Origin of the sequence: Pseudoflavonifractor sp. MSJ-30, assembly GCF_018918045.1 — a bacterium.
Classification (GTDB): Bacteria; Bacillota; Clostridia; order Oscillospirales; family Oscillospiraceae; genus Faecousia.
On the sequence record NZ_JAHLPU010000018.1, the window covers coordinates 1 to 56,517 of the forward strand.

Annotated in this window: 54 protein-coding genes and 1 tRNA gene (1 of these 55 only partly in view); 21 read left to right on the top strand and 34 right to left on the bottom strand. The window is 56.3% G+C overall.

The window, feature by feature from the left end:
- The 7 genes from KQI10_RS02260 to KQI10_RS02290 form a co-directional block, all read right to left on the bottom strand.
- A tRNA-Gly gene (locus tag KQI10_RS02260) sits at positions 1 to 73 on the bottom strand.
- Positions 74 to 120: 47 nt separating this feature from the next.
- Positions 121 to 1,218 (bottom strand): transglutaminase-like domain-containing protein, encoded by a 1,098-nt coding sequence (locus tag KQI10_RS02265; RefSeq protein ID WP_216565783.1) that lies wholly within the window; start codon positions 1,216 to 1,218, stop codon positions 121 to 123.
- Positions 1,219 to 1,228: 10 nt separating this feature from the next.
- Positions 1,229 to 2,092: a YitT family protein gene (locus tag KQI10_RS02270; RefSeq protein ID WP_216565784.1), complete on the bottom strand. Its 864-nt coding sequence runs from the start codon at positions 2,090 to 2,092 to the stop codon at positions 1,229 to 1,231.
- Between the two features lie 18 nt (positions 2,093 to 2,110).
- Positions 2,111 to 4,354 (bottom strand): DNA topoisomerase (ATP-hydrolyzing) subunit A, encoded by a 2,244-nt coding sequence (locus tag KQI10_RS02275; RefSeq protein ID WP_216565785.1) that lies wholly within the window; start codon positions 4,352 to 4,354, stop codon positions 2,111 to 2,113.
- A gap of 12 nt (positions 4,355 to 4,366) precedes the next feature.
- Positions 4,367 to 6,349 (bottom strand): type IIA DNA topoisomerase subunit B, encoded by a 1,983-nt coding sequence (locus KQI10_RS02280; protein ID WP_216565786.1) that lies wholly within the window; start codon positions 6,347 to 6,349, stop codon positions 4,367 to 4,369.
- 149 nt (positions 6,350 to 6,498) lie between these two features.
- A complete protein-coding gene (locus KQI10_RS02285; protein ID WP_216565787.1) occupies positions 6,499 to 7,203 on the bottom strand; it encodes a hypothetical protein in 705 nt (234 codons plus the stop codon).
- Positions 7,204 to 7,241: 38 nt separating this feature from the next.
- Entirely contained in the window at positions 7,242 to 7,622 is a 381-nt protein-coding gene (locus KQI10_RS02290; protein WP_216565788.1) for a hypothetical protein, read from the bottom strand.
- Positions 7,623 to 7,896: 274 nt separating this feature from the next.
- On the opposite strand from KQI10_RS02290, the gene KQI10_RS02295 reads away from it, so the two are divergent.
- The 5 genes from KQI10_RS02295 to KQI10_RS02315 all read left to right on the top strand — a co-directional run bounded on the left by KQI10_RS02295 (position 7,897) and on the right by KQI10_RS02315 (position 12,613).
- Positions 7,897 to 8,127, top strand: a complete 231-nt coding sequence (locus tag KQI10_RS02295) for a DUF1858 domain-containing protein (RefSeq protein WP_216565789.1) — start codon at positions 7,897 to 7,899, stop codon at positions 8,125 to 8,127.
- 218 nt (positions 8,128 to 8,345) lie between these two features.
- Entirely contained in the window at positions 8,346 to 9,017 is a 672-nt protein-coding gene (locus KQI10_RS02300) for a class I SAM-dependent methyltransferase (protein WP_216565790.1), read from the top strand.
- Positions 9,014 to 9,778, top strand: a complete 765-nt coding sequence (locus tag KQI10_RS02305) for a Nif3-like dinuclear metal center hexameric protein (RefSeq protein WP_216565791.1) — start codon at positions 9,014 to 9,016, stop codon at positions 9,776 to 9,778. Before KQI10_RS02300 ends, KQI10_RS02305 begins: the two co-directional genes overlap by 4 nt.
- Before the next feature lie 83 nt (positions 9,779 to 9,861).
- Entirely contained in the window at positions 9,862 to 10,596 is a 735-nt protein-coding gene (locus tag KQI10_RS02310) for a YebC/PmpR family DNA-binding transcriptional regulator (RefSeq protein WP_216565792.1), read from the top strand.
- A gap of 154 nt (positions 10,597 to 10,750) precedes the next feature.
- Positions 10,751 to 12,613, top strand: a complete 1,863-nt coding sequence (locus tag KQI10_RS02315) for a peptidylprolyl isomerase (protein ID WP_216565793.1) — start codon at positions 10,751 to 10,753, stop codon at positions 12,611 to 12,613.
- A gap of 266 nt (positions 12,614 to 12,879) precedes the next feature.
- On the opposite strand, the gene KQI10_RS02320 is transcribed toward KQI10_RS02315, so the two are convergent.
- Both KQI10_RS02320 and asnB read right to left on the bottom strand, forming a co-directional pair.
- On the bottom strand, positions 12,880 to 13,380 hold the full coding sequence (locus KQI10_RS02320) for a CarD family transcriptional regulator (RefSeq protein ID WP_216565794.1): 501 nt from the start codon (positions 13,378 to 13,380) through the stop codon (positions 12,880 to 12,882).
- Positions 13,381 to 13,537: 157 nt separating this feature from the next.
- A complete protein-coding gene (asnB, locus tag KQI10_RS02325; RefSeq protein ID WP_216565795.1) occupies positions 13,538 to 15,358 on the bottom strand; it encodes an asparagine synthase (glutamine-hydrolyzing) in 1,821 nt (606 codons plus the stop codon).
- Between the two features lie 93 nt (positions 15,359 to 15,451).
- On the opposite strand from asnB, the gene KQI10_RS02330 reads away from it, so the two are divergent.
- The 4 genes from KQI10_RS02330 to KQI10_RS02345 all read left to right on the top strand — a co-directional run bounded on the left by KQI10_RS02330 (position 15,452) and on the right by KQI10_RS02345 (position 18,295).
- Positions 15,452 to 15,880: a hypothetical protein gene (locus tag KQI10_RS02330; RefSeq protein WP_216565796.1), complete on the top strand. Its 429-nt coding sequence runs from the start codon at positions 15,452 to 15,454 to the stop codon at positions 15,878 to 15,880.
- Between the two features lie 268 nt (positions 15,881 to 16,148).
- Positions 16,149 to 16,532, top strand: coding sequence for a hypothetical protein (locus KQI10_RS02335; protein WP_216565797.1), 384 nt, complete (start codon positions 16,149 to 16,151; stop codon positions 16,530 to 16,532).
- Positions 16,533 to 16,541: 9 nt separating this feature from the next.
- A complete protein-coding gene (locus KQI10_RS02340) occupies positions 16,542 to 17,768 on the top strand; it encodes a peptidoglycan-binding protein (RefSeq protein ID WP_216565798.1) in 1,227 nt (408 codons plus the stop codon).
- Complete coding sequence (locus KQI10_RS02345; RefSeq protein ID WP_216565799.1) at positions 17,765 to 18,295, top strand: peptidoglycan-binding protein; 531 nt, start codon at positions 17,765 to 17,767, stop codon at positions 18,293 to 18,295. Before KQI10_RS02340 ends, KQI10_RS02345 begins: the two co-directional genes overlap by 4 nt.
- Before the next feature lie 207 nt (positions 18,296 to 18,502).
- Here KQI10_RS02345 and KQI10_RS02350 read toward each other — a convergent pair whose 3' ends face one another.
- From KQI10_RS02350 to KQI10_RS02360, 3 genes are read right to left on the bottom strand one after another with little or no spacing between them, the layout of a single operon-like run.
- Positions 18,503 to 18,889 (bottom strand): hypothetical protein, encoded by a 387-nt coding sequence (locus KQI10_RS02350; protein WP_216565800.1) that lies wholly within the window; start codon positions 18,887 to 18,889, stop codon positions 18,503 to 18,505.
- Positions 18,886 to 19,680, bottom strand: coding sequence for a type III pantothenate kinase (locus KQI10_RS02355; RefSeq protein WP_216565801.1), 795 nt, complete (start codon positions 19,678 to 19,680; stop codon positions 18,886 to 18,888). Before KQI10_RS02355 ends, KQI10_RS02350 begins: the two co-directional genes overlap by 4 nt.
- Positions 19,677 to 20,171, bottom strand: coding sequence for a metallophosphoesterase (locus KQI10_RS02360; RefSeq protein ID WP_216565802.1), 495 nt, complete (start codon positions 20,169 to 20,171; stop codon positions 19,677 to 19,679). Before KQI10_RS02360 ends, KQI10_RS02355 begins: the two co-directional genes overlap by 4 nt.
- Before the next feature lie 163 nt (positions 20,172 to 20,334).
- On the opposite strand from KQI10_RS02360, the gene KQI10_RS02365 reads away from it, so the two are divergent.
- From KQI10_RS02365 to KQI10_RS02375, 3 genes are read left to right on the top strand one after another with little or no spacing between them, the layout of a single operon-like run.
- Positions 20,335 to 20,568, top strand: a complete 234-nt coding sequence (locus KQI10_RS02365) for a hypothetical protein (RefSeq protein WP_216565803.1) — start codon at positions 20,335 to 20,337, stop codon at positions 20,566 to 20,568.
- A complete protein-coding gene (locus tag KQI10_RS02370) occupies positions 20,565 to 20,942 on the top strand; it encodes a hypothetical protein (protein ID WP_216565804.1) in 378 nt (125 codons plus the stop codon). The genes KQI10_RS02365 and KQI10_RS02370 overlap by 4 nt, the downstream gene beginning before the upstream one ends.
- Positions 20,943 to 20,946: 4 nt before the next feature.
- Positions 20,947 to 21,237: a hypothetical protein gene (locus tag KQI10_RS02375; protein ID WP_216565805.1), complete on the top strand. Its 291-nt coding sequence runs from the start codon at positions 20,947 to 20,949 to the stop codon at positions 21,235 to 21,237.
- Between the two features lie 63 nt (positions 21,238 to 21,300).
- Here the strand turns inward: KQI10_RS02375 and KQI10_RS02380 are convergent, their stop codons facing one another.
- Positions 21,301 to 21,561: a GIY-YIG nuclease family protein gene (locus KQI10_RS02380; RefSeq protein WP_216565806.1), complete on the bottom strand. Its 261-nt coding sequence runs from the start codon at positions 21,559 to 21,561 to the stop codon at positions 21,301 to 21,303.
- On the bottom strand, positions 21,548 to 22,069 hold the full coding sequence (locus KQI10_RS02385) for a hypothetical protein (RefSeq protein ID WP_216565807.1): 522 nt from the start codon (positions 22,067 to 22,069) through the stop codon (positions 21,548 to 21,550). The genes KQI10_RS02380 and KQI10_RS02385 overlap by 14 nt, the downstream gene beginning before the upstream one ends.
- Before the next feature lie 134 nt (positions 22,070 to 22,203).
- Here KQI10_RS02385 and KQI10_RS02390 point away from each other — a divergent pair, with 134 nt between their 5' ends.
- Together KQI10_RS02390 and KQI10_RS02395 are read left to right on the top strand one after the other, a co-directional pair.
- The gene (locus KQI10_RS02390; RefSeq protein WP_216565808.1) at positions 22,204 to 22,590 is read left to right on the top strand and encodes a thioesterase family protein; all 387 of its coding nucleotides are present in this window, start codon (positions 22,204 to 22,206) and stop codon (positions 22,588 to 22,590) included.
- Positions 22,591 to 22,602: 12 nt separating this feature from the next.
- The gene (locus tag KQI10_RS02395; protein ID WP_216565809.1) at positions 22,603 to 22,926 is read left to right on the top strand and encodes a hypothetical protein; all 324 of its coding nucleotides are present in this window, start codon (positions 22,603 to 22,605) and stop codon (positions 22,924 to 22,926) included.
- Between the two features lie 47 nt (positions 22,927 to 22,973).
- Here the strand turns inward: KQI10_RS02395 and udp are convergent, their stop codons facing one another.
- The 9 genes from udp to pyrH all read right to left on the bottom strand — a co-directional run bounded on the left by udp (position 22,974) and on the right by pyrH (position 34,394).
- Positions 22,974 to 23,738, bottom strand: a complete 765-nt coding sequence (gene udp, locus KQI10_RS02400; RefSeq protein WP_216565810.1) for a uridine phosphorylase — start codon at positions 23,736 to 23,738, stop codon at positions 22,974 to 22,976.
- Positions 23,739 to 23,802: 64 nt separating this feature from the next.
- Positions 23,803 to 28,101, bottom strand: coding sequence for a PolC-type DNA polymerase III (locus KQI10_RS02405; protein WP_253285073.1), 4,299 nt, complete (start codon positions 28,099 to 28,101; stop codon positions 23,803 to 23,805).
- The gene (gene ispG, locus KQI10_RS02410; RefSeq protein WP_216565811.1) at positions 28,098 to 29,135 is read right to left on the bottom strand and encodes a flavodoxin-dependent (E)-4-hydroxy-3-methylbut-2-enyl-diphosphate synthase; all 1,038 of its coding nucleotides are present in this window, start codon (positions 29,133 to 29,135) and stop codon (positions 28,098 to 28,100) included. The genes KQI10_RS02405 and ispG overlap by 4 nt, the downstream gene beginning before the upstream one ends.
- Before the next feature lie 6 nt (positions 29,136 to 29,141).
- Positions 29,142 to 30,197: an RIP metalloprotease gene (locus tag KQI10_RS02415; RefSeq protein WP_216565812.1), complete on the bottom strand. Its 1,056-nt coding sequence runs from the start codon at positions 30,195 to 30,197 to the stop codon at positions 29,142 to 29,144.
- Between the two features lie 8 nt (positions 30,198 to 30,205).
- Entirely contained in the window at positions 30,206 to 31,354 is a 1,149-nt protein-coding gene (locus KQI10_RS02420; RefSeq protein ID WP_216565813.1) for a 1-deoxy-D-xylulose-5-phosphate reductoisomerase, read from the bottom strand.
- A gap of 4 nt (positions 31,355 to 31,358) precedes the next feature.
- Positions 31,359 to 32,171: a phosphatidate cytidylyltransferase gene (locus tag KQI10_RS02425; protein ID WP_216565814.1), complete on the bottom strand. Its 813-nt coding sequence runs from the start codon at positions 32,169 to 32,171 to the stop codon at positions 31,359 to 31,361.
- Between the two features lie 3 nt (positions 32,172 to 32,174).
- A complete protein-coding gene (gene uppS, locus KQI10_RS02430) occupies positions 32,175 to 32,894 on the bottom strand; it encodes a polyprenyl diphosphate synthase (RefSeq protein WP_216565815.1) in 720 nt (239 codons plus the stop codon).
- A 222-nt stretch (positions 32,895 to 33,116) separates the two neighbouring features.
- Positions 33,117 to 33,671 (bottom strand): ribosome recycling factor, encoded by a 555-nt coding sequence (gene frr, locus KQI10_RS02435; protein ID WP_216565816.1) that lies wholly within the window; start codon positions 33,669 to 33,671, stop codon positions 33,117 to 33,119.
- Between the two features lie 3 nt (positions 33,672 to 33,674).
- Positions 33,675 to 34,394, bottom strand: a complete 720-nt coding sequence (pyrH, locus tag KQI10_RS02440; RefSeq protein WP_216565817.1) for a UMP kinase — start codon at positions 34,392 to 34,394, stop codon at positions 33,675 to 33,677.
- A 226-nt stretch (positions 34,395 to 34,620) separates the two neighbouring features.
- Between pyrH and KQI10_RS02445 the strand changes: the two genes are divergently transcribed.
- Positions 34,621 to 36,300, top strand: coding sequence for a glutamine--tRNA ligase/YqeY domain fusion protein (locus KQI10_RS02445; protein ID WP_216565818.1), 1,680 nt, complete (start codon positions 34,621 to 34,623; stop codon positions 36,298 to 36,300).
- Between the two features lie 114 nt (positions 36,301 to 36,414).
- Positions 36,415 to 37,170 carry a hypothetical protein gene (locus tag KQI10_RS02450; RefSeq protein WP_216565819.1) on the top strand — a complete coding sequence of 252 codons (756 nt, stop codon included), beginning with the start codon at positions 36,415 to 36,417 and terminating at the stop codon, positions 37,168 to 37,170.
- Between the two features lie 56 nt (positions 37,171 to 37,226).
- On the opposite strand, the gene KQI10_RS02455 is transcribed toward KQI10_RS02450, so the two are convergent.
- The 9 genes from KQI10_RS02455 to KQI10_RS02495 form a co-directional block, all read right to left on the bottom strand.
- Complete coding sequence (locus KQI10_RS02455; protein ID WP_216565820.1) at positions 37,227 to 37,871, bottom strand: redox-sensing transcriptional repressor Rex; 645 nt, start codon at positions 37,869 to 37,871, stop codon at positions 37,227 to 37,229.
- A gap of 133 nt (positions 37,872 to 38,004) precedes the next feature.
- Complete coding sequence (gene sigE, locus KQI10_RS02460; protein ID WP_216565821.1) at positions 38,005 to 38,709, bottom strand: RNA polymerase sporulation sigma factor SigE; 705 nt, start codon at positions 38,707 to 38,709, stop codon at positions 38,005 to 38,007.
- Positions 38,706 to 39,470 carry a sigma-E processing peptidase SpoIIGA gene (locus tag KQI10_RS02465; protein ID WP_216565822.1) on the bottom strand — a complete coding sequence of 255 codons (765 nt, stop codon included), beginning with the start codon at positions 39,468 to 39,470 and terminating at the stop codon, positions 38,706 to 38,708. Before KQI10_RS02465 ends, sigE begins: the two co-directional genes overlap by 4 nt.
- Before the next feature lie 194 nt (positions 39,471 to 39,664).
- Positions 39,665 to 39,853 (bottom strand): DUF951 domain-containing protein, encoded by a 189-nt coding sequence (locus tag KQI10_RS02470; protein ID WP_216565823.1) that lies wholly within the window; start codon positions 39,851 to 39,853, stop codon positions 39,665 to 39,667.
- Positions 39,854 to 39,855: 2 nt separating this feature from the next.
- On the bottom strand, positions 39,856 to 41,121 hold the full coding sequence (locus KQI10_RS02475; RefSeq protein WP_216565824.1) for a replication-associated recombination protein A: 1,266 nt from the start codon (positions 41,119 to 41,121) through the stop codon (positions 39,856 to 39,858).
- Positions 41,122 to 41,181: 60 nt separating this feature from the next.
- A complete protein-coding gene (locus KQI10_RS02480) occupies positions 41,182 to 42,132 on the bottom strand; it encodes a GTP-binding protein (protein ID WP_253285074.1) in 951 nt (316 codons plus the stop codon).
- Between the two features lie 3 nt (positions 42,133 to 42,135).
- Entirely contained in the window at positions 42,136 to 43,335 is a 1,200-nt protein-coding gene (locus tag KQI10_RS02485; protein WP_216565825.1) for a CobW family GTP-binding protein, read from the bottom strand.
- 169 nt (positions 43,336 to 43,504) lie between these two features.
- Positions 43,505 to 44,389, bottom strand: a complete 885-nt coding sequence (locus KQI10_RS02490) for a DNA-processing protein DprA (protein WP_216565826.1) — start codon at positions 44,387 to 44,389, stop codon at positions 43,505 to 43,507.
- Entirely contained in the window at positions 44,389 to 45,579 is a 1,191-nt protein-coding gene (locus KQI10_RS02495; RefSeq protein ID WP_216565827.1) for a DEAD/DEAH box helicase, read from the bottom strand. The genes KQI10_RS02490 and KQI10_RS02495 overlap by 1 nt, the downstream gene beginning before the upstream one ends.
- A gap of 137 nt (positions 45,580 to 45,716) precedes the next feature.
- On the opposite strand from KQI10_RS02495, the gene KQI10_RS02500 reads away from it, so the two are divergent.
- The 3 genes from KQI10_RS02500 (at position 45,717) to KQI10_RS02510 (ending at position 49,894) form a co-directional block, all read left to right on the top strand.
- Positions 45,717 to 47,855, top strand: coding sequence for a Tex family protein (locus KQI10_RS02500; RefSeq protein ID WP_216565828.1), 2,139 nt, complete (start codon positions 45,717 to 45,719; stop codon positions 47,853 to 47,855).
- A gap of 89 nt (positions 47,856 to 47,944) precedes the next feature.
- Positions 47,945 to 49,672 (top strand): leucine-rich repeat domain-containing protein, encoded by a 1,728-nt coding sequence (locus tag KQI10_RS02505; protein ID WP_216565829.1) that lies wholly within the window; start codon positions 47,945 to 47,947, stop codon positions 49,670 to 49,672.
- Between the two features lie 9 nt (positions 49,673 to 49,681).
- The gene (locus KQI10_RS02510; protein WP_216565830.1) at positions 49,682 to 49,894 is read left to right on the top strand and encodes a GNAT family N-acetyltransferase; all 213 of its coding nucleotides are present in this window, start codon (positions 49,682 to 49,684) and stop codon (positions 49,892 to 49,894) included.
- Between the two features lie 68 nt (positions 49,895 to 49,962).
- Here KQI10_RS02510 and KQI10_RS02515 read toward each other — a convergent pair whose 3' ends face one another.
- The gene (locus tag KQI10_RS02515; RefSeq protein WP_216565831.1) at positions 49,963 to 50,121 is read right to left on the bottom strand and encodes a hypothetical protein; all 159 of its coding nucleotides are present in this window, start codon (positions 50,119 to 50,121) and stop codon (positions 49,963 to 49,965) included.
- A 78-nt stretch (positions 50,122 to 50,199) separates the two neighbouring features.
- Entirely contained in the window at positions 50,200 to 53,727 is a 3,528-nt protein-coding gene (gene nifJ, locus KQI10_RS02520) for a pyruvate:ferredoxin (flavodoxin) oxidoreductase (protein ID WP_216565832.1), read from the bottom strand.
- Between the two features lie 268 nt (positions 53,728 to 53,995).
- Between nifJ and KQI10_RS02525 the strand changes: the two genes are divergently transcribed.
- Positions 53,996 to 55,516: a YifB family Mg chelatase-like AAA ATPase gene (locus tag KQI10_RS02525; protein ID WP_216565833.1), complete on the top strand. Its 1,521-nt coding sequence runs from the start codon at positions 53,996 to 53,998 to the stop codon at positions 55,514 to 55,516.
- A 97-nt stretch (positions 55,517 to 55,613) separates the two neighbouring features.
- A protein-coding gene (gene thiI / locus KQI10_RS02530) for a tRNA uracil 4-sulfurtransferase ThiI (protein WP_216565834.1) crosses the window boundary here: on the top strand, positions 55,614 to 56,517 show its 5' portion. 287 nt of this gene lie beyond the right edge of the window; the window shows 904 of its 1,191 coding nt (coding positions 1-904); it begins with the start codon at positions 55,614 to 55,616; its stop codon lies beyond the right edge, outside the window.

Consider the following 56,517-nt stretch of genomic DNA (forward strand, 5'->3'; position numbering starts at 1 on the left):
AGCGGGTGACGAGGCTCGAACTCGCTACCTCCACCTTGGCAAGGTGGCGCTCTACCGGATGAGCTACACCCGCGGAACAGGACTTATTATAGCAGAGTTTTCCAAAATGTCAAGCCTTTTTTACGGCTCCTCGGAAATTTCTCTTGGGGCTGTTCCGCAGGCCGGGAAAGCGGAATAATCCCAGACGTAGCCGCCCATGGCATCGTCCGTCCGCTCGTGGAAAAAGCCGTCCTCTTTGCACTGGGTCAGATCCAGATGGTAATACTGCCCGGCGTCCTGAACGATGTTCCAGGTCCAGGGTTCCGCGTTCTTTGTGCCGGTGACCATCAGGCACTCCAGTCCCGCGTCCCGGCACATGGCGGAGAACACCATGGCAAAGGCACGGCTGTCCCCTACCCCATGGCGCAAAAGACTGTAGGCAGGGGTGATAGAGGTATCCATGGTGTAAGAAAAGCGGTCCATCAGGAAGGAATAGAGCTGGTTCAGCTTCTGCCGGTCCGATCCGTCGCCGCTGACGTAAAGAGAAGCGGAGTCAAAGACCTTGCTGACCTGCTGCCGCATTTGCCGCAGTACATCCCGTCCGTTCTCATAGGTAAAGGACAGTTCAATGAGCCGGGCTGCGCCCTGACCGTAGACGTCCACGCTCACCTGTGGACACTCCATAATGTGCCGCGGGTTGGCCTGGGCCAGATTCTGAACCATCTGGCCGAAGTCCGTCTTTGTATAATCCTCGACCAGAATCACCTGGCGGAACTCAATTTCTTCCAGAGCTGTCAGAACCGTCTGCTCCAGATGTTCGGAATTGGCCAGGCGCACAATGCCCCGGATATCCGACTGGCTGTGGCGGTAGGAGACTGTGACTGCTACCGCCGTCATACCGCCCTTGGCACCGATCTCATAGGTCATGTCCTCCACGGCATAGGCACCGATGGGGTCATAGCCGCAGACGTAGCGCCGGGCGCTTTTCATATTCTCTTCCAGCAGCGTTTCCGGGTAATCCTGGGTCAGAATGACCATGCTCTCCCGGCCCGCGGCTACCATCTCTGTCAGGGTCTCCCGCAGTTCCACATAGCTGCGGACAGCCGTGGACTCCTGTTGGCTCTGGGCAGACTGTATTTCGTGAGGCGTTACCCGGACATATTGCCCGTCAAACACGCTGCAGCCCGAAAGCAACATCACGGCGGACAGAAGCACGGCGCAAAAACCAGCCTTTTTCATGGGCCCTCCCTTATAACGCATCCGGCGAATAGTGGGAGAATCCGTCTCCCAGCACCTGATGCGCCTCCTGAACGATGACGAAGGCGCTTTCATCAATGTTCATGACCAGCTCCTTCAGCTCCGCCAGCTGGCCCTTGCGAACCACAGCCAGAACGACCTCCATGTCCTTTTTGGAATAAGAGCCCGCTCCGTGCAGATAGGTCGCGCCCCGGTCCAGCTTTTCACCGATGGCCTGGGCAATTGCCTCATGCTCCGGGGAGATAATCATGGCCACCCGGGAGTAGTCGAAGCGGTAGACCACCGCGTCAATGACCTGACCGCAGACGAACACGACCACGCCGCTGTACAGCGCCTTACTGATGTCCTTGAAAACAATGCCGGTGAGCAGCACAACGGTGGTGTCAAAGAAAATGGAGATCCGGCCGATGGGCACATTGCGGTAACGCTTTTTCAGCAGCCGCACCAGAATGTCCGAACCGCCGGTGGAAGCTCCGGCTACGAAGACCATGCCAAGCCCCGCGCCGCAGAGCACGCCGCCGTAAAGGGCGCTGACCAGAGGTTCCGGGGCATTCCAGGGAATCAGCGCAAAGACATCGATCAGAACGGAGCTGAGCACCATGCCAATAAAAGAACCCACGAAAAACTTTTTTCCGATCTTGGCCCCGCCAATCAGAAACAGCGGGATATTGATCAGCATGGTCAACGTGCCCACGCTGCCGAAGCCCAGAAGCTCCCGCACCACCATGGCAAGGCCGGAAACGCCGCCGGTATTGATGTCATTGGGATCCAGAAACAGGGCAAAGCCCAGCGCGAAAGCCGCGCTGCCCAGAATCGTCTCTACGATCCAGTCGATTTTCTGCCAGAGCTTTTTCATGGTGTTTCCTCCCGTTTTTTATATCTCAAAGGCTGCTTGTTTTTCCCGGGAATCTTCCTCACGCAGCAGCGCGCCCGCTGCCGGAATGGTCTTCATGCGATACCTGGACTGGTTTTCGATGCCGCTTTCCTCCAAAAGCAGGGCGTTTTGCAGCACTGCTTTTTTCTTCAGGCTCATGACCGCCACGCCGATGGTGTTCCGGGTGGTCTTGGGCAGCAGATCCGCCGTGGAGAAGATCATGGCCCGCCCATCAGAGGAATACATGGCAATCTGGGTATCTGCCGCCAGGGAGAGAATCTTCACGGCGGGACTCTTGTCCGAGAACGCACCGGTCAGCTTTTTCCGGTTGGTCTTGGTCTCATAGGCGGACAGCGGCACCTTGGCCACCTTGCCGTTTTCAAAGAAGAACAGCACAAAGCCCTTCCCATCTCCCGGGAAGATGATTTGCAGCACATTTTCTCCGGCGTCCATACCCAGCTTCTGGGGCAGATAGTCGCCCAAAAGGGACGCTTTCCCGTCCTCAAAGTCGCTGAGTCTCGTCTTATAGCACTGGAATTTATCCGTGAAAACCAGCATTTCGGCCTTGTTGGTGGCTTCCACGCTATAGGCCAGCGTATCGCCTTCCTTGAACTTCTGCTCGCCGCTCATGCGCAGGGACTGCGCCGTGATTTTTTTCAGATATCCTTCCCTGGAAACAAAGACCGTGACAGGATAGTCCGGTGTTTCATCCTCATCGCTGTCCGGCTCGACCTCTTCCACGTTGTAGAGAATCTCCGTTTTTCTGGGCTGGCCGTATTTCTCAGCGACCTGCTGCAGTTCCTTGATGATGACGTTTTTCAGCTTCCGCTGGCTGTTCAGGGTGTCCTGCAGCTCGGCAATCTCCTGCTCCAGCTGAGAGGCAGCCTTGGTCTGCTTGAGGATGTATTCCTTGTTGATGTTGCGCAGCTTGATCTCGGCCACAAAATTGGCCTGAATTTCATCAATGCCAAAGCCGATCATCAGGTTCGGAACGACCTCGCTGTCCAGCTCGGTTTCCCGAATAATGGTAATGGCCTTGTCGATATCCAACAAAATCCGTTCCAGACCCTTGAGCAGATGCAGCCGCTCCTGCTTCTTCTGGACCTGGAAGTACAGGCGGCGCTTTACGCAGTCCATTCGCCAGGCAGTCCACTCGTCCAGAATTTCGCCGATGCCCATGACCCGGGGCATACCCGCGATCAGAATATTGAAGTTACAGGGAAAGCTGTCCTGCAATGGGGTCATGCGGAAGAGCTTCTGCATGAGCTTGTCCGGGTCCACGCCCCGTTTCAGGTCGATGGTCAGCTTCAGGCCGCCCAGATCCGTTTCGTCACGCATGTCGGCAATTTCCCGAATTTTGCCCGCTTTGATCAGTTCCGCCACCTTGTCCATAATGACCTCGGTAGCCGTGCTGTAGGGAATCTCCGTGATCTCAATGAGATTTCCTTCCTTCACATAGCGCCACTTGGAGCGCAGACGGAAGCTGCCCCGGCCCGTGGAGTAGATCTCCCGGGTAGCCGCCTCATCATACAGCAGCTGCGCGCCGGTGGAGAAGTCCGGCCCGGGAAGTGTCTCCAGAATGTCATGGTCCGGGTTTTTCATCAGAGCAATGGCAGTCTCGCAGACTTCCTTCAGATTGAAAGAGCAGATATTGCTGGCCATGCCCACGGCAATGCCCTGATTGGCGGACACAAGCACATTGGGGAAGGTGGTGGGCAGCAGACTGGGCTCCTTCATGGTGGCATCGTAGTTATCCACCATGTCTACGGTATCGGCGTCGATGTCCCGGAACAGTTCGGCGCAGATGGGGTCCAGCTTGGCCTCCGTATACCGGGAGGCGGCATAGGCCATATCCCGGGAATAGACTTTACCGAAGTTACCCTTGGAATCCACAAAGGGATGCAGAAGGGTCTCGTTGCCCCGGGCCAGACGGACCATGGTCTCATAAATAGCCGCGTCACCATGGGGATTCAGGCGCATGGTCTGGCCCACGATGTTGGCGGATTTCGTTCTTCCGCCGGTAAGCAGGCCCATTTTGTACATGGTATACAGGAGCTTCCGGTGAGAGGGCTTAAAGCCGTCAATCTCCGGAATGGCCCGGGAGACAATGACGGACATGGCGTAAGGCATGTAATTGACTTCCAGCGTCTCCGAAACCGCCTGTTCCGTAGTGGAACCCACCAGACCTACCACGCCGTCCAAATTCACTTTCTTTTCTTCTTTTGCTTGCTTCTTCTTTGCCATACTGGACTCCTATCAGGAAATATCCGCCAGCTCCAGATATCTGGAGCCGTTTTCCGCAATAAAATTCTTCCGCTCCTGAAGACCGTCGCCCAGCAGAACGTTAAAGTAGTGAGCTGTCCGTTCCGCGTCCTCAGGCATGACCTTAATCAGCCGCCGGGTCACCGGGTTCATGGTGGTCATCCACATCATGGCGGGGTCGTTTTCGCCAAGACCTTTGGAGCGCTGGATGGTGACCTTCTTCCCCTCCAGCTCCTTGAGAATCTTGACCTTCTCCTGCTCGTTATAGGCAAACCAAGTCTTGTCCTTGCAGCCAATCTCAAAGAGCGGGGATTCGGCGATATAAACATAGCCATCCCGGATCAGGGTCGGGCAAAGTCTGTAGAGCATGGTCAAAATCAGGGTGCGGATCTGGAAGCCGTCCACATCCGCATCGGTGCAGATGACCACCTTGTTCCACCGCAGGGCGGAGAGGTCAAAATTGCTCAGATCCTTGGCCCGCTTGCCCTGAACCTCCACGCCGCAGCCCAGGACCTTAATGAGGTCCGTAATGATGGGCGATGCGAAAATCTTGCTGTAGTCCGCTTTCAGACAGTTCAGGATCTTGCCCCGGACAGGCATAATGCCCTGAAACTCCGCGTCCCGGCCCATTTTGACGGAGCCCAATGCGGAGTCGCCCTCCACGATGTACAGCTCCCGGACACCGGGGTCCTTGCTGCGGCAGTCCACAAACTTTTGAACCCGGTTGGAGATGTCCACGCTGCCGGAGAGCTTTTTCTTCACGCTGGACTTGGTCTTTTCGGCAGATTCCCGGGCCCGTTTGTTGACCAGAATCTGATCCGCCGCCCGGTCGGCCTCCTGCTTGTTTTCAATAAACCAAACCTGCAGCTGCTCCTTGAAGAAGGCGGTCATGGCCTCCTGGGTAAATCTGGAGTTTACGGACTTCTTGGTCTGGTTTTCAAAGCAGCCGATGGTGGAGAAGCAGTTGGTCACCAGCACCAGACTGTCCTGAATGTCCTGGAAGATGATCTTGCTCTCACTCTTGGTGTATTTGTTGTTGTCCTTCAGATACTTGTCGAAGGCCGCTGTAAAGCCGCTGCGCAGCGCCTTGTCCGGACTGCCGCCGTATTCCAGCCAGGAGGAGTTGTGATAGAACTCGATGTGGGAAATCTGCTTGCTGAAGCAGAAGGAGGCCGTGATTTTCAGCTTCATCTCCGGCCGGTTGTCCGCGTCACGGCCCCGGCGCTCGGTCTCCCAGTACACGGGCATGGTAAAGGCATTGTCCCCTACCAGTTCCTCCACATACTGCCGGATGCCGTCGGCATAGCAGAATTCCTCGGTCTCGAACTTGCCGCCCACCTGGTTGCGGAACCGGAAGGTGATGCCCTTGTTGACCACCGCCTGACGGCGCAGCACATCCCGGAAGTATTCCACGGGAATGTCAATCTCCGTAAAAACCTCTTTGTCCGGCTTCCAGTGGAAAAGGGAGCCGGTCTTTTTCCGGTCCGCGGGGGCCTTTTTCAGACCGCCGATGTTCCGGCCCTTCTCAAAATGGAGGTCATACCGGAAGCCATCCCGGCGGATGGTGGCGTCGAAATACTCCGAGGCGTACTGGGTGGCGCAGGAGCCCAGACCGTTGAGGCCCAGAGAATACTCGTAGTTCTCGCCGTTTTCACCGTACTTGCCGCCGGCGTACATCTCACAGAACACCAGCTCCCAGTTATAGCGCTTCTCCCGCTCGTTATAATCCACGGGACAGCCACGGCCGAAATCCTCCACCTCCACGCTGAGGTCCTCGTAGCGGGTGACGATGATGGTATCGCCATAGCCCTCTCTGGCCTCATCGATGGCGTTGGAGAGGATCTCAAACACCGCGTGCTTGCAGCCCTCCAAATCATCCGACCCAAAGATAACCGCCGGGCGCTTGCGCACCCGCTCTTCGTCCTTCAGGGACGAAATGCTGTTATTCCCGTATACTTCCTGTTGTTTCTTAGCCATAATTCATTTACCTGCCACACTTAGCCTATTATATCCTGCCTATTATACCCGGATTTTGCCGCAAAGTCAACCTTGCGGGAACGCAGGCAAAAACCAGACGTTTCCGAATAGCGGAATCGCCTGGCTGTGCGGGGCTTATTTGTGCTGCCTTATCGAGGACGTATATGGCGGGCAAACCAGTTATTACGTTCCTTATTACGCTCCAAATAGGCATTGATTGCCTTCCAGTCTTCCCTTTCCACCCACTCCAGCTTTTGAATGAGCGTCCTATCTTCCTCACATATGCTGTCCACAACTTCAGGCAATGCAGAATGTGAGCAGGCGGATTGGTGCTGGCGCAGAATCGCTCTTAGGACTTTCCCGGCACTTACCAGGTCTCCGGATTTCAAATATGGCGCAAATTTTTCCATATCATTCCATCGAACTGTTTCCCCACTGGCTATATCCAGTTGCGCAATCTGCCGTACCAACTGCGCTTGATCTCGTATACTGTCCAGAACCGGAAATGCCGATTCTTCCAATGTCTGAATTTGCGCTTCCGGAGAGATCACGTTGAATGTATAGATATTCTTTTCGTCTATTTTTACGTTGATTGCGTTTTGTTTTCCAACAAAATTCATCACACAATATCGGGGAATACATCCAGAAGATGTGAACCAGCTTTCTCTTAATTCACTGTACATTGAGAATAGCCCAACGTTCAGGCTGTAGTGTGTAAAGCAAGGCTCATGTTCAAATTTCAATACCTGCAGAACCCCATCGCCCAGAATCCGGAAAAACGCATCCCCGCGTTTGGAAAATCCCCGGCTTTCTGTTGCAGCTTCCAGAAGTTTCCGCACTTCACGTTTGCCCATGCAGTTGCCCCCTTTGTATGATGAAGTAGTGAGAGTTTTCAGATTTCCTCAACCAGTAATTCATCTGTCAGAATATGCAATTCATTTCCGGAAAACATTTGAAAGACAAAATACAATGATTTTTCATCTCGCTCCGTCTCAACTTCACCAAATGCCTCTATCGGTGTATGGTCCTCCTCCAGGGTAAGTGAAGAAACGGAGTTGTCATCTCCCCACCTGTTTTCGTTCAGGAAAAACATTCTTTTTATTCCGGCAAAAGTCATTCGACAAGACACCTTGTCTATGGGATTGGAAATCATGAGCGTCAATGCGCTTTTGCAAAGGTCATATTGAACGTCCTTGATCTCAGAATCATGAATGCTGCTGAAATATATATACTCCTTCAATTCTTTCTCTTGTGCGAAACGAAATCGATGCATATTATATCCTCCAACTTTCGTTTTTGAATGTCCAAAATCGCACACTTCAAGGTTTTATCCTACAAGTAATGAACCTTAGTACAATTCTACACCAATACCGCATATTACGCAACATTGAATTGTGCCGCAATGGCTATCCAATGTCATTTTTCTTTGTTTTGGTTTATTGTACCACAGCATATGTCCAATAAAACGGCGTTTCGAAATTCCCTCTTGTTTTTTTTTCATGCAGCGGTTATAATAGACCACACAAAGAATACAGGAGGTCATTTTCATGGCTGTTAGAATTGAAAAAGAAACCATCATCGGCGACATTCTGGACGTAGCGCCTCAGGCTGCTCCCCTGTTCTTCGCCATCGGCATGCATTGCCTGGGCTGCCCCTCCTCCCGGGGCGAGACCGTTGAGGAAGCCTGCATGGTTCACGGTGTGGACTGCGAGCCCTTCCTGGCCCAGCTGAACCACTTCCTGGAAGCCTACGAGGCCCAGAACGGCGAGAACGCCTGATTTCTGATGAACTTTTGTAGGGGCGGCTGCTTTTGCCGCCCCTACTGGTTTGCCCGCACAAATCTTCCATCAAAAACGTAGAGGGCGATGCCCACATCGCCCCGCCGGGTACGGCGTCAGAGCGGTCAGAAAAACGGACACGTCCATACCGTCAGCCCCAACGCAGACAAGGGTGTTTCTGTTTTTTGGGGCCGTAAAACAGAAAAGGAGGGCCACCTATGAAACTCCCTATTTCCCAGCGGCTGCTGGCCTGCTGCGGCTATATTGACCCCGGGGCACGGGTGGCGGATGTGGGCTGCGATCACGGGTATCTGGCCATCCATCTGCTGCAATCCGGGCTTGCCTCCCGGGTCTATGCCTCGGATATCCGCCCCGGGCCTCTGGACAGCGCCCGGCGGAACGGCGAAAAATTCGGCGTTTCTGAAAAAATCGCCTATTTTTTATCTGACGGCGTGCGGGATGTTCCCAGAGATTTTGATACGCTGGTCTGCGCCGGAATGGGCGCGGACGTGATGATCTCCATTCTGGAGGCGGCTCCCTGGCTGCGGAGCAACCGCTGCAAGCTCATTTTACAGTGCCAGTCCAAAACGCCCCTGCTGCGGAAATATTTGAGTGAAACCGGCTGGCAGATTCGCCGGGAGCGGGTCTTGAAGGACGGACGGTTTCTCTATACCGTTATAGAAGCTGTCTGGTCCCCCGGTACGGTGTTGACACCGGGACAGTGCTATGTCTCCCCCGCCATGCTGGCAGCCAAAGACGCGCTGCTTCCTGATTACATTTGCCGGGTCACGGACCATTTGGAGCTTTCCGTCCGCAATCAGGCGGACATCTCCCAGTGGGAAAAAGACGCCTGCGGGGAACTGAAACGTTTGCGGGAGGAAATGGTATGACGCTTTCATCGCAAATTTACGATTTTCTGGACGCTCTGGCTCCACGGGAACTGGCCATGGACTGGGACAACTGCGGCTTGCAGATCGGTTCCCGGGATTTGGCCGTCAGCAAGGTCCTGGTCGCCCTGGATCCCTTTGAGGATGTATGCCGGGAGGCAATCGCGGTTGGCGCGGAGCTGGTCGTTACCCACCACCCTCTGTTCTTCGATCCCATCAGGGCTGTGACAGACGAGACTGCCGTGGGCCGGGCCGCCGCCCTGTTGATTCGCGGCGGAATCAGCCTCTACAGCTGCCATACGGACCTGGACATTGCCCCCGGCGGCGTCAACGACTGCCTGGCCCGGGCTTTGGGGCTTGAAAGCATCGAGACCTTTGGCAGTGAAAATCTCCTGCGCCGGGGCATTATCCCGGAGCAGCCTCTGGCGGAATTTCTGGAAGCCGTAAAAACAAAACTTGGCTGTCCGGGACTTCGGTATGCGGACGCCGGGAAGCCCTGCCGGAGAATCGCCGTGGGCGGCGGCGCCTGCGCGGACGCGATCCCGGATGCCGTCGGCGCCGGGTGCGACACCTTCGTGACCTCCGACGTCAAATACAACCGGTTCTGGGACGCCTTTGATCTCGGCCTGAATCTCATCGATGCCGGGCATTTCTACACGGAAAACCCGGTTTGTACCTATCTGGCAGAAAAAATCCGGGGGCGTTTTCCGGAATTGACGGTGCAAATTTCCCAAAACCATAAGGATTGCATGAAATTCTTCTGATAAGCCGTTGATTTTTCCGAAAAATGGCGTTATAATAAGTTGAACATTTTTGAAAACCATTCCAGAAAGGGAAGATAACCAATATGTCCGGACATTCCAAATGGCATAACATTCAGAAAACCAAGGGCGCACAGGACGCAAAGCGCGCCGCTTCCTTTACGAAGATCGCAAAGGAAATGATTGTAGCTGTGAAGGAGGGCGGCGGCTCTGCCGATCCCACTTACAACTCCCGCCTGGCTACCGTCATCACCAAGGCCAAGGCCGCCAATATGCCCAACGACAACATCAAGCGTGTCCTGGAAAAGGCCAGCTCTGCCGGTTCCGGCGAGAACTACGAATCCATTACTTACGAAGGCTACGGTCCCGGCGGCGTTGCCGTCATCGTGGAAACCATGACCGACAACCGGAACCGCACCGCCGGTTCTGTTCGCCACCACTTCGACAAGTATGGCGGAAATCTGGGCGCCAACGGCTGCGTGAGCTGGAGCTTCGATAAGAAGGGCGTGCTGGTCATTGACAACGAAGACGGCGACTACGAGGAAGACCAGGTCATGATGGACGCCATGGACTGCGGCGCGGATGATTTCGAGGCCGATGACGATGTGTTCACCGTCTACACCACCCCCGATGACTTCAACGCCGTGGCAGACGCGCTGACCGCAAAGAAGTATTCCTTCGTCTCCGCACAGATTGAAATGGTTCCCCAGAACTATGTCAAGCTGTCCCCCGAGGACGCCGAAAAGATGGAGAAGATGCTGGAGCTGTTCGACGACGACGACGACGTTCAGAACACCTGGCACAACTGGGATCAGGATTGATTTTCACAAGAGTACCGCAGGAATCTGCGGTACTTTTTTTGCCCTTGCGTTCTGCCCTTCCCTGTGGTAAACTATCCCTGGTTGGAAAAAGTGGGAAATACCTATGCTTTTTCTGCCGGATGCGGTACAAAGAAAATCAGATAAGGTGATTGCAATGAAGCAAAAATGGATTTTACTGTTATGTCTGCTGCTGGCCTTGAGTTTTGCGGGCTGCGGCAAGCAGACTGCCTCTCACACGGATGCCCGGCAGGCGGAATCCACCGCCGCGGAAACAACCGAAACGGTGCCTGAGACCACAGTCCCGGCCGATGGGAACCCCAGCGATGTGACATGCAAGGGCTCCTACCGGGCGGATGCCACCAACAGCAGCCTTGTAGCCGCCGTGGGCGGCAAGCAGCTGACCAACGACATGCTGCAGGTCTACTATGAGCTGGAGGTTGCCAGCTATATGGCCGCTGATCCGGAAACGGCCCCCGACCTGACCCAGAGTCTGGATACCCAGAGTTGTCCCATGGACGGCTCCGTCAACAGCTGGCAGCAGTATTTTCTGAAAAAGGCCATTGACCGGTGGTATCATGTGCAGGCTTTGATCATCGCCTCCGAGGAAAAGCCCGTGCCTCTGGATGAGGCCTTTGCCCCGAACGAGGAGCTGCACGAGGAATGCATGGTCAACATTCCCGCCATCAAATTCCTTTATGGGGAACAGAAATATTATGTTCCGAACACCATGCACCAGGCCTACCTGGATTCCCTGTCCGAGACGCTCCAGGGCCAGACACTGCGGGCGGCGGAGGACATCAATCTTGCCTATATGTATCTGACCACCATGGGCTACTATCTGGAGCCGACGGACGAAGAACTGGCAGCCGCGACCCGGACAGGCGGCGAAACCTATGTGGATATCCGTCATGTGCTTCTGCAGCCCGAGGATTCTTCCAGTGAACGCAGCTGGACGGATTGCGAACGCAGAGCGGAACGGCTGCTGGCCTCCTGGAAATCCAGTTTCCGCCGCGGTGAGGGCAGCTTTGCCGAGCTTGCCTACAATGAGTCCAGGGAAGAGGCTACCCGCAAAGAGGGCGGCTTCTACTACCAGCTCCATAAGGGACAGCTGCCCCAGGAGCTGGACGACTGGTGCTTTGATCCTGAGCGGGCTGCCGGAGATACCACCGTCATCCAGACGGACAGCGGCATCCATATGCTCTATATCTCCCGGGTCTATTCCGCCGGTGAAGCTGAAAGCGAAGCGGCAGCGAAGCAGCAGAAACTGGCGGACTTTGTGAAGGAATGCCTGGACGGGAACGCGCTGAGCGTATCCTATTCCGCTATTGTCCTACAGGACCCGACCCAGACCACTACATACGATTCCATTCTGTACCCCGACATTGCCCACGAGCGGTACCCGGAGATTCCCATCTATTTGCAGCAGGATTTCGGCGACACCATGTACGGCAACTACAAGCTCCGTTCCCACGGCTGCGGCATTACAAGCCTGGCCATGCTCTCCACCTACATGACGGATACAGAGCTGACGCCCCCCACCCTTTGTGCCCGCTACGGCAAATACTGTCACAGCAACGGCACAGACTGTATGATCTTCAAATATGAGCCTCCGGTCCTCGGCTTCTACCTGAAGAAGCAGACCTATAAGCCCGAAGAGGCCAAGCAGGCGCTGGAGGACGGCTATGTAGTTGTCTCCTCCCAGATCAAGGGCTATTGGACCCGGGGCGGCCACTATATTGTGTTGGAAAGCATTGATGAAGACGGCGTGCAGGTCCGGGACTCCAATGTCTACAACTACAAGCGTCTGCCCGCCCACCAGCAGGATCGCCATGCCTGGAGCGACATTACCCCAAAGAGCACCTCCTACTGGATCTACGAAAAGAAGCAGACCACCTCTCCCCTGTGCACCCGCTGCGGTGACCCCAGCCAGGCAGGTGATACCATCTTTACCGGCGACTATCTCTGCCGGCGCTGTGAAGAGGCGCTTGCCCGGAGAAACTTCTTTCTGGGACTGTAAAAACTTCAGGGGCCGTCTCATGATGTAATTTATAAAGGGTGGTTTCCGCCAGGTATTACATCATGACGGCAGCTCATTTGTGGTGAATGAAAGCAGTTATGAATTACGCAGAGAATCCCTCACACTTTTCAGTTGGTGTGAGGGATTTTCACAGTCAAATATATCATCCATCTCTCTGAAAATAGTTTTTGGAACTTTCCGAGAATTAAATTTGATGAATCTGCTTGTGCGCCTTGCCTGGGAGGGGTAAATCTCTGCTTGCATTTTTACGCGCTCAGGCTTGTCCGCAGATAATCGAGGGCCTCCGGAGCCGACAGACCCAGGACGGCCTCAATTTCGCTGGATAGCATCTTCTCAGCGTCATGCAGGAAGTTTTCGTCACACATATGCAGCCGTTTGCCAAGGGCCTTTTGCGCTGTGCGGTGGGCATAGATGGAATAAATCGTCTGCAATAGCGTTTCCCGGCAGCCGGAACCGGCCAGCTCCCGATAGGACTGCTTTCGCTTATTTTCATCCGCGATCCAGTTGCTGGTATGCACTGCCGGGGAGGCCAGCAGGTTTTCCCACTCTTCTTTGGAAATCAGTGCCGTAAGCCGGGACATGGCGGCGGTGTTCTGGATTGGAACCATGAATTGGCTGCCGCTCTTCCCGGTGGATTCCAGCACAAGATACTGCTGCCTCACCTTATTGACCACCTGTTCCTGCATTTCCTTCACCCGGCACACGCCATGGACACCGTAGACGACCAGTTCGTCCACCTGAAACATTGGAAAAACCTCCTCTTGACAAAATTTATCTATAGTGATATGATATCATTTTTTTAATGTAAAAAGCAAATGGCGTTTTTCACGAATTTTTACCGAATTTCTTTCGCAATATTCACAAAAAAGCTGCTGTCGTAGAAAACAGCAGCTTTTTCTATCTCTAAAATTGAAAATTTATCCCATAGTGTTCAAGCCAGAAATTAATTTGCAGGAAATAGGCTTTTTTCTGGGGTCTCCCCATCAGCTGACCGTACCAGGGCCATTGCGTGTCGCGCTCCAAAAAGGTTCGCAGGGCAGCACGGTCCACCAGAGCAAACAGCGGAGCATCCTTTTTCAGTAGACTGTTCATTTTTTCCGTAAGCAGCGCTTCATATCCCGGGTCAAAGGTTTTGGGATAAGGACTCTTCTTCCGGTGGGCCACCGCCTTCGGCAGCAGATCGCCGCAGGCATACCGCAGCAGGCCCTTTTCCTCACTCCGGTAGTCCTTATATTCCCATGGAACGCCGTAGAGGTATTCCGCGATCCGATAGTCGCAGAAAGGCACCCGGACTTCCAGGCCGCTGTACATGCTCATGCGGTCCTTTCGGTCCAAAAGCGTCTGCATGAACCAGCGGAAATTCAGATTCACCATTTCCTTCATCCGAATTTCCCGGGGACTCTGCCCCGGGAGAATGTCGCTTTCCCGGCAGGTCTGCCGGTAGGCTTCCATGACATACTCCCGGCCGTCCAGCCATTTCGCAAGGTCCGGGTGCAGCAGGGCACAGCGATCCGAGGTGTTCTGTGCCCAGGGGAACCCTTCCCGCGCCCGGACCTCCGGGTCGCGGTACCATGGGTACCCTCCGAAGATTTCATCGGCGCATTCCCCGGACAGGGCGACCTTCACATGCTTTCGGATCTCCTTGCAGAAGGCCAGCAGAGAAAAATCCACGTCCGCCATCCCCGGCAGATCCCGGGCGATGGTGGCCTCCTCCAGGCTGCCTGCCAATATCTCCGGCGGCAGCTCCGTTAAATGCTGGTCTGAATGCAGGAAGTCCGCCATGAGGTCAATGTAGTCGCTGTCGGCGGTGGGCTGGAACTTTCCGGCCTGGAAATAACGCTGGTTGCCGGGATAGCCCACAGAGAAGGTGGACAGCCTCTCCCCCTTTTGCTCCAGAATGCCCGCGCAGACGGCGCTGATCAGGCTGGAATCCAGCCCTCCGGAGAGAAAACACCCAATGGGCACATCGGAGACCATCTGCCGCCGGATGGAATCCAGCACCAGACTGCGGGTATGTTCCGCGGTCTGCTGAAAATTCTCCCGATGCTCCCGGTCCCGGAGGAACCAATAGCGGGTCACCTCCAGCTTTCCGTCTGTATAATAGGCATAATGTCCCGGTTCCAATTCCCGGACGCCCGCAAATACGCCGCTGCCGGGCCTCCGCCCTGGGCCCAGCAGTAAGATTTCAGCGGCACCTTCCCTGTCCAGCACCGCGCTGCTTCGGGGATGGGCCAGAATGGTTTTAAGTTCTGAAGCAAACAGCAGTTCGTTTCCGAGGATCTGATAGAAAAGGGGCTTTACGCCGATGCGGTCCCTGGCCAGGAACAGTCTTTGCCGCTTTTCTTCCCAGATGCCAAAGGCAAAGATGCCGTTTAGCTTTTGGAGACAGCTTTCCCCCCACTGGGCATAGCTGTGCAGGACCACCTCCGTATCGGAGTGTGTCTCAAAACAGTGCCCCAATTTTTCCAGAGCATTTCGCGTTTCCGCCGTGTTGTACAGCTCTCCGTTATAGGTAATGGCGTAATTCTCTCCTGCCCAGCCGCATTTCATAGGCTGGACGCCGCCCTGAGGGTCGATAATGGCCAGACGGGTATGCAACAGAGTGCAGGCTCCGGTTTTGTAGCAGCCCCGGCCGTCCGGCCCACGGCGGGCCATGGTTTGCAGCATGGCTTCTATTGTTGCTTCCTCCATCGGCAGTCCGATACAGCCGGATATGGCACACATAAGATCACGCTCCCGGGTCTATCCTATGCCGATTCCTTTCAAAGGATGCATGTTTTTCTTCCGGGCGCAAATACTACCCGGGAGGTGACGCATATGAAAACCAGCCAGGAGTTACTTTCCTCGATTCTGAAAACTACACAAATGGGCCAGACGGGTATCCGCAGCGTGCTGGACACTACGCTGGAACCGGAGCTGCGTCGGGCGCTGACGCAGCAGCTGAAGGAATACGACGGCATCGAGACGGAAGCCCACGCCATCGCCTCCCAGCGCGGCTGGGAGCTGCAGGAACTGGATAGCGCCGTTCGCTTCCTCTCAAACATGACCGTAAGGATGCGGCTCACCGGAGCGGACGCAACGTCAAAGATTTCCGAAATGATGATTCAGGGCAATACCAGGGGCCTGGTCAAATGCCTGCGGGGCCAGCATCACTGCGAAGGCAAAGACAACCGGGTAGACACCCTCACCCAGAAGCTCATCGACACCCAGACCAACAACATCCGCCAGATGCGGCCCTTTCTGTAAAAAGCCTTCTCCCAGGGGCAATGTCTTCAGCTTAAGGGGTTCACTGTGGGGCCGATGCCCGCATCGGCCCAAGTTCAAAGGGCTTTGCGTCGGTAAAATCAAACGCACCACCCTATTGCCGCACCGGCGGGGCGATGTGGGCATCGCCTCCGACGCACCGAAGCTGACGCCGCGCTTAAGTTGATGACAGCCCCCGGTGGAAGGTTTTTGCACCCTTTTTGCCCCTTCCGCATATACTGTACGAGAAACCTTTCAAGGAGGGAAACCCATGTCTTCAAACGGCTACATAACCGCCAGAGCCTATATGAGCTACGCCCAGATTCCTTTGGAGGACGTGGCTGTGGTGGTCACGGCACAGGACGGCACGGCCATTGCCATGCGCCTGACCAACCGCAGCGGACTGACAGAGCCTATCCCCATTCCCACACCGGACCGGGCGGAGAGTGAAAGTCCGGAGGATAATGGCACGCGTCCCTTTACGGATGTGATGCTCTACGCCTACAAAACAGACTTTGAACAGATCAGTGCCAGAAACGTCCAGGTCTTTCCGGGTATCACCACGGTGCAGGATCTGGAAATGATTCCCCTGTCGGAGCTGCCGGATGCCTTTGACGAAAGCATGCTGTTCAATACGCCGCCTCAGAATCTGTAAGGAGGAGCCATGCCCACTGTTATCCCCTATGTACCTCAGCGGATCACAGTCCACCTGGGGGCGCCGAGCGCCAATGCCGAGAACGTAACGGTCAGCTTTGTGGATTACGTCAAAAACGTGGCCTGCAGCGAGATATATCCGACCTGGGAGGAAGGCGCTCTACGGGCAAATATCCTGGCAATCGTCTCCTTTGCCCTGAACCGGGTCTATACGGAATTTTACCGCAGCCGGGGCTATGATTTTGACATCACCAGCTCCACGGCCTATGACCAGTTCTTCGTCCGGGGCCGGAGCTTCTTTTCCAACGTCTCCAGGCTGGTAGATGAGCTGTTCAACAGCTATCTGCGCCGCCCGGGTTTTGTGGAGCCTCTGGCCGCGAAATTCTGCAACGGCACCACCGTCACCTGTGAAGGCCTGAGCCAATGGGGCAGCCAGGGGCTTGCTCAGCAGGGCTATAACTCTACGCAAATATTGCGCAGCTATTACGGGGACGTAGAAATCGTATCCAATGCCCCGGTGCGGGACTATGTGTCTTCCTACCCGGGTACCCCTCTGCGCCGGGGCAGCGTAGGGCCGAATGTGGTCATCGTGCAGACGGAGCTGAACCGCATTTCCCAGAATTACCCCGCAATTCCGAAGGTTGCCGCAGTCGATGGCATCTTCGGGGCCCAGACGGAGAACGCCCTGATGGCCTTCCAGCGGATTTTCGACCTGAACCCGGACGGCGTAGTCGGCCCCGCCACCTGGTACGCTCTGGTGCGGCTCTATACCGCCGTCACTTCTCTCTCAGAACTGCGCAGCCAGGGACAGAAGTTCTATACCATCGCCTGGAATCAGGGTCAGCCTATCAGCCCGGGCGACCGCGGCATCCGGGTAGAGCATCTCCAATACATGATTCGTGTCCTCTCTGCCTATATTTCCCAGATTCCCAGCGTCACAGTGGACGGCGTTTACGGCAGCGCAACCCGCAGCGCGGTGCTGGCGGCTCAGGGCTTTTTCAGGCTGCCTCAGACCGGCACGGTGGATCTCGTCACCTGGGATGAGATATACGACCAGTTCGCAGGCATTGAAAACGCCAGCCTCCGGGATTTGGAGAGGTTCCCCTATACCAGCGCCGTTATCAATCAGACACTGCCCAGAAACCGATATTCAAGAACGTCCGCCATGACCCAATTCCCGGGCTATGATCTGTCCATGAACAATCAGGACGCTGCAAGACAGGAGGTCGTGCGATGAAACCTAAGGATAGCTTTCTGGGCCAGCCCATCCGGGCCCTGCAGACCATGCTGCGGGTACTGGCGGAGAACAATGACGAGTATAAAATGCTGATTCCGGATGGAATCTATGGGCCGGATACCATGGAGGCAGTGCGTGTCTTCCAGCGCCGCAGCCGTTTGCCGGTGACCGGGGTAACGGATATGGAAACATGGAATTATATTGCCGAGGAATATGCTCTGGCTCTGGTGGAGATTGTGCCGCCCCAAGTGCTGGCGGTTCTGCTGAATCCGGGGCAGAGTATTTCACTTGGGGAGAAGAATGCCGCTGTATACCTTGCTCAGGTCATCCTGATGGTTCTTTCGGAAAGCTTTCACTGCGTGGACGCGCCCGCCATTACAGGAATTCTGGATGAACCGACCCGGGATTCCCTGGCAGCTTTCCAGCGCCTCTCCGGCCTGCCTATGACCGGAAAACTGGACCGCCATACCTGGAAGCATCTGGCTTTGCAATTTCCTATGGCAACCAATCTGCCGGTCAAGGCATGAAGAAGGCGGCAGCGATCCAAGCGAATCGCTGCCGCCGGTATTCATTTTCGTCCTCCGGGGCCGGTGTGTCACAAGACGCGCCGTCGGCTTATCCGCGAATACTTCCGCGGCATCGGCTGCCTTCACCGTCTCCCGTCTTCTGTAGCTACAGTATACCATAGCCGCAGTGGAGAAAGGTGAAGAATCCTTGAACGTTTGGAAAAGAAATTATGCCGGATAGTTGTTGCTGATGACCAGTAAAATGGGCACCGCCAGAGTGAACACGCTGATTGCCCAGGCATACAGCGCCTTTCTCGACAGGAACATCATCACAAGACACCCGCCGGTCAGGGCCAGAGGTCCGACCACCGCCAGCTGCCGGGCAATGTGCATGGAGAATTCACCGCTGGACTGAAGCCACAGGCCAACGGACATGGGGAGATTGACCATATTGTAGGCCGCCAGCCGCAGAGCGAAATACACAACCGGCGCGGCCAGAATAATTTTACGCAGCCGGTAGATCCAGGTAATGATGACACCTACCACATGCTTGAACTTGTTATAGCCGCTCAAGGCAGCTGAAGGCGCCGGGGCAGCCTGTGCGTTCTTTTTCATTGAGTTCCTCCTGATTCGCTTTTCTGCCTGGTATTTTCCGTGTAAAGGGCAGCCAGGCCCTTGATGATGAGATCCCGGTCATAGAGCATTGGAGTCCTGCACAGGGGCACCACGTACTGCCCAATCCGGCCCGTGACCACCACTGTGGCCTTCTCCCCCAGCTCTTCCTCCATCCGCGCAATCATGCCGTCCAGCATGGCGGCAGCACCGTTCAGGATGCCGCTGCGCATACACTCTATGGTGTTCCGCCCGATGGCACGTTTGGGCTGGTCCAGCTGCAGACCCGGCAGCAAAGCCGCCCGCTCGGTCAGTGCTTCCATGGAAATGCGCACACCGGGGCTGATGCTGCCTCCAATCATGGCGCCGTTCTTGTCCAGAACCATGAGCGTGGTGGCCGTACCCATACCCACAACGATCAAGGGCGGCGTTCGCAGCTTCAGCGCCGCCACGCAGCCCACTACCAGATCGGAGCCTGTCTGTGCGGGGTTGTCTATGCGGATATTCAGACCTGTTTTGATTCCGGGGCCCACCACCAGAATGGGCTTTCCAAAGAGCTTTTTCAGGCCTGTTTTCATCTGGTTCAGCACCTGGGGAACAACGGAGGCAATGATAGCCCCCTCAATCTCCGATGCAGCCACGCTGTGGATCGCCAGCAGCATTTTCAGATCAATGGCGTATTCATCTGAGGTCTTGGTGACGTCCGTCCGGAGCCTTGCCTGAAAGATGATCTCCGTACCCTTAACGGCACCGATGGTAATATTGGTGTTTCCGATATGCACGGCTAAAATCATTGCGTTTCCTCCAGATCGCGTCCGCGCAAAAGGCGGCTGACAGTGACGATACCGTTTTCGATTTCCAGCAGCCCCGCTTCTCCCGCAATCCCGGCCGCGCCGGGATTCATAACGAGAAGCCCATCTTCCTCCCGGTGCAGATCCTGAATATGGGTGTGCCCATAGAGCACCACCTGAGCCTTATTGCGCCGGGCGTCCTCCAGAAGAGAATAGGGTGTGCTTTTCACATGGTGCTGGTGCCCGTGGGTCAGGAAGAATCGGACGCCGCCGATGACCGGACTCATAACACGCGGCAGAAAAGGATCGCAGGAATATTCATCGCAGTTGCCGGGCACCTGATAGAAAGGAATCCCCGGGCAAAGAGACCGCAGCTCCTGGCCATCCGGGTAGTAATCCCCCAGGTGGATCACACAGTCCGGCCGATATTTTTCAACGTACTGCTCCATGAAACGCAAATAGTGGTGGGAATCGGATAAGATCAGTAAACGCATGTAGTCCATCCTTACAGGAAGCGTTGTTCTTCCCTAGTTTTTCATCCGTGTATTATACCATACATAGGGAAAGAATGCTACTGTTTCATATTTTTTCTTTTCCAGGCAAGCTGCTGCGCTGCCGCGCATAGAATGATAGAGAATTGTAAAAGGAGGCAACGCTATGAATCAATCGGATATTTCACCGGAAAAGCTGGAACAGGCTCGGCTTTTCGCGGATACCCCCGCGGGGCGGCAATTAAAGGCGCTTTTGCGGCAGTCCAATGCCCATGGCCTGCGCCAGGCTATGGATCAGGCGGCCCAAGGGAATATGGATGCCGCCCGGAAAAGCATTGAGGCATTTCTATCCACACCGGAGGCAGCGGAACTGCTGGGGCAGCTGCGGAAAAATCCATGAGCGGTATGGAGGATCAGCTGGGGGCTATCCTTTCCGACCCGGAGATGATGGCGAAGATCCAGTCTCTGGCCCGGAGCCTTGGCCAGCCGGAGGAGCCGCCAAAGCAGGCGGAAGTACCCCAAAAGGGAGCTTCGCCGCCTTCCACGCCCTCCGGCGTCAGTGCGGGAGACCTGGAAATGGTCAAGGCTTTTACGGGATTCGCCCGTGGAACGGAGATTGATAAGGATCAGCGCGCGCTTCTGAAGGCTCTATCCCCCTATGTCAGCCGTGAGAAAACCGCCAAGCTGGAGCGTGCCATGCGGGCAGCAAAGCTGGCCCAGCAGGCGACCGGCCTTATGGAGTCCGGAGCGCTGAAAAAATTAACAGGGGTGTAGGCCTATGTATAACCGCTATATTCCAACGGAAGACGGCAGCTTTCGGCGGCAGGTATTGCCGGAGGCTGCCAAATCCCCTGCCCCTTTGCCTCCTGCTCCGCCGCCCGGGCCGTCAAGTCCGCCCAGACCGCCGGAACATCCGGAGAGCATTCCCGGCTTTTTTAACAATCTGCTGCCCAAGGGACTGGACACAGAGGATCTGATTGTCATCCTTCTTCTGCTCCTCATGTCCGAAAACTGCCGGGATACGCCGAACACAGCACTGGTGACAATGCTGATTTACTTATTTTTGTGAGGAATCAATTTTGCACAGCAGGAATCGCACGTTTTTCCCGTAGGGCCAATACCCGCATCGGCCCTACGGTTTGTATTCCAAAATCAGCCGCTCCTTTTCTTCTCTGGTCAGCTGTTTCATGGCGTATTCCCGGCGGAGGGCTTCGCTGTGGTCGGCGCATTTCTCCCGGTAGACCATTTCCAGCGGCCCGCGGCCCCGGGTGTATTTCGCGCCTTTGCCGCCGCGGTGCATGGCAAGGCGCTTTTCCGCGTCCCGGGCGATGCCGGTGTAGAGCGTTCCGTCACCGCAGCGCAGGATATACAGTTCCCACTCAGCGCTTTCCATATCTGCCCAGCTTTCGGAAAAAGGGTTTATCCAGCACCTTATCCAGCAGGAAAAAGGTCACATTGCCCAGAATCAGCAATACAATAAGCATCACCGTGCCAAGTTCCTGAAATTCCTCATTCAGCGCCGGAAGGCCAAAGACAAACAGAAGCGCCCAGTAGAGCACAAAAACAGTCAGGTTGAAATACAGCCCTTTCCAGAGCGGCCGCAGCTTTTTTGTGTCCAGGAACCGCTTCAGAATGGGGTAATAGCCCAATGCCAGCAGTACCCCCGCCGCCTCCCGATCCGGGCAGAGCAGCAGCGACAGGATCGCCACAGTGAAGAACCAGGCCCAGGCGATCCGCCTGCCGCAGGCGTTCAGGACCACCTGTAAAAGCAGGGCGCAGAACATGGGGCTGACATAGGTATTGACGGGAATCAGGCTTCCCAGGCACATGACGCATACCGCCAGCGCCGCCAGAACACCGCCAAGAGCCACAGCTTTGGCAGAAGTTGACGCATTTTGCAAGAAAGCACTCTCCTTTCGGCTTTTTGAGACGATTATACGAAAAATCCACTTGGATTACAAGGCCATTCCATTGACATTTCCCAGAATTTGCGATATATTGGTAAAAAAGAAACCGGAAATGGAAGGTGTTACCCATGGAAATTACAGTTGGAATGAAGGGCGAAGCCACCACCCTCGTCGAAAAAGAGGACACGGCCCAAGCTGTCGGTTCCGGCAGTCTGCTGGTCTACGCAACCCCCTGCATGGCGGCATTGATGGAAGGCGCAGCCTGCGCGGCCATTGAAGAAGCTTTGCCCCAGAACCAGACCAGCGTAGGCACGGCGCTGAATCTGGAGCATACCAGCGCCACCCCCGTGGGCCTGGAGGTCCGGGCCGAGGCGGAAGTTACCGCCGTGGAGGGCAAAAAAATCAGCTTTGCCATCACCGCCTTTGATGAGGCCGGAGAGATCGGCAAAGCGACCCACACCAGAGTTCTGGTAAACAGTGAACGATTCCTGGAGAAAACCTATCAAAAGCTATAAGGAGGGCTTACCATGGAAGACTACGGTGCAATGATTCGCAATACCTTTGAGCTGGGCAGCGTGCGGGACGCGGAGGCGCTGTTTGAGGCCTGCGTGGAAAACGCGTTTCCCACCTCCCATTTCCGGCGGCTGGAGCTGATCCGGTTTGTGAAGGATGAGCAGTATATGGAGGGCCGCAGCTGGAACCATGTGTTCGACATCCGCAGGGACAAGCTGAACGGTTCCGATGTCTGGAAGGTCCACTGTCACCGGGTCACCATGGGTTCCACGCCGGACAAGACCGTCTGCCTGGATTACATGACTCTGGGATTTGTAGCCTATCTGTATCAGGCGTAATCTGCATTGCAATTGGGCCGACACCCATAAAAGGTGTCGGCCCGTTTTTATTTCCTGTCTGCGAGAATCAACTTTTTGACCGCCTCAATGCCCACGCGGATTGCCCCGCTGGTGTCCTCGGTCATGGGCATGAACATACCGGCCTTTTCCCGTTCCTGATTCCATACAACGTGGAAGCAGCTGCCGCAGCGCACACCTCTGGCGGCGGCTACCACAAACAGGGCTGCGGACTCCATTTCGCTGGCCTTTACGCCAAGTCGTTTCCAGCTCTCCCACTTTTGCAGAAGATCGTAGGAAACCGGGCTTTTCTCCGGGCTGTGCTGACCATAGAAGGAATCCTTGCACTGGACAACCCCTACATGGGTGCGGAAGCCCAACTCCCGGCTCGCTTCCCGCAGAGCCAGAGTCACATCGAAATCCGCCACGCTTGGGTACTCAATGGGGGCGTACTCCAGAGAGGTATGCTCATAGCGTACAGCACCGCTGGCGACCACGATATCTCCGGGGCAGACCTCCAAATCGATACCGCCGCAGGTACCCACGCGGAGGAATGTGTCCGCGCCAATGTTGGCAAGCTCTTCCATGGCGATGGCGGCAGAGGGACCGCCGATACCTGTAGAGCAGACGGAGACCTTTTCGCCCAGAATGGTGCCGGTATAGACATTATACTCCCGGTTCATGCCAATGTGGACAGGATTGTCAAAATACGCGGCGATCGCCTCACACCGGCCCGGGTCCCCGGGAAGGAACACATAGCGGCCCACATCGCCCTCGGCGCAGTGAATATGATACTGCTTTTCCGTTTTCTGCATAGCAGATTCTCCTTTGTGTAAATTGTACAAAGATTATAGCATATAGCTTCGCTTTTTGCAAGGACTAGAACAAACTGATCTGGCTGGTATCCGGAAGGGAGCCAAAAGCCCCGGCGTCCTTCAGCATTTGGATGTGGGTCTTGGAAACCTTGGGGCAGGCTGCCGCCACTTCCTCGATGGACAGGAAGGTCTTCCCTTCCCTGCCCCGCATCAGGTCCCAGGCCGCGTTTTCGCCCAGGCCGGAGATGGACACAAAGGGCGGCAGGATTTTGCCGTCAATGACCAGGAATTTCGTGGCATGACTTTTGTAAATGTCGATGGGCAGGAAATCAAAGCCCCGGAGGTAATACTCGTAGACGACCTCCATGGTGGTCAGCAGATCCTCGTCCTTGTCCGTGGCGTTTTCGTTGGTCTCGATGGCTTCGATGTTGGCTTTGATGGCCTCCATACCCTGGGTCATAAGCACCGCGTCAAATCCGCCCTTCTGACTGCGGCGGTAGAAATAGGCGGCATAGAATGCCAGAGGATGATAAACCTTGAACCAGGCAATCCGGAAGGCCATCATGACGTAGGCTACGGCGTGGGCCTTGGGGAACAGGTACTTGATCTTCTTGCAGGAGCCGATATACCAGTCTGGCACACCGGCGTCGATCATCTCCTGCTCCGCACCGTCGGGCAGGCCTCTGCCCTTTCGGACGGCCTCCATGATCTTGAAGGATCGCTTTTCCGGCATACCGCAGGAGATCAGGTACAGCATGATGTCGTCACGGCAGCCGATGGCCTGGTCGACCGTGGCGGTCTTGGATGTGATTAGATCCTTGGCGTTGCCCAGCCATACGTCCGTACCGTGGGAGAAGCCGGAAAGCCGCAGCAGTGTGTCAAATCGCTCCGGCATGGTGTCCATAAGCATGCCCCGGGTAAACTTGGTATTGAATTCCGGGATTGCCACAGCGCCTGTGGGGCCCAAGAGCTTGTCATTTTCATAGCCCAGCTCCTTGGATGAGGTAAAAATGGACATCGTTCGTTTGTCATCCAGAGGGATGGTTTTCGCGTCCACGCCGGTCAAATCCTCCATCATGCGGATCATGGTGGGGTCGTCGTGACCCAGCATGTCCAGCTTCAGCAGGTTTTCTTCCATGGAGTGGTATTCAAAATGGGTGGTGATCTGGTCGGCGTTGGGGTCATCGGCGGGATGCTGCACCGGGCAGAAATCCCAGATCTCATTCTCCTGGGGGATGACAACCAGACCGCCGGGGTGCTGGCCCGTGGTCCGGCGGACACCGACGCAGCCAGCGGCCAGCCGTGCTTCCTCCGCCCGATTGGCGGTTTTTCCCCGTTCGGCCAGGTACTTTTTCACATAGCCGAAGGCGGTCTTTTCCGCCACCGTGCCGATGGTGCCGGCCCGGAACACATGGGACTTTCCGAACATCTCCACGCAATAGGCGTGGGCCTTGGACTGGTACTCACCGGAGAAGTTCAGGTCAATATCGGGGACCTTGTCGCCGCCGAAGCCCAGGAAGGTCTCGAAGGGGATGTTGAAGCCATCCTTGTCGAACTTCGTGCCGCACTTGGGGCAGATGGCGTCCGGCAGGTCCGCGCCGCAGCCGTAGCCCTTGGGCACATCAAAGGTGGTGTACTTGCATTCGGGATTTGGGCAGCGGTAGTGAGGCGGAAAGGAATTGACCTCCGTAATACCGGACATATAGGCCACGATAGAAGATCCGACGGAACCACGGGAGCCCACCAGATAGCCATGCTCCAGAGAGTTCTGCACCAGCTTCTGGGCGGACATATAGATCACATCGTAGTGGCAGGAAATGATGTCATGCAGCTCCGTCTCTACGCGCTTGGTAATCAGTTCCGGGGGATTTTCACCGTAGAGCCTGTGGAGCTTGCCGTAAACCAGCGCCTTCAGGTCCTCCACGGAGTTCTCAATTTTGGGCGCGAACAGATTGTGGGGCACAGGCCGCAGGCTCTCGCACATATCGGCAATGAGATTGGGGTTTGTGACCACCACCTCATAGGCCTTCTCCTCGCCCAGATAGCTGAATTCCTCCAGCATATTGTCGGTGGTACGGAAATAAAGAGGATTGGGCTTATCCGCGTCGTCAAAGCCCTTGGTGGCAAGCAGGATATGCCGGAATATCTCGTCCTCCGGGTTCAGGAAGTGCACGTCGCCTGTGGCGACCACCATTTTGCCCAGAGCCTCGCCCAGCCGGACCACGGTCCGGTTATACTCCCGCAGCTGTTCTACATCCCTGGCGATGCCCTTGGCAAGCATAAACATATTGTTTGCCAGAGGCTGAATCTCCAGATAGTCATAGAAAGAGGCGATACGCTTCAGTTCGTCCTCACTCTTGCCGTCCAGAATTGCCTGGAACAGCTCGCCAGCCTCGCAGGCGGAGCCGATGATCAGGCCCTCCCGCAGTTCCAGCAGCTCAGATTTGGGAATTCGGGGCACTCGCTTGAAGTATTTGAGATTGGAATCCGATATCAGGTGATAGAGGTTCCGCAGACCCACCTGGTTTTTCGCCAGAATGATGATATGCCGGGCGTGCCGGTCCGTAATACGGCCCTTGGCGCGGAGGGAGGTCATGCGGGGGTTGATCTCCTGCAGGGTATGGATATCCAGCTCCTCTTCCATCTTCCCCATGAGCCGATGCATAATGAGACCGCAGGTAACGGCATCGTCTGCCGCCCGGTGGTGGTTGAAGTCCGGCAGACTCAGGGCGTTGGAGACAATATCCAGTTTGAATTTGTTCAGCTGGGGCAGCATATTCTGGGACAAAATCAGGGTATCGGCCGCTGTATATGCATAGGGCAGCCCCTGACGGCCGCACTCGGCGCGGATAAAGCCCGTATCGAAGTCGGAATTGTGGGCTACCAGCACCCGTCCGCCGATGAATTCCAGAAACTTTGGCAGCACCTCTTCAATTCCGGGTGCGCCCCGGAGCATTTCGTCCGTAATTCCGGTGAGCTCCACAATCTTTTTTTCCAGAGGACGCTGGGGATCTACAAAGGTCTGGAACCGGTCCAGCTCTTCCCCGTTTTTCATGACGACCGCGCCGATTTCGATGATCCGGTCATTGGCGGAGCTGAGGCCCGTGGTTTCCAGGTCGAAAGCCACGTATTCTTCATCAAAGCGGATGTCCTGCTGTCCATGGACGACAATGCGGTCGTCTACGTCGTTGACATAGTACCCCTCCACGCCGTAGAGAATCTTGATATTCTCGTCCGTACCGGCAACCTTCGCCTTTGCGGCGGCCTTCATGGCGTCCGGGAAGGATTGGGCCACGCCGTGGTCCGTAATGGCAATGGCTTTGTGGCCCCAGGCAGCGGCCTGTTTGACGGCGGCGGCGGTATCGGTCAGGGCGTCCATATTGCTCATGGTGGTATGCAGATGCAGTTCCACACGCTTTCCGGAGGGGGCCGTATCTTTCCGTTTGGGCATGGAGCCTGGCACCATGGCATAGGGCTTCAGTACCATATCGTTTTCAAACCGGTCCTCAATGAGCTTGCCCTGGACCCGCAGAACGCTGCCCATCTGCACATTGTCCAGAATGGGTTTGGCCTCCTTGGCCTCCAGAAAACGGGTGACACGGATGGAATTGGTGTTGTCCGTCATATCGAACTTCACCACCCATGCGTTCCGCTTGGTCAGTTCCTTGTGCTCGATGGCAAAGACCTTACCCTCTACAATGATGGTGCCCATATCCAGATTCAGGTCCTTCATGGGAACGGCGGTGCCGCGGAAGGGCTTGCCGTAGAAGGTCTCGCTGTCCTGGGGCTTTCGCTCCTCCTTTTCCTGCCTGGCCTGCTTCACAGGGGCCGCGCTGAGGGCCTCTTCCCGGAGCTTTTCCATGGCCTTGGTCAGTTCCTCGCCGGTCAGGTCATGGCTGGCGTTTACCGAGACGGTAACGTCCGCGGCGAACCGCTCCCGCAGGGCTTTAATAACGCCGGGAATCTGGGCCTCCACCCCGGCTTTGCCGTTGGCGACCAGGGATACCGTCAGATGGTTCCCTTCCCAGTCCCATTTTGCCCCGGCCAGAGAGCCCCGGGTCATGGGGTCCAGATCTACGAACAGATCCCGCAGCTCCTCCGGCTCCATTTTGGGCAGTTCCTCTGCCGGGTGGGTCAGGGTGATCTCCAGAGCCCGCAGACCGTACAGGGACAGAATATCCCGCTCTGCCTGCCGGGTCAGCCGCCGGGGCACATAGTGCTCCGTATGGGCGGCCACCTCTACACTGCGGTTTTCCGGCCGAATATCCACGGCCACAAGGGCCGCCTGAGAAAGGGCCTCGCGGATCTCCTCAGGCGGCTCATAGTCCGGGAACATATTCAGTAAGTAGACTGTTTCTTTCATAGCAGTTCAATGCGGCGCAGCAGCTCCGGCAGCAGCTCGTCATAGGGGAGCTTTGCCACCTGCCGGCCCTTTTCAAAAATCATGCCGCAGCCGTCGCCGCCTGCAATGCCGATGTCGGCCTCCCGGGCTTCGCCGGGTCCGTTGACAACGCAGCCCATAACGGCCACCGTAATGGGCTTTTTGCAGTCCTTCAGAGCGGCGTCCACCTGATTGACCAGGCCGATCAGGTCAATGCGGGTTCTGCCGCAGGTGGGGCAGGAAATGATGTCCACGCCGTCTTTTCGCAGCCCGGCGGCCTTCAGAATGTCCTTGGCGGCATAGACCTCCTCTACGGGGTCATCCGTCAGGCTCACCCGCAGAGTATCACCGATGCCGTCCAGAAGCAGCGCGCCAATACCCATGGCGGATTTAATCAGGCCCTGCCGCACAGGGCCGGTCTCCGTGACGCCGATATGCAGGGGGTAGTCACACTTGCTGCGGAACAGCCGGGCAGCGGCCACCATAGTGGGCACATGGGAGGACTTCATGGACACACAGGTGTCGTAGAATCCATTTTTTTCCAGCAGCTCCAGGTGGCCAAAAGCACTTTCCACCAGAGCTTCCGCCGTGGGATGGCCGAACTTTTCCAGCAGCTCTTTTTCAAGGCTGCCGCCGTTGACGCCGATGCGGATGGGAATGTGCCTGTCCCTGCACACGTCTACCACGGCCTTTACCCGGTCTTCCCCGCCGATATTGCCGGGGTTGATACGGATTTTGCTGGCCCCGCCCTCCGCCGCGGCAATGGCCAATCTGTAATCAAAGTGGATATCCGCCACAAGAGGAAGGACGCTTTCCTTACATATTTCCGCAAAACCCCGGGTAGCCTCCATATTCGGCACAGCCAGCCGGGCAATTTGACACCCGGCCGCGGCCAGAGCGCGAATTTGCGCCAGAGACCCCTCTACATCGGTGGTCCTGGTATTGAGCATGGACTGAATGACCACGTCGGCGCCGCCGCCGATGGGGACATTGCCCACCATTATCTGTCTGGTCATTTCTCTTTACCCCTTTATCGCAAAAATAATGTCCTTGAACATAATAAGGCCCATAAGGATCAGCAGAAGGATCATGCCCACACCGTGGACATAGCCTTCAATTTTCGGATTCAGCTTCTTCCGGGTCACAGCTTCAATGGCAGCGGTCAGCAGAACACCTACCAGCCGTCCGCCGTCCAGAGCCGGAATCGGAAGCAGGTTCATGACCGCCAGATTGATGGCGATAAAGCCGCCGAAATACAGCAGATTCAGGAAGGCGTAATACCGGGAGCCGGAATTGTCCGCTACCTGGGCCATCTGGGTTACGATGCCCACAGGGCCGGACACATCCTCCACACTTGCCTTGCCCGTAAAGAGCATTTGCAGGGACAGACGTACCATGCGTACGGTATCCCGGGTACTTGCCCAGGTATATTTCATGGTTTCCCCAAAGTTCGCGTCTACCAGCGTAAAGCTGAAGCCGAATCGCCGGGATGTGGTGCCGTCTTCATTCTCGAAATCCTGCTTTGCCATATTCAGGTCATTCAGCACAACCTTCTCCCCGTTCCGTTCCAGAACAAGGTCGTGAACATCCCCGGGATTCAGGGACAGGATCAGAGAAAAGTCGCTGTAGACGTAGATTTTCTCTCCGTCCAGGGAAACGATCCGGTCCCCCGGCTGGATGCTCTCAGCAAAGCTGCATCTGGGGTCAACCTCGCTGATGGTGGGCAGGATGAACTGCTTATCCGGAGCGAAGAAGCAGACAAGCAAAACAACGCCGGTCAGGAAATTCATAGCCGCGCCCGCGGCGAGAATGATGATTCGCTTCCACCAGGCCGCATTGGGAAAGGCGTGGGGATTATCGCTGGACTCGTCCTCCCCTTCCATGGCGCAGAAGCCGCCGATGGGGATGCAGCGGATGGAATAGAGGGTCTGGCCGATCTGTTTTTTGAAGATGGCGGGTCCCATAAACAGGGAAAACTCGTTGACCTGGACACCAAAGACCTTAGCGGCGATAAAGTGCCCCAGCTCATGGATGAAAATCAGAAAACTGAACAGAAGGATTGCGAAAAGATAACTCATAGAATGCCTCAAATGTTGTTTTTTACGGAAAGTCTGGCAAGACGATCCGTTTCCAGAATTTCCTCAAGCGCAGGCGCGCGCAGGAAGGGCGTCTCTTCCACCGCCTTTTGGACCAGCCGGTAGATGTCATAGAAGCCGATTTCGTCCCGGAGGAACATGGCGACGGCCTCTTCATTTGCCCCGTTCATGGCAGCGCAGAGGTTTCCCCCCCGTCTGGCACAGTCCCGGGCCAGAGCCAGGCACGGGAAAGCCTCCAAATCTGGCTTGACAAAGGTCAGCGCCGCGCACTGGGTCAGGTCCAGCCGGTCCACAGGGCTGGGCAGACGCTCCGGATAGGTCATGGCAAGCTGAATGGGCAGACGCATGTCCGGCGTACCCAACTGGGCCATGATGGCGCCGTCATTGAACTCCACCAGACTATGAACAATGCTCTGCCGGTGAATCAGCACATCCACCTGCTCCAACGGCAGGTCATACAGCCGCATGGCCTCGATGACCTCCAGGCCTTTATTCATAAGGGTAGCGCAGTCTATTGTGATTTTGGGCCCCATTTTCCAATTCGGATGTTTCAAAGCATCCGCCTTTGTCACGGTGCTGAGCGCCTCCCGGTCCATGCCGAAAAAGGGGCCGCCGGAGCAGGTCAGCAGCAGTCTGCGCACTTCCCTTCTGTCGCCGCAGCCCATGAGGCACTGGAAAATGGCAGAGTGCTCGGAATCTACAGGGACAATTTCCGCTCCCCACTGCTTTGCCTGGGCCATGACAAGTTCACCGGCGCAGACCAGTGTCTCCTTGTTGGCAAGGCCGATGCGCTTTCCGGCACGGATGGCCGCCAAAGTAGGTTTCAACCCCAGCATACCGACTACAGCCGTAATAACGCAGTCTGCCTCCTCCAATGTCGCGGCGGCAAGAAGTCCCTCCTCCCCCCAGAGAACCCTGGTCGGAAGGTCACGGATAGCCTGCTTCAGTTCGTCCGCGCCTTCTTTCGTGGCCACTACGGCCAACTCCGGCCGGAACTCCCGGCACTGCTCCGCAAGCCGCGCTATGCTGGAGCCTGCCGTCAATGCCCCTACGCGGATCTGGGGATACATCCGGACTACGTCCAGGCTCTGCCGTCCGATGGAGCCGGTGGAGCCCAAAATACAGACACACTTGATCATATGCTTACACCGCCAAAGGTAGAATCAGAAGCAGCGCTTCAACAAGGGGAGCGACCAGAACAAGGGAATCAAACCGATCCAGGAAACCGCCGTGGCCGGGGAGCAGATTGCCGTAATCTTTGATGCCGGTCTGCCGCTTGACTACGGAGAAGCAAAGGTCACCCATCACATCCACACCGGCGCCCAGCAGAGCATAGAGTACTGCCGCACCATAGTTTACCCGGAATTTCAGCACAGGCCCCAGAATCACAGCATAAACGATCATACCGACCAGCGCAAAGCCCACACCGCCCAGAACACCTTCAATGGTCTTGTTGGGACTGACCACAGGAGCCAGCTTGTGGTGGCCAAACTTCATACCGATAAAATAGGCGCCGGCATCGGAAAGAAATGCAATGGTAAAGGGAATCAGGACAAAATAGCGGCCATTCGCCCCTACCTGAATGCGGATCAACGCGCTCAGCAGCAGAGGGATCAGGTAACCGCCCAATGTACAAAGGCCGATGGAATCCACACTCACCTTTACATGATCCATCATGACCTCGGAAAACAGCAGCATAAAGAACACTATGGAGCCGATCATCAGATAAGCCTGCAGGCCGCCGTAATAGCTCCAGATGGCCATGGCGAAGGCCATGACGGCACTGTAGATGACCATGCGCACCCGGCGAACCAGGCCGGTACGGTACAGAAATTCATAGGCACCCACCGCCAGCAGTGCCCCGAATATCAGGGCCGCCACGATCTCCGGGGCGACCAGAAGGATAATCAGCAGCACCGGAATGGCGATTGCCGCTGTGATAATTCTCGTTTTCATTTGTCACACGCCTCCAAACCGGCGGCTGCGCCGGTGATATTCCGCAATGGCCTTATCCAGGTCCTCCGGCCCGAAGTCAGGCCACAGCACATCCATGAAGACGTATTCGGCGTAAGCGGACTGCCAGAGCAGGAAATTGCTGGTACGCATTTCCCCGGAGGGCCGGATGATTAACTCCGGGTCCGGTACTCCGGCAGAATACAGGTAATTGGAAAAAAGGCCTTCCGTTAAATCCTCGGGGCGGCGTTTTCCCTCCGCCACCTCCTGGGCAAAGGCCCGGGCAGCCCGGACGATTTCGTCCCGTCCGCCGTAATTCAGGCAGAAATTCACCTGCACGTCATAGCTGACCGACCGGTTCTCCGCGTCGTGGCACAGCTTCTGCAGCTGGGGAGACAACCGGCTCAGGTCCCCGAAGAAGCGGAACCGGACCCGGTTTTTCTCCATGTCCAGCAGGGCTTCCTCCAGATATTTCCGAAGCAGCAGCATAATGCCGCCCACTTCCTCCTGGGAACGCTTCCAGTTTTCCGTAGAAAAGGCATATACCGTCAGGTATTCCACACCCAGACTGCGGCAGTAGTTGGCAATCCGCCGAAAAGCCTCCGCTCCGGCACTGTGTCCGGCAGTTCGGGGCAGGCCGCGTTTTTTCGCCCAGCGTCCGTTGCCGTCCATAATGATGGCAATATGCCTGGGCGGTGCCGGGAGATTCTCGTTTTCAAGCGCCATGTGCGTTCCCTCGATTTCCAGTATTTTTGCCGTCCGAACGGACGGCTCAAGAAATGATGACACGGAAAATCCGTTGTCATCAGCAAAAGTCACCGCCGGGGGCGATGCCCTCATCGCCCCGCAGCGGCATATGTCGGATTTTTGGTCTCCTGTCCGTCAGCTTTCGGGCCGATGAGGGCATCGCCTCTGCGAACGCGGAGCTTCAGACGGCCAGGCGTCTGATCAAATGGACATCAGTTCCTTGTCCTTGGCGGCCAGAGCAGCGTCTACCTTCTTAATATACTTATCCAGCATATCCTGCAGGTCCTTCTCTGCCTTTTTCTGGTCATCCTCGGTGATCTCGCTGTTCTTTTTCAGCTTCTTGACGTAATCCATGCCGTCCCGGCGGATGTTCCGCATGGCTACCTTAGCGTCTTCAGCATACTTCTTGACCTGCTTGGAGAGGTCTTTCCGGCGCTCTTCCGTCAGCTGGGGGAAGAGCAGACGGATCACCTTGCCGTCATTCTGAGGGTTGATGCCCAGGTCGGACATCTGGATTGCCTTCTGAATCTCCTTCAGGAGCTTGGTATCCCAGGGAGAGATAACCAGGGTACGGGCATCGGGAGAAGAAATGGTGGCAACGCCGTTCAGCGGGGTCTCGCTGCCGTAATACTCAATGGTAATGCGGTCGAGAACCTTGGCATTGGCGCGGCCTGCGCGGACGGCATCAAAGTCCTCCCCCAGATGTACCAGGGTACGTTCCATTTTTCTGGAAAATTCGGTGAAATCTACGCTCATTGTTTAGTCCTCCTTAACGATGGTTCCGATCTTCTCTCCGCATACAACGCGGAGAATGTTGCTGGGGTCAGCCAGGGCAAAGCAAACCAGGGTCATATGGTTGTCCATGGCCAGGGTCATTGCGGTGGTATCCGTAGCCTTCAGATGGCGGGCCAGAACCTCGTCATAGGTCAGCTCGTCAAACTTGACGGCAGTGGGATCTGTGTTGGGGTCGGCGGAGTAAATGCCATCCACGTTCTTTGCCATGAGGATGGCGTCCGCCTCAATCTCCACGCCCCGGAGCACGGCGCCGGTATCGGTAGAGAAATAGGGATTGCCCGTTCCGGCGGCGAAGAGGACCACTTTTCCCTCGTTCAGGTAGCGGTCAGCGGTATCCCGGGTGAAATACTCAGCAAACTTATTCATTTCCACAGCAGACAGCACCCGGGCAGGCACCCCGTGCTGCTCCAGTGCGTCGGCCATGGCGATGCAGTTCATAACGGTGGCCAGCATGCCCATAGCATCGCCGTGGGAGCGCTGCATCTTATCCGCGCCGTCCTTCACGCCCCGCCAGAAATTGCCGCCGCCGATGACCAGGCCAATCTGCACGCCATTTTCATGGCACTGCCTGATGGCTTCGCACACGGGATGAATCACACTATAGTCCAGGCCCCGGTGCTGTTCGCCCGCCAGAGCCTCACCGCTGAGCTTCAGCAGGATACGCTTGTATTTGATTTGAGACAAATCCGATCACTCCTTCTCTTGCGTCCGCACCGGGGCACACCCCCGCACGGTATCGACTCTATTTTAACGTACAAAGGGCAAATTGACAACCACTATTTTGTGAATTCTTTATTTTTTCCAAAAGATGTTCTTAAGGACGGCCGTATTTTCAAAATCTATTGTTGCAATCGGTACATAAATCGGTTATAATACCCCATTATATAGCTTTAGAGAGGAAGTTTTCAATATGGCAGAGATTACGGAAAGCAAGAATTTCATTCATGCCTTTATTGAGGAGGATATTGCTCCCGGCGGCCAGTTTGCCGGGAAGACCGTGCATACCCGTTTCCCGCCGGAGCCCAACGGCTATCTGCACATCGGACACTGCAAGGCCCTGATTATTGACTTCGGCACTGCCGAGAAGTTCGGCGGTCTGTGCAACCTGCGTATGGATGACACCAATCCCACCAAAGAGGATGTGGAGTTCGTTCAGGCCATTCAGGACGATATCCACTGGCTGGGCTTTGACTGGGGCGACCGGTTCTTTTATGGCTCCGATTACTTCGAAAAGGACTACGAGTACGCCGTGGAGCTCATCAAGAAGGGCCTGGCCTATGTCTGTGAGCTGACCCCCGAGCAGTTCAAGGAGTACCGGGGCGACCTGAATACCCCCGCCGTCTCCCCCTACCGGGACCGTCCCATTGAGGAGAGCCTGGATCTGTTTGCCCGGATGCGGGCCGGTGAGTTTGAGGACAACAAGTACACCCTCCGGGCCAAGATCGACCTGGCCTCCGGCAACTTCAACATGCGTGACCCGGTCATTTACCGCATCCGCCATATGCACCACCACCGTCAGGGCGACAAGTGGTGCATCTACCCCATGTACGACTTCGCCCACCCCATTCAGGACGCGCTGGAGGGCATTACCCACTCCCTGTGCTCTCTGGAATTTGAGAACCACCGTCCCCTGTACAACTGGGTCGTGGAGCATGTGTCCGTGCCCAACCATCCCAGGCAGATCGAGTTCGCCCGGCTGGGCATCGACCATACGGTGCTATCCAAGCGGAAGCTCCGTGCTCTGGTGGAGAACGGCTATGTCTCCGGCTGGGACGATCCCCGGATGCCTACCCTCTGCGGCCTGCGCCGCCGTGGCTACACCCCCGCCTCCATCCGCAACTTCTGTGACCGGGTTGGCGTGGCCAAGTCCCCCAACACCATTGAGTATGCCTTCCTGGAGCACTGCCTGCGGGAGGACCTGAACGAGACCGCCAAGCGGGTCATGACCGTGCTGGATCCCGTAAAGCTGACCATCACCAACTACCCCGAGGGCCAGAGCGAAACCTTCCAGGTGGAGAATAACCCCAACGACGCCGGGGCAGGCACCCGGGAGATCACCTTCTCCCGCAGCCTCTGGATCGAGCGGGATGACTTCCTGGCCCAGCCTATTCCCAAGTACAAGCGTCTGTATCCCGATGGCCCCGAGTGCCGCCTGAAGGGTGCCTATGTCATCAAGTGCACCGGCTGCGTCACGGATGAAAACGGCAAGGTCACCGAGGTTCTGGCAACCTACGATCCCGACAGCAAGGGCGGCGACCCCGCCGACGGCCGGAAGATCAAGGGCGCGACTATCCACTGGGTGGATGCTGAAACCTGCGTGGACTGCGAGGTCCGCCAGTACAGCAATCTCTTTGACGATCCCGATCCCGATGCCGCCGGAAAGGACTTCCTGGCCTGCCTGAACCCCCATTCTCTGGAGGTGCTGACCGGCTGCAAGGCAGAGGCCTCTCTGAGAAGCGCCAAGGCCCCCGAATCCTATCAGTTCATGCGTCTGGGCTACTTCTGCCCCGACAGCAAGGATTCTGCTCCGGACCACCTGGTCTTCAACCGCTCCGTCAGCCTGAAGGACAGCTTCAAGCCCGCAAAGTAAAATGGATCCCTCACAGCACCTCAAAGAATGCTGTGAGGGATTCTCTTACCATGCCATACTTGATATCTATGTTGTATTAGAAACAGATCCTTTGAACAGGAGGCGGAAGAGCAGATGTTTGTCAGAGTTTTTGAGCAGAAAAGAAATGCATACTACAGATCTATGGTCTATGCCGTTCTCGGAAGTGGCCTGGAGCAGCAATATATCGTTCTGAATCCTCATACGCATTGCTTTGAATTGGTGGATTATCTGGATGATCAGTCCCAGTCTCCGAGAGCCTTTGTTGATGTGATCCAGTCGGAATGCAGCGGTTTTCTGGCTTACCACGGTGCGCAGATGCTGAAATACAAGCATTTTTGTAAAACTAACGGATATGAATTTGCGGATATTCAGGATCTGAAAGGCTACTCCGAAGTCCTTGAAAACAGTGAATTTCTTGCCGACATCTTTGCCAATAAATGCGTCCCCTTTGAAACTTGCGAAATACCCGAAAAGGCATTTCCGGATGCAGCCCAGTGGAACTACATTCTCACGCAGGCGGACGGCGATGCCTTTATGAAACAGTTTTCCGGATTTCATGACAGCATTCTTGAGACAGTCCGCTATTGCGAGGACGGCCAGTCAGCCACAGCCTATGCGGTTTTTAAGAACTGCGAGTGGTCCGGCGCTGCGGAGCTGTGCTTTGAAGGCGTGCAGATGGTTAAAATAAAGCTCCCAGCACTGGCCTGCTTCAGAAACATTTTGGATGCCTCGCTTATTATTGAAAACGAAAGCGTATTCTGGGCCGACGCCAGCCTGAAAAAAGCAGACGAATCCTATGACGGCAGTTTTATCCGCGCACTGTGCCTCAAGTGGAGAAAAATCAGCTAAAGAAAACCCGCTGCGGTCCCGAGGACGTTTCCGGGACTGCAGCGGTCTTTTCAACGTTACTTTTTCTCTTCCTTGATGGCTGCCCGCAGGTGGACGGACAGGACGGCCAGGGAGGTGGCCATATTTTCGTTTTGCACCAGAATATTGGCCGGAACATCCAGATGGGTGGGGGCGAAGTTCCAGATGGCCTTGACGCCGCCGGCAATCAGCATATTGGCAACCTCCTGGGCGGCGGAGGCGGGCACGGTGATGATGCCCATAAGCACCTTATGGAGCCTGCAGTAGTGCTCCAGCTTGGTGATGGGGTAAATGGGCTGTCCGTCCTCGGTTTTCTCCATGGTGGGGGCCACATCGAAAGCCGCCTGGATGTTCAGGCCGTAAGCTTCAAATCCGGAGTAAGCCATCAGCGCAAGTCCCAGCTTACCCGCGCCGATCAGCACGGCGTCGGTGGTGTTGTCATAGCCCAAAAACTGCTCAATATCATCAATCAGTGCCTCCCGCTGGTAGCCGACCTTGGGGCGTCCGCCGTCAGAGACGATGGCCAGATCCTTGCGCACCTGCACCTCGCCCATATCCAGGGCGTTGGCCAGGGCTGTGGCGGAAATATTGGCAGGGGCCGTATCCGGCAGACTCTTCAGATAGGCGAGATAACCGGGAAGCCTCTTCAGAACGGCTTTGGAAACCTTCGTATTCTGTTCCATATGAATCTTCGCTCCTTTTTTATCGATATAATTTTTTATCGATTATACCATCTCAGGCAGTATTTTGCAAGGAGCAAATCCTATTAAATTTATCGATACATTTATAAGTATTTTTTTCGATTCATCTGCCGCGTCAGGCGCAGCTCATCTGCTTCTGGAATTCCCGGCGCAGCTTGCCAAGGATTCGCTTTTCCAGCCGGGAAATGTAGGATTGGGAGATGCCCAGGAGTTGGGCGATCTCCTTCTGGGTAAGCTCCTTCTGGCCATTCAAGCCGAAGCGCATGCCGATAAGCTGCCGTTCCCGGTCGTTCAGCTCCGTGAGGGCATGCCGCAGAGCTCCCATGTCCGCGTCAGCCTCCAGAGATGCGAAGATCTCATCCTCCCCGGTGCCCAGAATGTCCGACAGAAGCAGCTCGTTGCCATCCCCGTCCTGATTGATGGGTTCATCCAGAGAAACTTCCGCCTTCTGATTGGATATCTTCCGGATGTGCATGAGTATCTCGTTCTCAATGCAGCGGGAGGCATAGGTAGCCAGCTTGATATTCCGGTCTGCCCGGTAGGTCCCGATAGCCTTCATAAGCCCGATGGTACCGATGGAGATTAAATCCTCCAGATTCGTACCGGTATTCTCAAACCGCCGGGCGATGTAAACCACAAGCCGCAGATTATGTTCCACCAGAGTCTGCCGGGCGCTTTCCTCGCCCCGAGCCAGTGCTTCAATGGCATCGCGCTCGTCCTCCCCCTTCAGCGGGGCGGGCAGCACATCGCTGCCGCCGATGTAATAGAGAACCTGATCCTGCCGGGTGAAAAGCCTTGCGATTTTCCGGAGAAAATTCATACGCTGCCTCCTATCAGAGCCTGATATGCCGTGCCGCCTACCGAATTGGGCGCAAAGGCCACCACGCTTGGCCGCCGTTTGCCGCCCAGAATTACATCTGTAACCTTCATACCCAGCAAAAACCCCTCTGCCTGTCCCACGCCGCGATATGGAATCAGCCGCAGGCCCGGAATACGTCTTTCTGTCAGTGCCTCCATGGGCTTTTCCAACTGTTCCGGCGTCAGCCCTGTCAGGGCGCGGCTGGCGTCCCGGTCGATGACCAGAACCCGTTCTCCGGTAATGGGGTCCGTCAGTGTGTTTCCTGTGTCACGGAGGGCTGTCAGATGGACGGTCGCGCCGTTTCTGGATATCTCCAACGGAACAAACTGTCCGCACCCCGCCCGGCCCCGCAGAAGGAAGGTGCAGGACGCCCACAGCAGTCCCGCGCAGAGCAGAAGCCTGCCGGGACTATTCTGCGCTGCCAGCTGGGCCATGCCCCCAAGCGAAAGGCTCAGCAGAAGGAACAGCCCGCCCTGCTGCCAGGCGCTTCTTCGCGGGCCGAAGGCTATAAGCGCCATCAGCCCCAGGAATACCAGTCTCCACAGCGTTCCTCCAAGAAAGGTGAATCCCGGAAACAGGCATGCTCCGGCATAAACTCCGCCCAGCGCCGCTGCCCCCAGCAGGAATCCCTGCCGCGCCGCGTTGCCGGAGAGCCTTGCGGAGGCATACAAAAGCAGATAATCTACCAGAAAATTGAAAAGTACAGTCAGATCCCAGTACATTGCGGCCCTCCTTCCCTGCTGCCTGGGGTCAGTATAGCCCTCCGGGGGACAAGAATGCCGTCGCAGCAGCGTAGGCTGTCCGGCGCAAGTTCCGCAAAGTCTCCCCCGCTTTCGGGCATTGTTCCGGAGAGACCGCAAAAGCCCACCGTTCTCAAGGGTATGAAAAGGGCGCCGCGAATCGCAGCGCCTCGAAACTATTCTTCTGTCTTCCGCTCCACACTGCGGATGTTCTTCTCCGCTTTGAAGCGGGGCGTCATCAGCTCATGGCCGCAGCCCAGACATTTCAGGCGGAAATCCGCCCCAGTGCGCAGAACCTGCCAGCGTTTTTCTCCGCAGGGATGGGCCTTTTTCATCGTCAGAACGTCTCCGACACGAATATCCATGGTCAGACCTCCTTCTTGACGGCTTCCCAGTAGTGCTTTGCCGCCTGTTCCAGCTTATTCGGGCCATACTCATAATAATGCGTCCCCACCAGCTCATCGGGAAGATATTGCTGGGCCACCCAATGGTTGGGGTAGTCGTGGGGATAAAGATAGCCCTGGCTGCGCTCCTGGGTGAAGGTATCGGCATGGACATTCTGCAAATGCCGCGGAAAAGGTCCCGCCTTTCCCTTCTGCACATCCGCCAGAGCGGCATCCAAAGCCAGATGGCCGGAATTAGACTTGGGTGAAGTTGCCATCAGTACGGCGGCATCCCCCAGGGGGATTCTTGCTTCCGGCATTCCCAGCATCAGGGCCATATCCACGCAGGACTTGACAATGGGAATGATCTGAGGGTAAGCAAGGCCCACATCCTCCGCGGCAGTAACCATAAGCCGGCGGCAGGCGGACTGCATCTGTCCTGCCTCCAGAAGGCGCGCCAGATAGTGGCAGGCCGCGTCCGGGTCAGAACCCCGGATGGATTTTTGCAGGGCAGACAGCAGATCGTAGTGATTATCCCCGTCCCGGTCGGCCCGCATGGCGCTTTTCTGCGTCACGGCGGTGGCGTCCGCCATAGTCAGAGGCAGCTTGTTTCCCTGCGGCACCGCCGCGGAAAACAGAACCTCAATGGCGTTCATGGATTTGCGCAAATCGCCGCCGCTGGCCCCGGCAATGTAGTCAAGGACCCCATCTTCCGGCTGAGCCGTCAGGCCGGTACGCTTTTCCATAAAGGCTACCGCCCTGTCCACTGCCTTTCTCGCCGCTTCTCTGGTAATCTGCTTGAACTCAAACACCGTGGAGCGGCTTAAAATAGCATTGAACACATAAAAATAGGGGTTCTCCGTGGTGGATGCAATCAGGGTGATTTTGCCGTTTTCGATGTACTCCAAAAGGGACTGCTGCTGTTTTTTGTTGAAGGACTGGATCTCGTCCAGATAAAGCAGTACGCCGTTGGGAGCCATGAAGGTATCCAGCTGGGCGGTGATCTCCCGGATATCCGCCGTGGAGGCGGTTGTGGCGTTGAGCTTATAGAGGGTCCGGTTGGTCTGCTTGGCGATGATATTGGCAACGGTGGTTTTTCCCGTGCCGCTGGGGCCGTAGAAGACCATATTGGGGATCTTCCCGGATTCAATCAGGCGACGCAGCACAGCGCCCTTACCCAGAATATGTTCCTGCCCTACCACGTCATCCAGGGTTTCGGGCCGCAAAAGGTCGGCCAGGGGTTGGTACATAGGCTACCTCCTTTCCAAAACGCTTTGAGGAGCGGTCTTCGGGCCGCTCCTCTTAGAATGTTAAAACGTTGCCACATCCGGGTCGGCGGCTTCCGCGCCGGTTTCCACAGAGATAGCGGTCAGCACAGGGCCGATGTCTCCCTTGTACAGAGGATGCTTCTCCGCGCTGATTTTGGCGGTGACCCAGACCCAGGAGCGGGACTCCAGACTTCCGGCTCCCGTATACCGGCAGGGAATGCCGCAGAACTGGATGTCCTCCACGCAGCAGGTCATGACAAACCGCCCCGGGGCAAACATACCGTTCTTATCCCGGCGGAGCATGGCCACCTGGCCCTTGAAGTGAACGGTTTTCCCATCGTACTTCTCCGGCTCCTCGGAAACATCCCGGTACCAGAGGGCATAATCCTCGTCTTTGACCTCAATTACAGGCGCGTTGATGTCAAAGGGCAGCGGGTCTTCGATCTCATCGAACTTCGTGGTGCCGTCGGTATAGTCATAGAGAATATCAATGCGGCGATTGGCAGCTCTGGCCAGCTTGTGGAAGGGCATGACATCCTGACCGGGCGTCATGCGGTTGAAAACAACCATCTGCGCCCCCATGAGCTTGTCCATGACCAGATTGCGCATATTGGCATTGTAGGTCATAAAGGTAGTGGCGTCGGCAAACATGACCTCCTGGGCAATGGCCCAGTTGTCGGGGAAACGCATATAGAGGTCGCCCACCTGCTGCATGCCGTTGAGCTCGGCCACCACGCGCTCGGCCTTGTATTTCTTTTGCAGGGCTTTCAGCTCCTCGGTGGTCACGGTCTGCTGGTCCAGAACCTCCAGATAGACGTTCTTCTTGGGATAGGTGGAGAGGTCGTACTCCTCCTCCCCTTCCTCAAAGATCAGAACCAGCGTCCGCTCTCCGGCGTTGAACCGGGGGTCCTCCAGAGTCTCCTGGATGAACTTGGTTTTTCCGGAATCCAGAAAGCCCGTAAAAGCATAGACAGGGATTTGCTGCATGACCATGGCTTACACCCCAAACAGCTCGGCAATGCCCTTTTCGTCCAGCTTGGAGCCGATGACACAGAGCTTGCCGGTGACGTCGGCGCTGCCGGAGCGGACATTGTGCTCCTCAGGCACATAGTCGAAGTGAATCCAAGTGCCGTCCACGGCGGGCAGGATGCCCTTGGCCCGAAGGATCGCGCCGTAGTCGCCGGAATCCAGAGCCTTCAAAGCATTCTCAACGGTCTGCTTCTCAAACTTCCGGGCAGTCTCAGTGCCCCAGGAGGTGAAGACCTCGTCGGCATGATGGTGGTGATGATGGTGGTCATGGCAGCCGCAGGTGCAGTTCTCATCATGCTCATGGTCGTGATGATGATGCGCATGCTCCTCGTGGTCGTGGTCATGGTGGTGCTCATGCTCCTCATGGTCATGATCGTGGCAGCAGCAGTGATCGTCATCGTCGTGATGATGGTGGTGATGCTCGTGCGCATCCTCGTCGTCATCGTCATCATGGTGATGATGATGCGCATCCTCGTCATCCTCGTCGTCATGGTGGTGATGATGGTGCTCATGCGCATCTTCCTCAGCTTCCAGGCGCTCGGATTCCAGCCGGGCCAGTTCAGCGGCAAGGGATGCTTTGCCCTCCATGGCAGAAATCAGCTGTTCGCCGGTCAGCTCGCCCCAGGGTGTGGTGATAACGGTGGCCACAGAGTTGTGCTGCCGCAGAATTTCCACGGCGGCATCCAGCTTGGCCTGGGGGATAGAATCGGTACGGGACAGGATGATGGTGGAAGCAGTCTCCACCTGGTTGTTGTAGAACTCGCCGAAGTTCTTGGTGTAGACCTTGACTTTTCCGGCGTCCACAACGGCAACGGTGTAGCCCAGAGTTACGTCAGGGCCGGTGACCTTGTTCACAGCGCCGATTACGTCGGACAGCTTGCCCACGCCGGAGGGTTCGATGATAATCCGGTCGGGGTGGTACTCGTTAATGACCTTCGTCAGAGCCTTGCCAAAGTCGCCCACCAGAGAGCAGCAGATGCAGCCGGAATTCATCTCCGTAATGTTGATGCCGGCGTCCTGCAAAAAGCCGCCGTCAATGCCGATCTCGCCAAATTCATTCTCAATCAGCACCAGCTTCTGTCCCTTGTAGCCTTCCGCAATCATTTTCTTGATCAGCGTGGTTTTACCTGCGCCCAGGAAGCCGGAATAAATATCAACCTTTGTCATAAATAACACCTTCCAAAAGAATTTCCCAAGGACAGCTTTTACCGTCCTTGCTTTACGCATACCTTATTAGTATAGCACGAAGTCAATTAAAAATCCAGAGTAAGCACAAAATTCACAGAACATTTCCAATTTTCGACAAAATCCCGCAGCGAATCCGCTGCGGAAAATATCAGATTTCGAATAGGTCCGGCTCCCGCAGGCAAAGAGCGGACAGATTCCGCAGGGCTTCCACTCCGACTGCCTCCGCGCCCAGGCCCCGCAGGGCGGCTTCCCCCTCGCTGCCGTCATGGAATACGCAGACAGGAGTCCAGCGGCTTTGCAGATTCTGCGCCGTGCCGCTCCAGGTGCCGCCTATCCCTGCCCGGCTCTGGACTGCCAGAACCAGCTGTCCCAGGGTGTGAATCACCCGGTTGCGCCGCAGTGCCCGCTGGGACGAGAAAGGCGCGTCATAGTCTTCCTCGCTGAGGTAGAGCACGTTTTGGGTTTTCAGATAGCTGTGCAGAGCATCCGGCACCACGCTGATTACCTGCCCCCCGGCATCCAGGCATCCCTGCTGGGCGGCCTGATCGGCGCCTGCCGCGTTGCCGGAAACCAGTACAAAGCCCTGCCTCGCCGCCTGCCGGCCTGCCTCGTAGGCGAATGTCCGGCTTTCCGGCTTTGGCTTTCTGCTGCCCACGACGGATATCTTCGGCTTATCCAGCAGAGACAGGTCCCCCTTGGCCCACAGGCAGCCGGGGCTGTCCAGCCCCAGCTTTTTCCGGACGGATACCGGGTAGCGCGCGTCCGTCCGCTGGATGGGAATGCACTTTCGAATTTTTGCCTTTTGCAAATACCGTTCCAGCAGCTCCGTATCGGCCAGCAGTCCCAATATCTGTGAAGAGAGCGCATTGCCGCAGCCAAGGGTGTGCAGCTCTTTTTCCGTAAGTTCCCCGGGTTCAAAAGCCCCATGGCTCAAAACCCGTTGCGAAAGAGTCCGCAGCTGGGCCGGGGTAAGGGGCTTCCGCTCCGGATTGCCCAGATGGCTGGTCAGCAGCAGAAAGCCGTAATTTTCCATCAGCGGAATCTCCGCTTTGGTGCGGGGGGCGCTTTGACCTCTTCCTTGGTCAGAACGCCGTCCTCAGACAGAAGCATGGGCTGAATGGTATAGTTGGAGTACTTCGCGATCTCGTCCAGCTTGGCCTTTTCCGGGAAGTTGCCGATGATGCTCCAGGCAATGCCCTTCCGCTTGGCCCGGCCGGTCCGCCCGATGCGGTGGACATAGTATTCGTTCTCTTCCGGCACGTCGAAATTGATAACGCAATCCACATCGTCCACATCAATGCCCCGGGAGGCCACGTCCGTAGCCACCAGCACAGGCAGCTTGCCGCTGCGATAGCGCTGCATGGTCTTCTCCCGCTGCTGCTGGCGGATATCGCCGTGGAGACACTCGCAATCCAGACCTGCCCGCTGGAAATCGTCACACAGCCGCTGGCACATATGCTTGGTGTTGCAGAAAATCATAACCCGCTCATAGCCCTGGCTCCTGATGAGCCGCAGAGTGGTAGCCGCCTTTTCAAGAGGCGTGCAGGTCAGGCTGTACTGGTCGATATCCGGCCGGTCCTCCTGCTTGGGCTCCACGGTGATCTCCACCTCGTCCCGCTGGTACATCCAGGAGACGGTCATGACCTCCTGAGAAATGGTGGCGGAGAACAGGCCCAGATTCTTCCGATTCCTGACCTTCTCAATGATGCGGGTCACATCCTTGAAAAAGCCCATGTCCAGCATCCGGTCAGCCTCATCCAGAACAACGGTCTGGATTTTATCCAGACGAATGGTCTTTCGGTTGTAGTGGTCCATCAGGCGGCCGGGGGTCGCCACAACGATCTGGGGCTTCTTTTCCAGAGCCTTAATCTGGCTGCCGATGCCCGCGCCGCCATAGAGTACGGCTACCCGGATATTGTGGAAATAAGTCAGCAGCCCCCGCAGCTCATCGCCAATCTGGATGGCCAGCTCCCGGGTGGGTGCCAGAATCAACCCCTGCACATCCTCGCACTCGGCATCTATGTGCTCGATCATGGGGATGCCAAAGGCAAAAGTCTTGCCGGTGCCCGTAGGAGCCTTGGCAATCACATCCCGCCATTGCAGGAAATAAGGAATCGCCTCCGCCTGGATGGTGGTGGGATAGCCATAGCCCTTCTTTTCCAGAGCCTTCAGCATGGCTTCCGACAGGCCGAGACTTTCAAATGTAATATTGCTTTCTTCCATAAACGTTCATTCCTTTTTCATAATCAGAGGTATTCTATCATTCTTTTTGGAAATTTGCAAGGCTTCCCCCATTTCTTCTTTGCATTTTCAATAATTTGTGATAGAATGGATACGATTTTGCGAAAAGGAGAATACCCATGCAGTCCATTGTAGAGATTTTGGCCCGGGAGCTGGGCCAGAAGCAGCAGTATATTGAAAATGTGGTAAACCTCATTGATGAGGGCAATACCATTCCGTTTATCGCCCGCTACCGGAAGGAAATGCACGGCGCCATGGACGACACCACCCTGCGTAATCTGGAGACCAGACTCACTTATCTGCGCAATCTGCAGCAGCGCCGGGACGAGGTCAAAAAATCCATTGAAAACCAGGGCAAATTGACGGAAGAACTGTCGGCCGCAATTGACAACGCGGCGACTATGACGGAAGTGGAAGACCTGTACCGCCCCTACAAGCAAAAGCGCCGCACCCGTGGCTCCATTGCCCGGGAAAAGGGACTGTATCCTTTGGCCCAGGCTATTTTTGCCCAGGATGGGCAGGATATCGAAGCCCTGGCAAAGACCTTTCTGGACGAGGAAAAGGGCGTCGCCTCTGTAGAGGATGCCATTGCGGGAGCCTGCGATATCATCGCCGAAAACCTTTCCGATGATGCGGAGATTCGCAAAAATCTGCGCGGTCTGATCGCCCGCCGGGGTAGTCTCGTAAGCAAGGCAGACGATCCCGAGGCAGATACGGTCTATAAACTCTATTATGACTTTAACCAGAGCATCGCCCGTCTTCTGGATCACCAGATTCTGGCCATCAACCGGGGCGAAAAAGAGGGCATTCTGAAGGTCAGCATTACGCTGCCCGGAAACGAAGGTCCCGCTCTGGTGTGCCGTGCCGCGTTGAAGCCCACCATGCAGGTATCCCAGCTGGTCAAGGCCGCGGCAGAGGACGCTTTTGACCGGCTGATCTTCCCCTCCGTACAGCGGGAAATCCGAAATGAGCTGACAGACCGGGCCAGTCAGGGGGCCATTGCCAACTTTGCCCTGAATCTGAAGCCGCTGCTGATGCAGCCCCCTGTAAAGGGCTTTGTGACCATGGGCCTGGACCCCGGATACCGGAACGGCTGTAAGGTGGCCGTCATCGACCCCACAGGCAAGGTGCTGGATACCGCCGTGGTCTACCCCACCTTCTCCGAGCGAAAAAAGCAGGAGGCCATCTCTACCCTGTCCCAGCTCATGCGGAAGCATGAGGTAAAACACATTGCCATCGGCAACGGAACCGCCTCCCGGGAGACGGAAGCCATGACCGTAGAGCTGCTGCGGTCCTTCCCGGAAGCCAGCTATATGATCGTCAACGAGGCAGGCGCTTCCGTGTACTCCGCCTCCCCTTTGGCCGCCGAGGAATTCCCGGAATATGACGTGAATCTGCGTTCTGCCGTATCCATAGCCCGGCGGCTCCAGGATCCTCTGGCAGAGCTGGTAAAGATCGATCCCAAAGCCATCGGCGTAGGGCAGTATCAGCACGATTGCCCCCAGAAGGAGCTGGACGAAGCTCTGGGCGCTGTGGTAGAGGACTGCGTCAACGCTGTAGGCGTGGACGCCAATACGGCCTCCCGCAGCCTTCTGCAGCAGGTCTCCGGCCTGACGGCAGCTACCGCGAAAAACATCGTAGCCTATCGGGAGGAAAACGGCCCCTTCACTTCCCGCAGCCAGCTGAAGAAAGTTCCCAAGCTCGGCCCCAAGGCCTTTGAGCAGTGCGCTGGCTTCCTGCGGATTCCCGAGAGCAAGGAGGTTCTGGACAATACCGGCGTTCACCCGGAATCCTACCCCGCCGCCAAGGCACTTTTGAAGCTGCTCCCCAGTGATGACCGGACGCAGCTGCCAAAGCTGTTGGAGAACTACGGCCTGAAAAAAGCCGCCGAGAACTGCGGCGTTGGGGAGCCTACTCTGGCGGATATCGCCAAAGAACTGGCAAAGCCCGGCCGGGATCCCCGGGATGAGTTGCCCAAGCCCATTCTGCGCAAGGATGTGCTGGAAATGAAGGACCTGAAGCCAGGCATGGTGTTGACCGGCACTGTGCGGAACGTCATTGATTTCGGCGTATTTGTGGATATCGGCGTCCATCAGGACGGTCTTGTGCACATCTCCGAGGTATGTAATCGCCGTCTGAAGCACCCCAGTGAAGCGGTTCAGGTGGGCGACGTTGTAGATGTGGTAGTCCTGAGCGTAGACGAAAAGCGCCACCGCATCAGCCTGAGCATGAAGCAGGCGAAGAACCAGCAAAAGTAAGGCCTTTGCCCCAAAATGCGGCATACTTGACAGGTTTCTCGAAATATTGTATAATTGACGGAACAATCCCTTAGATTGGAGCTTTTATAATGAAAAAGTTGATTCATTTTCTGGTGCCGCTGCTGATGATCGTTCTGGTCATTGCCAGCATTGGCTGGTACCTGTTTGTCTATGACCGCGCCTTTACCCGGGATCTGCTGCTGCAGCAGGCCCGTGATAACGATCTGAAGGGAAACACCAGCCTTTCCTCCTGGTTCTACAACCTTGCCTATGGCTTTTCCGGTCAGGACGAGAACGTAGCCATTGAGCTTGCCAACCAGTACAAGGCCTCCGGCAACTATACAAAAGCGGAGGTTACACTCTCCAAAGCCATCCGGGATGGGGCCACCAAGGAATTGTATATCGCCCTGTGCAAGACCTATGTGGAGCAGGATAAGATTCTGGACGCCGTATCCATGCTGGCCAACATTCCCAATGCCTCCATTAAGGCGGAGTTGGAAGCCATGCGGCCTGCGGCGCCCCAGGCTGACTACCCATCCGGGTACTACAGCCAGTATATCTCCGTGACCCTGTCCTCCTCGGAAGGCACCACACTTTATTACACTACAGACGGCGATTACCCCTCTATTGCGGACGAACCCTATTCCGCCCCCATTGAGCTGCCCTTGGGAGAAAGTCAGGTTTACGCCGTCAGTGTCGCGGACAACGGCCTGGTGAGCCCTGTGACCATTCTGGGCTATACCATCGGCGGCGTTATTGAACCGGTCATCTTTATGGACGCGTCCATGGAGCAAGCAATCCGAGCAGCTCTCGGGTACGATCAGTCTCACGTTCTCTACACCAACGATCTGTGGCAGATTACAGAGTTGGAGGTACCCTCCGATGCCATGACTCTGGAGGACCTGATTTACCTGACTTATCTGGAAAATCTGACGGTCAACGGCCGGAACATGAGCAATCTGCAGGATTTTGCCGGACTGAACCATCTGAAAAAACTGGATCTCTCCAGCTGCCGTTTCCCGGCGGACGGTCTGAAAACCATCGCTTCCCTGCCCCATCTGAAGGAACTGAACCTTTCCAACTGCTCCCTCAGCACCCTTTCCGGTCTGGAGAATGCCGAATCTATGGAGATTCTGGACATCAGCAACAATACCATCCGGAATCTGGAGCCCCTTTCCAATATGTCCGCGCTGTCTGAACTGTATCTGCAGCACAACGCCGTTGCAAATCTGACAGTCGTTGGCGGACTGCCTGAGCTGACCGTATTGGATGTCTCTTACAACGCGCTGACAAGCATCGCTCCTCTGACCGGCAATGTACGGCTGACCAAGCTGAACGCAGCCAACAATCAGATTGGCGATGTAAGCGCCGCTGCTTCCCTGCCCATGCTGGCCGAGCTGAACCTTGACTACAACAGTCTGACCGATATCTCCGGCCTGTCCGGCTGCGCAAGCCTGAAAACACTGACCGTTTCCAACAACCAGCTGAACAGTATCGATGCTCTGTCCGGAATGAGTACCCTGGAACGTCTGGACTTCTCTTACAACAGCGTATCTTCCCTGCCGGACTTCGGCGCCAACAGCGCCATGCAGGTCATTGACGGCTCCTATAACGCGCTGGAATCCATTGACAGCATTGCGAAGATGGCGGATATCTCCTACATCTACATGGATTACAACAAACTGACCAGTGTAGACGCCCTGGCTGACTGCTTCCATCTGGTGCAGGTCAACGTCTACGGCAACGAGATTCCCGATGTCTCCGCACTGACGGAGCACGACATTCTGGTGAACTACGACCCGACGGTAAAGGAATAAGATCAAAAAATGTTGCGGCGCAGAGGGCTTATGTCCGAGGCGGTCAGCGCCGTGTTCGCCCGTTTGTTTTCCGAAGAAGACTATATCTCCTGCGGACATCTGAGCGATAATCTGCCCTCTGCCCAATTGCAGCAGAAGCTGATGGTTACGCATTTGCTGGCGGAACACGTTCTCTTTGAAAATCAGGAAATTGAAGCGATTGAGAGCATTTTAACAAAATAAAAAATCGCTGCAACAAAACGATCAGAGCTCGATACGCGGGAAGCGTACAAAGCTCTGATCGTTTTCTGTTATTGCTTAAGCAGCTCGTAGGAGAAATCCTCAAATTTAACCTTATCGCCGATCTGCGCATCCCCCAGAATGGCCAGGGCCACATGGGACTCCGTTCCGGTGACATCGTAGCGGATAACGGCATAATCGCCGTCAATATCGATTACAGTACCGATCATAAAAGTTCCTTTCAAGAAAACCCGCCCCTGTTTCCAGGGGCGGGCAATTTCATTTACGCGGGAGAAATGCCTCGGGGATTAGCCCTTGTACATCTCAACCAGCTTCAGCAGGTGCTCGTAACGCTCCTTGGCGGCTTCCTCGTTCTTGGGGAACAGCTCAGCAGCACGCTCGGGGAACTCACGGGTCAGACGGCTGTAGCGGGCCTCGTTCATCAGGAACTCCTGATAGCCGCCCTTAGGAGCCTTGGAGTCCAGAGTGAACTTGCCGGTCTCCTTGGAGGGATCGAACCGGAACAGGTTCCAGTAGCCGCACTCGACAGCCTTCTTCATCTCGGCCTGGCAGTTGGTCATGCCGCCCTTGATGGAGTGCATCTCGCAGGGAGCGTAACCAATGACCAGAGAAGGACCATTGTAGGCCTCAGCCTCAGTGATGGCCTTCAGGGTCTGAGCCTGGTTGGCGCCCATAGCGACCTGAGCAACGTAAACATAGCCGTAGCTCATAGCAATCTCAGCCAGGGACTTCTTCTTGGTTTCCTTACCGGAGGCAGCGAACTGAGCGACCTGGCCGATGTTGGAAGCCTTGGAGGCCTGTCCGCCGGTGTTGGAGTAAACCTCGGTATCGAAGACGAAGACATTGACGTCCTTGTTGGAAGCCAGCACATGGTCAACGCCGCCGAAGCCGATATCATAAGCCCAGCCGTCACCGCCGAAGATCCACACGGACTTCTTGGACAGATATTCCTTCTTGGACAGGATATCCTTCACGGTGTCGCAGCAAACATTGGCTTCCAGGTTGGCAACCAGAGCCTTGGTAGCTTCCTTGTTGGCGTTGCCGTCGTTGTAGGTATCCAGCCAAGCCTGGCAAGCAGCCTTCCGGGCCTCGTCAGCGGTGTTCTCGATGACGGAGCGGATCTTGTTGGCCAGGGACTCACGGATCACGGACTGAGCGGTGTACATACCCAGACCATGCTCGGCGTTGTCTTCGAACAGGGAGTTTGCCCATGCGGGACCGTGGCCCTCAGCATTGACAGTGTAGGGAGCGGTAGCAGCGGGGCCGCCCCAGATGGAGGAACAGCCGGTGGCGTTGGAGATGTACATCCGATCGCCGAACAGCTGGGTCACCAGACGGGCGTAAGAGGTTTCGGCACAGCCGGCACAGGAACCGGAGAACTCCAGCAGAGGCTTGTGGAACTGAGAACCCTTCACGGTGTTGTCCTGCATGTCCTTCTTCTCGGACACGTGGTCAACCATGTAGTTCCAGACTTCCTGCTCAGGCAGCTCCTGCTCCTGAGGAACCATGGTGATGGCCTGAGTGGGGCAAACGCCGACACAGACACCGCAGCCCATGCAGTCCAGAGGAGAAACAGCCATCATGTACTTGTAAACGCCCTTGCCCTTGCCGGCCTTGACGTCCACCAGACGGGCACCGGCGGGAGCGGCCTTGACCTCTTCCTCAGTCAGCGCGAAGGGACGGATGGTGGCGTGGGGGCAGACATAAGCACAGTTGTTGCACTGGATGCACTTGGTCTCGTCCCAGTGAGGAACGGTAACGGCAACGCCGCGCTTCTCGTAAGCGGAAGCACCCAGGGGGAACTGACCGTCGGGCAGATCCTCGAAAGCGGAAACAGGCAGGCTGTAACCATCCATCTTGCCGATGGGGTTCAGGATGCTCTTAACGACCTTAACGGTGTCGGCACGGCCTTCCAGATGAGCCTCAGCCTTGTTGTCCTCAGCATCAGCCCAGGAAGCGGGAACATCAATCTTCTTGTAAGCGTTGGCGCCCACATCGATGGCGTTCCAGTTCTTCTCGACAACGTCCATGCCCTTCTTGGCGTAGGAGTGCTCAGCGGCATCCTTCATGTACTTGATGGCCTCCTCAGCAGGCATAACCTTTGCCAGGGAGAAGAAAGCGGACTGCAGGATGGTGTTGGTGCGCTTGCCCATGCCAACCTTGATGGCCAGGTCGATGGCATCAATGGTGTACAGCTGGATGTTGTTCTTGGCAATGTAGCGCTTTGCGGAGGCATCCAGGTGATGCTCCAGCTCAGCCATATCCCACTGGCAGTTGATCAGGAACACGCCGCCGGGCTTGACGTCCTGGACGATCTTGAAGCCCTTGGTGATGTAGGAGGGGTTGTGGCAGGCCACGAAGTCAGCCTTGTTGATGTAGTAGGGGGACTTGATGGGCTTGTCGCCGAAGCGCAGGTGAGAAACGGTGACACCGCCGGTCTTCTTGGAGTCGTACTGGAAGTAAGCCTGTACGTACTTGTCGGTGTGGTCGCCGATGATCTTGATGGAGTTCTTGTTGGCGCCAACGGTGCCGTCGCCGCCCAGACCCCAGAACTTGCACTCGATGGTGCCCTCAGCAGCGGTGTTGGGGGAAACCTTCTCGTCCAGGGACAGGTGGGTCACATCGTCAACGATGCCGATGGTGAACTCATGCTTGGGAGCGTCCTTAGCCAGCTCTTCGTAGACGGCAAAGACGGAAGCGGGATGGGTATCCTTGGAACCCAGACCGTAACGGCCGCCGATCACAGTCACATCGTGACGGCCGGCCTGAGCCAGAGCCATAACGACATCCTGATACAGAGGCTCGCCCTGAGAGCCGGGCTCCTTGGTACGGTCCAGAACCGCGATCTTCTTGGCGGTGGCGGGGATAGCAGCCAGCAGCTTCTCAGCGCAGAAGGGCCGGAACAGACGAACCTTGACCAGACCGACCTTCTCGCCATGGGCATTCAGGTAGTCGATAACTTCCTCAGCCACGTCGTTGATGGAGCCCATGGCCACAATCACGCGGTCGGCATCGGGAGCGCCGTAGTAGTTGAACAGCTGATAGTTGGTGCCCAGCTTCTCGTTGACCTTGGCCATGTACTTCTCGACCACTGCGGGCAGGGCGTTGTAGTACTTGTTGGAAGCCTCACGGTGCTGGAAGAAGATATCGTCGTTCTCGTGGGAACCACGCATAGCGGGACGCTCGGGGTTCAGGGAGTGGGCACGGAAAGCGGCAACGGCGTCCATATCCACCATGTCCTTCAGGTCCTCGTAGTCCCAGATGGCGATCTTCTGGATCTCATGGGAGGTACGGAAACCATCGAAGAAGTTGATGAAGGGTACGCGGCCCTCAATGGCAGCCAGGTGTGCCACAGCGCCCAGGTCCATAACTTCCTGAACGTTGGTCTCGCACAGCATGGCGAAGCCGGTCTGACGGCAGGCGTAAACGTCGGAGTGATCGCCAAAGATGTTCAGAGCCTGAGCAGCTACGGTACGTGCGGAAACATGGAACACGCAGGGCAGCAGTTCGCCGGCAATCTTGTACATGTTGGGGATCATCAGCAGCAGGCCCTGAGAAGCAGTGTAGGTGGTGGTCAGAGCACCGGCGGCCAAAGAGCCGTGAACGGTACCGGCAGCACCTGCCTCAGACTGCATCTCAACGACCTTTACGGTGTTGCCAAAGATGTTCTTGCGGCCAGCAGCGGACCACTGGTCAACGTTGTCGGCCATGGGGCTGGAGGGGGTGATGGGGTAAATGCCAGCGACCTCAGTAAAGGCGTAGCTGACGTGGGCGGCAGCGGTATTGCCGTCCATGGTTTTGAATTTTCTTGCCAAAATGAAATACCTCCTAAAGGATTCAAGTTTTGCGTGTATATATTACCACGAAACAAGGCGGTTGTAAAGCCAATTGGAGACAAAAAACTGAAATTTTACGAATCCGCCAAATTCCCGGGCTGATTTTGCTATATATATTTGTAAATAGGGGTATCGAAATTTGAAATAGGGATTGTCTTTTCAACAAAAATGCTATATGATAGAAATATTCTGATTCTTTTGGCGGAATGCTGTGCATTTTGCCACACTCTGAAAGGAGCGCATGCCAATGATCTGCAGTGTGCGTACACTGGGCGTTTCCGGAATTCAGGGCTCCGTCGTCATGGCAGAGAGCTACATTTCCGGCGGACTGCCCGGATTTGATATCGTGGGTCTGCCGGATGCCGCCGTAAAGGAGGCCCGGGAGCGGGTCCGGGCCGCGGCCAAAAGCTCGGGGCTGAAATTCCCCATCAGCCGGATCACCGTCAATCTGGCTCCCGCCAATCTGAAAAAGGCGGGGACCCATTATGATCTGCCCATCCTTCTGAGCATCCTCTGTGCCTCCGGCGAGATCCGCCGCCCGGCCTCGGACTGCGCTTTCCTGGGGGAGCTGAGCCTGGACGGACAAATCCGGCCTGTTTCCGGTGTGCTGCCCATGGCTCTGGCCGCCAAGCAGAACGGACTGCGTTTTCTCTTTGTCCCCGCGGAAAACGCTGCGGAGGCTACCCTCTCCCGGGGCCCGGAGATCATCCCGGTGCATAACGTCCGGGAGTTGGCAGACGGGCTGAACGGTCTGCGGGAGCTGTCCAGCGAACCGCTTTGGGTTCCGGAGGCAGACACCGAGCCCATGCCCGACTTTCAGGATGTGCTGGGGCAGGAAAATGTCAAGCGTGCCCTGGAGGTCGCGGCGGCAGGAAGTCACAATGTGCTGCTTATCGGTCCCCCGGGTTCCGGAAAAAGTATGCTCTCCAAGCGCCTGCCCTCCATTCTGCCGGATATGACCTGGGCAGAGAGTCTGGAGGTCAGCCAGATCTATTCCGTCATGGGCCTTTTGACAGCCAGGCAGCCTCTGGTAACCCGCCGTCCCTTCCGGGCGCCCCACCATACGGTGTCCAACGCGGGACTTGTAGGCGGCGGCAGCAATCCGAAGCCGGGAGAGATCTCTCTTGCCCACAAGGGCGTACTCTTTCTGGATGAGCTGCCGGAATTCCGGAAAGATTCTCTGGACCTGATGCGTCAGCCCCTGGAGGATGGCAAAGTGACCATTTCCCGGGTTTCCGGTTCCTTCACCTACCCTGCCGAGTTCATGATGGTCTGCGCCATGAATCCCTGCAAATGCGGGTGGTACGGCGATCCCAGCGGCCGGTGCCGGTGCAGTCAGCAGTCCGTGGAGAATTACCAGAGTCGTATTTCCGGCCCAATGCTGGACCGGATCGACATTATTGTAGAGGTCAATGCCGTGCCCTTTGAGGATCTGCGGGAGCGGGCCCAGGCAGAGCCGTCCTCTGCCATCAAGCAGCGGGTCAACGGCGCACGCCAGATCCAGATCAGCCGGTTCGGGGAAGACTCCGGTATGTGCAACGCCCGCATGGGTCCGGGGGAGATGCGGCAGCACTGCGCGCTCACCGACGAGTGCGCCGGTCTTATGAAGGACGCCTTTGAATCCATGGGACTGACGGCCCGGAGCTACGACCGGATCCTGCGGGTCGCCCGCACCATCGCGGATCTTGACGGCAGCGAGGACATTCAGGTCCCCCACATCGCCGAGGCCATACAGTACCGGGCCGTGCGGCTGGGCAGCGGCGGTTAAAGAAAGACTTTGCCCTTGCTTTTCCCGGGCGTATCCGATATAATGTATCAGAATTTGCGGAGTTCCCCTTTTGGAACCCCGGTAGAAAGGAATCCCTATGAACGAAATTTTTCTTTTGAAGCTGGGCGAGATCATCCTCAAAGGCTCCAACAAGCGCCAGTTTGAAAACAAGCTGCGGCAGAACATTCGCCGTCGGATGAAGCCCTACGGAAATTTTGACGTATACATCCTGCAGTCCACGGTCTATGTAGAGCCCCAGGATGAGGAAGCGGATGTGGAAGGGGCCTGGGAGGCCTGCAAGAGCATCTTCGGCGTCAACAGCATCTGCCGGTGCCGCCCTTGCGAAAAGAATATGGACGCCATCTTCGAGGCCGTGGAAGCCTACCTTGGCGATGAGCTGGACTGCGCTGCCTCCTTCAAGGTGGAATCCAAGCGCTCCGACAAGCAGTTCCCCATGAGTTCCATTGCCATTTCTCAGGAAATCGGCGGTCGTCTGGCAGAGGCCCACCCGAATGTGGCCGTTGACGTGCACCATCCCGCCTACACGGTCTATGTGGAGGTCCGGGATCTGTCCGCCTATGTCCATGGTCCGGCCCTGCCCGGCGCGGGCGGATTGCCCACCGGTGTGGGCGGCAGAGCCATGTGTCTGCTCTCCGGCGGCATCGACTCCCCTGTTTCCGCCTACATGATGGCCAAACGGGGTGTGGAAATTGAGTCTGTCCACTTTTTCTCCTACCCCTATACCTCCCAGCTTGCCAAGGACAAGGTTCTGGAGCTGGCAAGACTTGTCACCCGCTACAGCGGGAAAATGACCGTGAACATCGTCTCCTTCACGGAAATCCAGGAGGCCATCCGGGACAACTGTCCGGAGGAATACTTTACTCTGATCATGCGCCGGTTCATGATGGAGATCTCCCAGCGGCTGGCCCGGGAGGACGGCTGCGGCGCGCTGGTCACCGGTGAGAATCTGGGGCAGGTGGCATCCCAGACCATGGAGGCCA

Excerpts from the sequence above, each read along its gene's own strand:
- KQI10_RS02390 (WP_216565808.1), top strand. The coding sequence starts at position 22,204 with ATGGAAATTACAGTTGGAATGAAGGGCGAAGCCACCACCCTCGTCGAA.
- KQI10_RS02475 (WP_216565824.1), bottom strand. The coding sequence starts at position 41,121 with ATGTACCAACCCCTGGCCGACCTTTTGCGGCCCGAAACCCTGGATGAC.
- sigE (WP_216565821.1), bottom strand. The coding sequence starts at position 38,709 with ATGAATTTTCTCCGGAAAATCGCAAGGCTTTTCACCCGGCAGGATCAG.
- KQI10_RS02365 (WP_216565803.1), top strand. The coding sequence starts at position 20,335 with ATGAATCAATCGGATATTTCACCGGAAAAGCTGGAACAGGCTCGGCTT.
- asnB (WP_216565795.1), bottom strand. The coding sequence starts at position 15,358 with ATGTGTGCCATATCCGGCTGTATCGGACTGCCGATGGAGGAAGCAACA.
- KQI10_RS02405 (WP_253285073.1), bottom strand. The coding sequence starts at position 28,101 with ATGAAAGAAACAGTCTACTTACTGAATATGTTCCCGGACTATGAGCCG.
- KQI10_RS02500 (WP_216565828.1), top strand. The coding sequence starts at position 45,717 with ATGCAGTCCATTGTAGAGATTTTGGCCCGGGAGCTGGGCCAGAAGCAG.
- KQI10_RS02470 (WP_216565823.1), bottom strand. The coding sequence starts at position 39,853 with ATGGATATTCGTGTCGGAGACGTTCTGACGATGAAAAAGGCCCATCCC.
- KQI10_RS02510 (WP_216565830.1), top strand. The coding sequence starts at position 49,682 with ATGTTGCGGCGCAGAGGGCTTATGTCCGAGGCGGTCAGCGCCGTGTTC.
- KQI10_RS02425 (WP_216565814.1), bottom strand. The coding sequence starts at position 32,171 with ATGAAAACGAGAATTATCACAGCGGCAATCGCCATTCCGGTGCTGCTG.
- KQI10_RS02270 (WP_216565784.1), bottom strand. The coding sequence starts at position 2,092 with ATGAAAAAGCTCTGGCAGAAAATCGACTGGATCGTAGAGACGATTCTG.
- KQI10_RS02415 (WP_216565812.1), bottom strand. The coding sequence starts at position 30,197 with ATGAGTTATCTTTTCGCAATCCTTCTGTTCAGTTTTCTGATTTTCATC.
- KQI10_RS02525 (WP_216565833.1), top strand. The coding sequence starts at position 53,996 with ATGATCTGCAGTGTGCGTACACTGGGCGTTTCCGGAATTCAGGGCTCC.
- KQI10_RS02345 (WP_216565799.1), top strand. The coding sequence starts at position 17,765 with ATGAAACCTAAGGATAGCTTTCTGGGCCAGCCCATCCGGGCCCTGCAG.
- KQI10_RS02340 (WP_216565798.1), top strand. The coding sequence starts at position 16,542 with ATGCCCACTGTTATCCCCTATGTACCTCAGCGGATCACAGTCCACCTG.
- KQI10_RS02455 (WP_216565820.1), bottom strand. The coding sequence starts at position 37,871 with ATGGAACAGAATACGAAGGTTTCCAAAGCCGTTCTGAAGAGGCTTCCC.
- KQI10_RS02515 (WP_216565831.1), bottom strand. The coding sequence starts at position 50,121 with ATGATCGGTACTGTAATCGATATTGACGGCGATTATGCCGTTATCCGC.
- frr (WP_216565816.1), bottom strand. The coding sequence starts at position 33,671 with ATGAGCGTAGATTTCACCGAATTTTCCAGAAAAATGGAACGTACCCTG.
- KQI10_RS02285 (WP_216565787.1), bottom strand. The coding sequence starts at position 7,203 with ATGGGCAAACGTGAAGTGCGGAAACTTCTGGAAGCTGCAACAGAAAGC.
- KQI10_RS02485 (WP_216565825.1), bottom strand. The coding sequence starts at position 43,335 with ATGACAAAGGTTGATATTTATTCCGGCTTCCTGGGCGCAGGTAAAACC.
- KQI10_RS02290 (WP_216565788.1), bottom strand. The coding sequence starts at position 7,622 with ATGCATCGATTTCGTTTCGCACAAGAGAAAGAATTGAAGGAGTATATA.
- KQI10_RS02480 (WP_253285074.1), bottom strand. The coding sequence starts at position 42,132 with ATGGTCATGCAGCAAATCCCTGTCTATGCTTTTACGGGCTTTCTGGAT.
- KQI10_RS02350 (WP_216565800.1), bottom strand. The coding sequence starts at position 18,889 with ATGAAAAAGAACGCACAGGCTGCCCCGGCGCCTTCAGCTGCCTTGAGC.
- KQI10_RS02370 (WP_216565804.1), top strand. The coding sequence starts at position 20,565 with ATGAGCGGTATGGAGGATCAGCTGGGGGCTATCCTTTCCGACCCGGAG.
- udp (WP_216565810.1), bottom strand. The coding sequence starts at position 23,738 with ATGCAGAAAACGGAAAAGCAGTATCATATTCACTGCGCCGAGGGCGAT.
- KQI10_RS02450 (WP_216565819.1), top strand. The coding sequence starts at position 36,415 with ATGTTTGTCAGAGTTTTTGAGCAGAAAAGAAATGCATACTACAGATCT.
- KQI10_RS02275 (WP_216565785.1), bottom strand. The coding sequence starts at position 4,354 with ATGGCAAAGAAGAAGCAAGCAAAAGAAGAAAAGAAAGTGAATTTGGAC.
- KQI10_RS02495 (WP_216565827.1), bottom strand. The coding sequence starts at position 45,579 with ATGGAAGAAAGCAATATTACATTTGAAAGTCTCGGCCTGTCGGAAGCC.
- KQI10_RS02305 (WP_216565791.1), top strand. The coding sequence starts at position 9,014 with ATGACGCTTTCATCGCAAATTTACGATTTTCTGGACGCTCTGGCTCCA.
- KQI10_RS02420 (WP_216565813.1), bottom strand. The coding sequence starts at position 31,354 with ATGATCAAGTGTGTCTGTATTTTGGGCTCCACCGGCTCCATCGGACGG.
- KQI10_RS02310 (WP_216565792.1), top strand. The coding sequence starts at position 9,862 with ATGTCCGGACATTCCAAATGGCATAACATTCAGAAAACCAAGGGCGCA.
- KQI10_RS02380 (WP_216565806.1), bottom strand. The coding sequence starts at position 21,561 with ATGGAAAGCGCTGAGTGGGAACTGTATATCCTGCGCTGCGGTGACGGA.
- KQI10_RS02335 (WP_216565797.1), top strand. The coding sequence starts at position 16,149 with ATGTCTTCAAACGGCTACATAACCGCCAGAGCCTATATGAGCTACGCC.
- KQI10_RS02395 (WP_216565809.1), top strand. The coding sequence starts at position 22,603 with ATGGAAGACTACGGTGCAATGATTCGCAATACCTTTGAGCTGGGCAGC.
- KQI10_RS02490 (WP_216565826.1), bottom strand. The coding sequence starts at position 44,389 with ATGGAAAATTACGGCTTTCTGCTGCTGACCAGCCATCTGGGCAATCCG.
- uppS (WP_216565815.1), bottom strand. The coding sequence starts at position 32,894 with ATGGCGCTTGAAAACGAGAATCTCCCGGCACCGCCCAGGCATATTGCC.
- KQI10_RS02330 (WP_216565796.1), top strand. The coding sequence starts at position 15,452 with ATGAAAACCAGCCAGGAGTTACTTTCCTCGATTCTGAAAACTACACAA.
- KQI10_RS02360 (WP_216565802.1), bottom strand. The coding sequence starts at position 20,171 with ATGCGTTTACTGATCTTATCCGATTCCCACCACTATTTGCGTTTCATG.
- KQI10_RS02265 (WP_216565783.1), bottom strand. The coding sequence starts at position 1,218 with ATGAAAAAGGCTGGTTTTTGCGCCGTGCTTCTGTCCGCCGTGATGTTG.
- KQI10_RS02295 (WP_216565789.1), top strand. The coding sequence starts at position 7,897 with ATGGCTGTTAGAATTGAAAAAGAAACCATCATCGGCGACATTCTGGAC.
- KQI10_RS02355 (WP_216565801.1), bottom strand. The coding sequence starts at position 19,680 with ATGATTTTAGCCGTGCATATCGGAAACACCAATATTACCATCGGTGCC.
- KQI10_RS02320 (WP_216565794.1), bottom strand. The coding sequence starts at position 13,380 with ATGTTTCAGGTGGACGAACTGGTCGTCTACGGTGTCCATGGCGTGTGC.
- KQI10_RS02280 (WP_216565786.1), bottom strand. The coding sequence starts at position 6,349 with ATGGCTAAGAAACAACAGGAAGTATACGGGAATAACAGCATTTCGTCC.
- KQI10_RS02465 (WP_216565822.1), bottom strand. The coding sequence starts at position 39,470 with ATGTACTGGGATCTGACTGTACTTTTCAATTTTCTGGTAGATTATCTG.
- ispG (WP_216565811.1), bottom strand. The coding sequence starts at position 29,135 with ATGACCAGACAGATAATGGTGGGCAATGTCCCCATCGGCGGCGGCGCC.
- KQI10_RS02300 (WP_216565790.1), top strand. The coding sequence starts at position 8,346 with ATGAAACTCCCTATTTCCCAGCGGCTGCTGGCCTGCTGCGGCTATATT.
- KQI10_RS02375 (WP_216565805.1), top strand. The coding sequence starts at position 20,947 with ATGTATAACCGCTATATTCCAACGGAAGACGGCAGCTTTCGGCGGCAG.
- KQI10_RS02315 (WP_216565793.1), top strand. The coding sequence starts at position 10,751 with ATGAAGCAAAAATGGATTTTACTGTTATGTCTGCTGCTGGCCTTGAGT.
- KQI10_RS02445 (WP_216565818.1), top strand. The coding sequence starts at position 34,621 with ATGGCAGAGATTACGGAAAGCAAGAATTTCATTCATGCCTTTATTGAG.
- KQI10_RS02505 (WP_216565829.1), top strand. The coding sequence starts at position 47,945 with ATGAAAAAGTTGATTCATTTTCTGGTGCCGCTGCTGATGATCGTTCTG.